40 protein-coding genes and 1 pseudogene (2 of these 41 running past the window's edge) are annotated in these 57,671 nt (G+C 67.3%); 21 read left to right on the top strand and 20 right to left on the bottom strand.

Annotated features, from left to right (window positions below; all coding sequences use genetic code 11):
• The 5 genes in view from S2M10_RS10585 to S2M10_RS10565 are tightly spaced (at most 58 nt apart) and all read right to left on the bottom strand, a layout consistent with a single transcriptional unit that may run on beyond the window.
• Nucleotides 1-620 carry the 5' portion of a Gfo/Idh/MocA family oxidoreductase gene (locus S2M10_RS10585; protein ID WP_168846021.1) on the bottom strand. Its footprint begins 562 nt before the window's first position, so the window shows 620 of its 1,182 coding nt (coding positions 1-620); its start codon is at nt 618-620; the stop codon falls past the left edge of the window.
• A gap of 26 nt (nt 621-646) precedes the next feature.
• The gene (locus S2M10_RS10580; RefSeq protein WP_168846020.1) at nt 647-1,909 is read right to left on the bottom strand and encodes a Gfo/Idh/MocA family oxidoreductase; all 1,263 of its coding nucleotides are present in this window, start codon (nt 1,907-1,909) and stop codon (nt 647-649) included.
• Entirely contained in the window at nt 1,906-2,739 is an 834-nt protein-coding gene (locus tag S2M10_RS10575) for an FAD:protein FMN transferase (protein WP_168846019.1), read from the bottom strand. Before S2M10_RS10575 ends, S2M10_RS10580 begins: the two co-directional genes overlap by 4 nt.
• A 1-nt stretch (nt 2,740) precedes the next feature.
• On the bottom strand, nt 2,741-4,054 hold the full coding sequence (locus tag S2M10_RS10570) for a Gfo/Idh/MocA family oxidoreductase (protein WP_168846018.1): 1,314 nt from the start codon (nt 4,052-4,054) through the stop codon (nt 2,741-2,743).
• Between the two features lie 58 nt (nt 4,055-4,112).
• Nucleotides 4,113-5,504, bottom strand: coding sequence for a DUF1080 domain-containing protein (locus S2M10_RS10565; protein WP_348770576.1), 1,392 nt, complete (start codon nt 5,502-5,504; stop codon nt 4,113-4,115).
• Nucleotides 5,505-5,911: 407 nt separating this feature from the next.
• On the opposite strand from S2M10_RS10565, the gene S2M10_RS10560 reads away from it, so the two are divergent.
• From S2M10_RS10560 to S2M10_RS10550, 3 genes are all read left to right on the top strand, one after another.
• Nucleotides 5,912-8,773: a TonB-dependent receptor gene (locus S2M10_RS10560; protein WP_348770575.1), complete on the top strand. Its 2,862-nt coding sequence runs from the start codon at nt 5,912-5,914 to the stop codon at nt 8,771-8,773.
• A gap of 187 nt (nt 8,774-8,960) precedes the next feature.
• Entirely contained in the window at nt 8,961-10,712 is a 1,752-nt protein-coding gene (locus S2M10_RS10555; RefSeq protein WP_168846016.1) for a DUF885 family protein, read from the top strand.
• Between the two features lie 269 nt (nt 10,713-10,981).
• Nucleotides 10,982-11,671: a DUF6250 domain-containing protein gene (locus tag S2M10_RS10550; RefSeq protein WP_168846060.1), complete on the top strand. Its 690-nt coding sequence runs from the start codon at nt 10,982-10,984 to the stop codon at nt 11,669-11,671.
• Here S2M10_RS10550 and S2M10_RS10545 read toward each other — a convergent pair.
• Genes S2M10_RS10545 through S2M10_RS10525 form a run of 5 tightly spaced genes read right to left on the bottom strand, consistent with a single transcriptional unit; the run spans nt 11,668 to nt 18,742 of the window.
• Nucleotides 11,668-12,693, bottom strand: coding sequence for a cupin-like domain-containing protein (locus S2M10_RS10545; RefSeq protein WP_348770574.1), 1,026 nt, complete (start codon nt 12,691-12,693; stop codon nt 11,668-11,670). The genes S2M10_RS10550 and S2M10_RS10545 overlap by 4 nt on opposite strands.
• Complete coding sequence (locus S2M10_RS10540) at nt 12,690-14,222, bottom strand: tryptophan halogenase family protein (protein WP_168846015.1); 1,533 nt, start codon at nt 14,220-14,222, stop codon at nt 12,690-12,692. Before S2M10_RS10540 ends, S2M10_RS10545 begins: the two co-directional genes overlap by 4 nt.
• On the bottom strand, nt 14,219-15,814 hold the full coding sequence (locus S2M10_RS10535) for a tryptophan halogenase family protein (RefSeq protein ID WP_168846014.1): 1,596 nt from the start codon (nt 15,812-15,814) through the stop codon (nt 14,219-14,221). The genes S2M10_RS10540 and S2M10_RS10535 overlap by 4 nt, the downstream gene beginning before the upstream one ends.
• Nucleotides 15,801-17,231, bottom strand: a complete 1,431-nt coding sequence (locus S2M10_RS10530) for a tryptophan 7-halogenase (protein WP_168846013.1) — start codon at nt 17,229-17,231, stop codon at nt 15,801-15,803. The genes S2M10_RS10535 and S2M10_RS10530 overlap by 14 nt, the downstream gene beginning before the upstream one ends.
• The gene (locus tag S2M10_RS10525) at nt 17,228-18,742 is read right to left on the bottom strand and encodes a tryptophan halogenase family protein (protein ID WP_168846012.1); all 1,515 of its coding nucleotides are present in this window, start codon (nt 18,740-18,742) and stop codon (nt 17,228-17,230) included. The genes S2M10_RS10530 and S2M10_RS10525 overlap by 4 nt, the downstream gene beginning before the upstream one ends.
• 304 nt (nt 18,743-19,046) lie before the next feature.
• Here S2M10_RS10525 and S2M10_RS10520 point away from each other — a divergent pair, with 304 nt between their 5' ends.
• The 4 genes and pseudogenes from S2M10_RS10520 (at nt 19,047) to S2M10_RS10505 (ending at nt 25,638) form a co-directional block, all read left to right on the top strand.
• Nucleotides 19,047-22,343, top strand: a complete 3,297-nt coding sequence (locus S2M10_RS10520) for a TonB-dependent receptor (protein ID WP_348770573.1) — start codon at nt 19,047-19,049, stop codon at nt 22,341-22,343.
• A gap of 271 nt (nt 22,344-22,614) precedes the next feature.
• A pseudogene (locus S2M10_RS10515) lies at nt 22,615-23,634 on the top strand (glycoside hydrolase family 43 protein); the annotation flags it as partial.
• A 109-nt stretch (nt 23,635-23,743) separates the two neighbouring features.
• Nucleotides 23,744-24,781, top strand: coding sequence for an arabinan endo-1,5-alpha-L-arabinosidase (locus S2M10_RS10510; protein WP_348770572.1), 1,038 nt, complete (start codon nt 23,744-23,746; stop codon nt 24,779-24,781).
• Nucleotides 24,782-24,930: 149 nt separating this feature from the next.
• Nucleotides 24,931-25,638 (top strand): DUF6683 family protein, encoded by a 708-nt coding sequence (locus S2M10_RS10505; RefSeq protein WP_168846009.1) that lies wholly within the window; start codon nt 24,931-24,933, stop codon nt 25,636-25,638.
• A 12-nt stretch (nt 25,639-25,650) separates the two neighbouring features.
• On the opposite strand, the gene S2M10_RS10500 is transcribed toward S2M10_RS10505, so the two are convergent.
• The 4 genes from S2M10_RS10500 to S2M10_RS10485 all read right to left on the bottom strand — a co-directional run bounded on the left by S2M10_RS10500 (nt 25,651) and on the right by S2M10_RS10485 (nt 29,592).
• Nucleotides 25,651-26,226 carry a GAF domain-containing protein gene (locus S2M10_RS10500; RefSeq protein WP_168846057.1) on the bottom strand — a complete coding sequence of 192 codons (576 nt, stop codon included), beginning with the start codon at nt 26,224-26,226 and terminating at the stop codon, nt 25,651-25,653.
• A 310-nt stretch (nt 26,227-26,536) separates the two neighbouring features.
• Entirely contained in the window at nt 26,537-27,475 is a 939-nt protein-coding gene (locus S2M10_RS10495) for a DUF1080 domain-containing protein (protein ID WP_247650737.1), read from the bottom strand.
• Between the two features lie 120 nt (nt 27,476-27,595).
• Entirely contained in the window at nt 27,596-28,213 is a 618-nt protein-coding gene (locus S2M10_RS10490) for a trimeric intracellular cation channel family protein (protein ID WP_168846007.1), read from the bottom strand.
• Between the two features lie 68 nt (nt 28,214-28,281).
• Nucleotides 28,282-29,592 (bottom strand): sugar porter family MFS transporter, encoded by a 1,311-nt coding sequence (locus S2M10_RS10485; RefSeq protein ID WP_168846006.1) that lies wholly within the window; start codon nt 29,590-29,592, stop codon nt 28,282-28,284.
• Between the two features lie 195 nt (nt 29,593-29,787).
• Between S2M10_RS10485 and S2M10_RS10480 the strand changes: the two genes are divergently transcribed.
• The 13 genes from S2M10_RS10480 (at nt 29,788) to S2M10_RS10420 (ending at nt 49,640) form a co-directional block, all read left to right on the top strand.
• Nucleotides 29,788-31,251 carry a carboxylesterase family protein gene (locus S2M10_RS10480; protein ID WP_168846005.1) on the top strand — a complete coding sequence of 488 codons (1,464 nt, stop codon included), beginning with the start codon at nt 29,788-29,790 and terminating at the stop codon, nt 31,249-31,251.
• A gap of 191 nt (nt 31,252-31,442) precedes the next feature.
• Nucleotides 31,443-34,499 (top strand): TonB-dependent receptor, encoded by a 3,057-nt coding sequence (locus S2M10_RS10475; protein ID WP_168846004.1) that lies wholly within the window; start codon nt 31,443-31,445, stop codon nt 34,497-34,499.
• A 92-nt stretch (nt 34,500-34,591) separates the two neighbouring features.
• On the top strand, nt 34,592-36,103 hold the full coding sequence (locus S2M10_RS10470) for a tryptophan halogenase family protein (RefSeq protein ID WP_168846003.1): 1,512 nt from the start codon (nt 34,592-34,594) through the stop codon (nt 36,101-36,103).
• A gap of 36 nt (nt 36,104-36,139) precedes the next feature.
• Nucleotides 36,140-37,270, top strand: a complete 1,131-nt coding sequence (locus tag S2M10_RS10465) for a hypothetical protein (RefSeq protein ID WP_168846002.1) — start codon at nt 36,140-36,142, stop codon at nt 37,268-37,270.
• Nucleotides 37,271-37,335: 65 nt separating this feature from the next.
• Entirely contained in the window at nt 37,336-37,740 is a 405-nt protein-coding gene (locus S2M10_RS10460; RefSeq protein WP_168846001.1) for a DUF2946 family protein, read from the top strand.
• A 70-nt stretch (nt 37,741-37,810) separates the two neighbouring features.
• Nucleotides 37,811-40,156 carry a TonB-dependent receptor gene (locus S2M10_RS10455; protein ID WP_168846000.1) on the top strand — a complete coding sequence of 782 codons (2,346 nt, stop codon included), beginning with the start codon at nt 37,811-37,813 and terminating at the stop codon, nt 40,154-40,156.
• Nucleotides 40,157-40,170: 14 nt separating this feature from the next.
• The gene (locus S2M10_RS10450; RefSeq protein ID WP_168845999.1) at nt 40,171-41,562 is read left to right on the top strand and encodes a PepSY domain-containing protein; all 1,392 of its coding nucleotides are present in this window, start codon (nt 40,171-40,173) and stop codon (nt 41,560-41,562) included.
• Nucleotides 41,563-41,582: 20 nt separating this feature from the next.
• Entirely contained in the window at nt 41,583-43,286 is a 1,704-nt protein-coding gene (locus tag S2M10_RS10445; protein WP_348770571.1) for a Na+/H+ antiporter, read from the top strand.
• Complete coding sequence (locus S2M10_RS10440) at nt 43,283-43,804, top strand: GNAT family N-acetyltransferase (protein WP_168845998.1); 522 nt, start codon at nt 43,283-43,285, stop codon at nt 43,802-43,804. The genes S2M10_RS10445 and S2M10_RS10440 overlap by 4 nt, the downstream gene beginning before the upstream one ends.
• Before the next feature lie 38 nt (nt 43,805-43,842).
• A complete protein-coding gene (locus S2M10_RS10435; RefSeq protein ID WP_168845997.1) occupies nt 43,843-45,807 on the top strand; it encodes a sugar-binding domain-containing protein in 1,965 nt (654 codons plus the stop codon).
• A gap of 86 nt (nt 45,808-45,893) precedes the next feature.
• Entirely contained in the window at nt 45,894-49,043 is a 3,150-nt protein-coding gene (locus tag S2M10_RS23110; protein WP_168845996.1) for a YdbH domain-containing protein, read from the top strand.
• A 25-nt stretch (nt 49,044-49,068) separates the two neighbouring features.
• Entirely contained in the window at nt 49,069-49,263 is a 195-nt protein-coding gene (locus S2M10_RS10425) for a YnbE family lipoprotein (RefSeq protein WP_168845995.1), read from the top strand.
• A complete protein-coding gene (locus tag S2M10_RS10420) occupies nt 49,263-49,640 on the top strand; it encodes a YdbL family protein (protein ID WP_168845994.1) in 378 nt (125 codons plus the stop codon). Before S2M10_RS10425 ends, S2M10_RS10420 begins: the two co-directional genes overlap by 1 nt.
• On the opposite strand, the gene S2M10_RS10415 is transcribed toward S2M10_RS10420, so the two are convergent.
• From S2M10_RS10415 to S2M10_RS10405, 3 genes are read right to left on the bottom strand one after another with little or no spacing between them, the layout of a single operon-like run.
• The gene (locus S2M10_RS10415) at nt 49,641-51,164 is read right to left on the bottom strand and encodes an ABC transporter permease/substrate-binding protein (protein ID WP_168845993.1); all 1,524 of its coding nucleotides are present in this window, start codon (nt 51,162-51,164) and stop codon (nt 49,641-49,643) included. It abuts the gene before it with no gap.
• Nucleotides 51,161-51,928 (bottom strand): ATP-binding cassette domain-containing protein, encoded by a 768-nt coding sequence (locus S2M10_RS10410; RefSeq protein WP_168845992.1) that lies wholly within the window; start codon nt 51,926-51,928, stop codon nt 51,161-51,163. The genes S2M10_RS10415 and S2M10_RS10410 overlap by 4 nt, the downstream gene beginning before the upstream one ends.
• Nucleotides 51,929-51,987: 59 nt before the next feature.
• Nucleotides 51,988-52,731, bottom strand: a complete 744-nt coding sequence (locus tag S2M10_RS10405) for a dienelactone hydrolase family protein (RefSeq protein ID WP_168845991.1) — start codon at nt 52,729-52,731, stop codon at nt 51,988-51,990.
• Between the two features lie 153 nt (nt 52,732-52,884).
• Between S2M10_RS10405 and S2M10_RS10400 the strand changes: the two genes are divergently transcribed.
• A complete protein-coding gene (locus S2M10_RS10400; protein ID WP_247650736.1) occupies nt 52,885-53,082 on the top strand; it encodes a hypothetical protein in 198 nt (65 codons plus the stop codon).
• Between the two features lie 12 nt (nt 53,083-53,094).
• Here the strand turns inward: S2M10_RS10400 and S2M10_RS10395 are convergent, their stop codons facing one another.
• From S2M10_RS10395 to S2M10_RS10385, 3 genes are all read right to left on the bottom strand, one after another.
• Nucleotides 53,095-54,513: a glucoamylase family protein gene (locus S2M10_RS10395; protein WP_168845990.1), complete on the bottom strand. Its 1,419-nt coding sequence runs from the start codon at nt 54,511-54,513 to the stop codon at nt 53,095-53,097.
• 61 nt (nt 54,514-54,574) lie between these two features.
• The gene (locus tag S2M10_RS10390; RefSeq protein WP_247650744.1) at nt 54,575-57,610 is read right to left on the bottom strand and encodes a TonB-dependent receptor; all 3,036 of its coding nucleotides are present in this window, start codon (nt 57,608-57,610) and stop codon (nt 54,575-54,577) included.
• Between the two features lie 2 nt (nt 57,611-57,612).
• A protein-coding gene (locus S2M10_RS10385; protein ID WP_168845989.1) for a LacI family DNA-binding transcriptional regulator crosses the window boundary here: on the bottom strand, nt 57,613-57,671 show its final stretch. Its footprint extends 976 nt past the window's final position; 59 of the gene's 1,035 nt are visible here — the last part of the coding sequence; the start codon falls outside the window, past its right edge; the stop codon is at nt 57,613-57,615.

The raw sequence follows: 57,671 nt of genomic DNA, 5'->3' as shown, positions 1-57,671 counted from the left end.
CTCACCCGGTGCGGGGCGATGTTGATCGTCTGCACGACGCGGCCGATCGCGCCGGCATGGACCAGTTCGCCGGCCTTCACCGCCGCGCGGACCTCGAGCCGTTCCGAATACATGATCGCGAACTTGCGCCTGGTCTCGGCGATCGTGCGGCGCACTTCGGCGAGCTGGGCGAGGCTGGTGATGCCCGGCTTGTCGGAGAGAAAGTCCTTGCCCGCGCGCATCACGCGGATCCCGAGCGGCGCACGGAGATTGGGGATCGAGGCGCTGGCGACCACCTGCACGCTCTTGTCGTCGAGGATCTCGGCCTCGCTGCGCGCTACCTTCACGTCGCCATAGCGGGCGCGGAAGGGAACCAACTGCTTGGGGTCGCTCGCATGCACCGCCACCAGCGTGCCGCCGCCGCGGATCAGCGCATCGGTCATCGCGTAGATATGCGAATGGTCGAGCCCGATCACGGCAAAGCGGATTCGGTGCTTGGCGCTCGGGTCCGCCGCCTTCGGCGCGGCGTCGGCGGAAACGCCATTGCCCTGCGCGGTCGATTGGGCGCGCGCGGTGCCGGCGAGACCTGCGCCGACAAGGCCGGCGCTGGCGAGGAGAAAGCGGCGGTCGATCATGTCCATGGCGATGCTCCGTGGGGAGGAAAGGGTCAGAAGGTGACGAGGTCGGTCGGCCAGGCGAGTGCCTTGCCTTGATCGATCGCCTGCTCGCCGAGCAGCGAGGCGACGCTGGCATAATAGGCCTGGGCGAGCAGCCCGGGCACTTCCTTGCCGCTGCGCACGGCTTCGCCGAAGCCCTCGAACTGGAGCATCGTCTCGTCATATTCGCCCCAACCCAGCGAATCGCCGGGGGTGGTGATGGGCAATTCTGGGAACCAGGTGGCGCCGCCGATCGGCACCGTGCGCTTGCGGCCGGCCTGCACGTCCTGCCGCATTCGCGCCAGGGCGGGCACGGCGGCGGGCGGCACCTCCCGGTAGATGCGGCCCAGTTCGGGCTCGATGGTGCCCTTGCTGCCCTGGATCTGCTCCTCGCAGCCATAGCGGGCATTGTTGAGCATCGAGGTGTAGACCAGCTTCCGCCCGTCCGAATAATCGTAGATCAGCGCGACCTGATCATAGACGTCGCGGCCGTCCTTCCAGAAGCAGATGCTGCCGGAGCCCATCACGCGTTCGGGCACGCCGCCCAGGAACCAATTGGCGACCTGGAGCTGGTGCGTCGCGAGTTCGGTCATCAGCCCGGCCGAGCGATCGCGATAGAGCCGCCAGTTGATCTCGCGCTCGGTGCCGCCGGGCGGGACCTGGCGGCGCCAGCTGCGGTTGCGATGCCAACTGGCGCGAATCTGGGTGATCGGGCCGATCTCGCCGGCCTGGGCGCGCTTCAAGGCATTCAGATAGGTCGGGTTGAACAGCCGCTGGTGACCGATCTGGAGCACTTTGCCGCGCTGGCGGGCCCGGGTGACCATCGCGCTGCAATCGGCGATCGTCCGCGCCATCGCCTTCTCGCAGAACACAGGATAGCCGGCATCAAGCGCGTCCATGGTGTGGCGGGCGTGGAGATCGAGCGGGGTGGCGATCACCACCGCGTCGATCTGCCGCGCGTCGAGCATCTTGCGGTGATCGGTAAAGATCGGCGTGTTCGCCGGCACATAGGCGCGCGCCTTGGCCATGTGCGGCTCGAAGGGATCGCAGAGTGCGGCGACCGTGCAGTTGCGCGTCTTGTTGAGGTTCTGGATCAGCGTGCGGCCGCGATCGCCAGTGCCGATTATCCCGATCCGCACCTGTGGGCCCGTAGCGGGATCTTTAGCGGCCTGTGCTGCCCAGGGGGCGGCGGCGCTCACGCCCATGCCGGCCGAGGCGATCAGCACTCGGTCGAGGAAGCGGCGGCGGGAAAGCGCGAAATCGTCGTCGGTCATGCCATCTGTTCCATCGGTCGCGCGGCGCCGGCGGGCGCGGCATGGGAGAAGCGGAAACGGGATTCAGGATCGGCCGCGCACAATCGCCGGGCGGCGGCGGCATCGGCGACGAGCAACGCCGTGCTCAGCGCCTCGGCCTCCGCGCCGGTGGACGCCACCGCGACCGCCGTGGCGGCGGCAGTGACGATCGCGCCGTCCGTTGCGCGAATGATCGGGGCGCGGCCCGGCTTGGCGGCGCCGGCGCCGGTGGTGGACGAGATGGAGAGCGCGGCATCCTCCACCTCCAGCACGACCAGCGAGCGACCCGGCATTACCGGATCGGGCACGGCGAGCGGCCATCCGCCACCCAGCGGATGCGCGCCGAGGAGCGCGATCGAGCTCTCCCCCGCGGACAGCAGCGCAGACCGCACGCCCGCCGCACGCAGTGCGAGCACCGCGCGGTCCAGCGCGAAGCCCTTGCCGAAACCGCCGAAGTCGAGCGTGAGCCCGCGTGCGGTGTCGACGCGGCGGGTCGCGCGGTCGATCGACAGGGCGGACCAGTGCCCGAGGCTGGGGTCGAACAACCCGTCCGTGGCGCGCCAGAGCAGGTCGACGCGCAGCAGCGCCTCGAACAGCAGCCCGTCCGCAACGGTCGCGCTGCCGCCGCGCGCCAGCGCTTCGTTCAGCGCGGTGGCGGGGGAGGGACGATGGATCGTCAGCGAATCCTCGACCGAAAGGATCGCGGCCTGCGCGGCGGCGAGCGCGGCCGGGGGGGCGGCGCCGAACAGATGCAGCTCGACCCGCGTCCCCATGGCGGCGAACCGCGCGACGCTCGGCTCGTCCGCTGTCATGTCAGCCGCGCACCTCCCAACCGGGCTCATAATCCACCGACCAGAGCTTCTGCGCCGCCGCTTCCCGTGGCTTGCCGGTTTTCGGATCGAGCGTGAGCGAGCCGCCGGTGCGATAGGCGATGTTGCCCAGGTGGCACAGCGTCGTGCTGATATGCCCTTCGACGATCGGCGAGTGCAGCGCGCTCTCGGTGCCGCGGATCACGCCCAGGAAGTTGGCGGCATGCAGCACGTCGAGCGCGCCCTCGCCGACGGTGCCGGTCGTCTCCGACTCCGCAGCAGCCTTCACCTCGCGGATCTGCTTGCCGGCCAGATCGTACAGTTCGAAGCCGTTGCGATCGACCACCGCCGAGCCCTTGGTGCCGAGCAGCAGCACGCCGCGACCGCGGCCGTAGCGGAGCATGCCGTTGCAGCTCTCACCGTCCCAACGGATGCGGCGCCCGTCCTCGAAGCCCAGGGTCAGCGCGAGCGAGTCATACATCTCCCAGTCGTCGTCGCGGTAGAAGCGCCGGCCGCCGCGCGCGGTGGCGCTGGTCGGATAGGCGAGGCCCATCAGCCAGCGGGCGACGTCCAGTTCATGCATCGCATTGTTGCACAGCTCGCCGGTGCCATACTTCCAGAACCAGTGCCAATTATAGTGGACGAGGTTCGAACGATAGGGCCCGCGCGGTCGAGGACCCTGCCACATCGCCCAATCGAGATTGGCGGGTGGCGCCACGATCTCGCCCTTGCCGATCGACTTGCGGTTGTTGGCGTACCAGGTCTGCGCCTCGTACACCTCGCCCAGTTCGCCGGCGCGGACCAGATCGAGCAGCTGGCGCGTCTCGACGCTGGATCGCTGCTGATTGCCGACCTGCAGCACGCGCCCGGTGCGCTTCTGCGCGGCGATCAGCGCCTCGCCCTCCGCAGGGGCGATGCCGATCGGCTTTTCGATATAGACGTTGCGGCCGGCATTCATCGCGTCGATCGCGACCTTGGCATGCCAATGGTCGGGCGTGGCGACGGTTATGACATCGACTGCCTTGGCGTCGAGCAGCCGGCGATAATCGCCCGTGGTCTCCACCTTGTGCCCGTGGCGCTTGGCGAAACCATCGGCGCGCTTGGCCAGGACTGCCGAATCTACGTCGGCAAAGTACGTGACCTCGGTATTCGGCTGCTTGGTGAAGGCGCTCATATGCGCCTGGCCGCGACCGTTCACGCCGACGATGCCGACGCGGATGCGATCATTGGCGCCAAGGATCCGCGCATAGCTGCGCGCACTCATCGCCATGGCGCCGGCGGCGCCTACCCCCTTCATCATCGATCGGCGATCGAACATGGCCGTGCATCCCCTCGCGTTAATATAAGCCGTTTTTCAAGCGTGTCGCGGACGTTCCTTAGAGTCGGCGCAGCTTGATCGAGCGGAAGTCGACCCGATCGCCATGATCCTGCAACAGGATCGCGCCCTCGTCGGTGGTGCCGAAGCCGGTCACCTTGGCGAACTTGCTCTGGGCGATCGCGGCGCTCAGCGCGTCCGAGCCGCGCTCATATTCGACCACCTTGAAGCCGTTGAGCCAGTGCTCGACATGGCGGCCGCGCACCAGGATCGTCGCGCGATTCCACTCGCCCGGCGGGTTGCCGCGCTTGCCGGGGCTCGACGGGTCCGAAAGGTTGCGCGCCGGGATCAGATCGTAGAGCGAGGCAAGCGTGCGGTTGCCGTCGCGGCCCATCTTGGCATCGGGATGGCGCGCATCGTCCAGCAACTGATACTCGAATCCTACGTTCGAGACGCCGCCGTTCTGCAGCGGTGGCAGCAGATATTTGATGCCGCTATTGGCGCCTTCGCTCAGCCGGAAGTCGACCGAGAGTTCGAAGTCGCGATACCGGGCCTCGGTCGCAATGTCGCCGCCGCCGCCGTTCTTCTCCACGGTGAGCATGCCGTCGGCGATCGTCCAACCCTTTGCCGGGAAGCCGCGGCCCCGGGCCGAGCGCCAGCCTTTGCCGCTGCGGCCGTCCCACAGCAGTGTCCAGCCGGCGCGGCGCTCGGCGGCGGTCAGGCGGTTGGACTGCCAGCCCTGCTGCTCCAGCCCGTTCTCCGGCATGGCGTAGCGCGCGGGCGAGTCGGTGAGGATGCGCAGACCCTTGAACCGTACCTCGGGGCCCTTCGCCGCCACGGCATCGGGAAGCGCGTGCACCTGAAAGGCGAGGAAGCCGCGCGCATCGGCATCGTCGACAATGTCGGCCGCAGGGACGCCGTTCAGGAAGGTGCGGATCCGGTTGCCGATCGCCTCGACGCGATAGTGATTCCACTCGCCCGGCCTGAACGCCTTGCGTGCCGCGTCATTGCGGCCGAGCGTGTAGAGCCACTGGCGGCGCTGCTCGTCATACAGGCCCGCGCTCCATGCGCGCGGGGAGGGGTCGATCTCCGCCTGATAGCCGAATACGACGCCGCTGCGATATTCCGGGCGCGACTGTCCGCGGATCATCATCCCCGAATTGAGCGACGGATCGGTCTTGGCATCGAACTCGACGATGAAGTCGCCGTAGATCTGGTCCGAGACCAGCCAGCTATTGCCCTTGCCGACCACCGCCCGTCCAACCAGTTCGTCGCCGACCACCGTGTAGGTGGCGTTGCCGCCGGCGCGGTGCCAGCCGGCAAGGTCGGGCTTGGGCATGAGATCGCGCCAAGGCGCGGTGGCGGCGGGCTGGGCCACCGGGGGCGGCGCGAGAGCGACCAGCGCGCTGGACGGAAGGGCGGCGAAGGCCAGTAACGCCAAAGTGCGAACCACGGTCTCTCCCTCATTTCACGTTCGGGCTCCGTACGCTGCCAAAGGCTTGCGCCGAAAAGCTCTCGATTGCCTAGGCGTAAAACTTGGTCGGGCCACTTGCAAGTAGCTTGTCTGGCACCGACCGAACCTGACAACGCTATCAGAGGAATTGGTAAGGCACAGTTGCCAGACCGTCACGGTGCTGTTACGCATAATTGCAGCCGTACACTTGGAAAAGGTGGCGGCATCACCCGCGCACCACAAAGCTCCAACAAAGGTGCGCGCGAAATGGGAGAGGGGAAGTGGGCACCTATCGTCGCCACAAATGCGCCTTGTTCGTTTCGTCCAGCGTCCTCGCCAGCTTATGCGCCACTTCGGCCATCGCCCAGACTGCGCAGGAACCGCCTGCCGCCGTACAGGACGGTAGCGTGCAAGCAGATGAAATCGTCGTCACCGGCTTTCGTGCGTCGCTGAACAGCGCGCTGAACCAGAAGCGTTCCGAAACCGCTGCGATCGACAGCATCGTCGCCGAAGACATCGGCAAGTTCCCGGATTCAAACCTGGCGGAATCGATGCAGCGCATCCCCGGCGTCGCGCTGTCGCGCGGCGATGGCGGCGAGGGGCGCAACATCTCGGTGCGCGGCCTCGGCGCGCAGTTTACCCGGGTACGGATCAACGGCATGGAAGGCGTGTCGCAGGTCAGCGGCAGCGACATCCGGGGCGGCGTCGCGACCGGCCGCTCGTTCGATTTCGTGACCTTCCCGACCGAAATCTTCTCGTCGCTCGCCGTCCGCAAGACGACTTCGGCCGATGTGGAGGAAGGCTCGCTCGGCGCCACCGTCGACCTGCGTGCGCCCAAGCCGTTTGACCAGAAGAAGGATTTCGTCTTTTCGGCGACCGCGCGGGGCATCTACAACGATATCCGCAAGGATGCCGATCCGCGCCTCTCGGCGCTGGTGTCCAAGAAGTTCGGGGACAGTTTCGGCGTGCTCGGCAGCATCGCCTATTCGAAGCGGTACATCGACGAATATGCCTATTCGGCGGTCGATGTGGTGCCGACCACGGTGTACGGCCTCGCCCAGCCTGCGGGGACCGCCAATGCCGGCGTGATCTTCCCGTTCTGCACGCCGGTGGGCTATATCTACAAGGGCGCCCCGGTGAACAGTCCGGTTGCCGGCTACACCCAGCCGAGCGGTGCCGCGATCGGGGCCGATGCCAATAACTGCAGCACCAACAATCCGCGCACCGGCACCCAGGCGGCCTATGACTATATCATGAGCCGCACCGGCGTGAACGGGCGGCCCGGCGGCGGCGTCTATCTGCCCCGCCTGCCACGCCCGGTGAAGAGCAGCCAGAACCAGGAACGGCTCGCCGGCTCGCTGACCTTCCAGTTCAAGCCCGACGACAATACGGACATTTCGCTCGACGGGCTGTATTCGCGGTTCAAGGTCAAGCGGCTCGACACGATGTTCGACGCACGCTCGTTTGGCCGTGCCATCTCCAATAACGGCCAGCCGCTCACCTCAGTGCGCGAAATCGAGGTCAACGACAACGGGTCGCTGGTCCACGGCCTGTTCGACGGCGTCGACCTGCGCTCCGAAATGCAGGACGAGCGGTTCACCTCCGAATACAAGCAGGCGAACCTCAACTTCGACCATCGCTTCTCGGACCATCTGCGGCTGTTCGGCCTGGCCGGCATCAACCAGTCGCAGCTCGACGTGAACCGGCTGCAGGTGGCGATCGATTCCAACGACACGCGGAACTGGTCGATCGATTTCCGCGACAACCCGGACATCCCGAAGATCGGCTATGGGATCGACACGACGAACCCGGCGCTGTTCCAATATGGCCCGCCGCTGGCCAATGGCGACCAGCGCGGCCAGCTGTCCAACTTCATCCGCCGCAACACCATCACCAGCAAGACCTTCGAGTTGAATGCCGACTGGATGGTGACGCGGGGCTTCTCGATCCAGGCCGGCGGCCAGTATCGCACCAACAAATACACCGCGCGCGAGCGCCAGCTCGCTACCAACACTCCGCTGGCGCTGCCGGCCGGTGCGTCGATCGCCAATTTCAGCTTCGTCACTACCGGTATCGGCAAGAATCTGGACGGCCAGCTGCAGGACTTCGTCTCGATCGATCCGGACAAGTTCCGGCAGGTCGTCGGGCTCGACAACTATGTCTATTGCAGCGTCGAATGCGCCAAGGGCACCTATGGCGGCGTGGACGAGAAATATGCGTCCGGCTATCTGATGGCGAAGTTCGACACCGCCGACATCCTGCCGTTCAAGCTGCGCGGTGATGCGGGGGTGCGCTATGTCCGCACCAGCCTCGATACCTATGGCCCGATCACCACTGCTTCGCCGGCGGGATCGCTCTACCCCTCGCGCTTCGTGATTTCGAACGTCAACCGGTCCTATGAGGACTGGCTGCCCTCGATGAACTTGGCGCTCGACCTCACCCCCAGCCTGATCGCGCGCGTTTCAGCAGCGCGGGTGATGTCGCGGCCGGCCTATGGCCAGCTGATCCCGGCAGGATCGGCCAATCTGGTCATCCAGACCGCGTCGTTCAGCAACCCGTTCCTCGATCCGATCCGCGCCAACACCTTCGACGCGGCGCTCGAATGGTATTTCCGTCCGGGATCGCTGCTCTCGGTCGCGTATTTCTACAAGGACATCGAAACCTATATCCAGACGACCAGCCAGAGCCTGGCCTTCCAGGATATCGGCTTGCCGCTGTCGCTGCTGAACGGCACCCAGCTGCGCCCGGGCGACCAGTTCACCGTCCAGCGCAGCAACAACACGCCGGGCGGCCCGCTGCGCGGCGTCGAGGTGAACGTGCAGCTGCCCTTCACCTTCCTGCCGGGCCTGCTCAGCAACTTCGGGGCGCTGGGCAATTTCACCCGGGTGCGGTCGAACATCAATTACATCATCTCGCCGACGCTCTCGCGGACCGCGCCACTGGTCGGGCTGTCGCCGGAGACGGCGAGCGGGACGCTCTATTACGAGGACAGCAAGTTCAGCATCCGCTCGACGGTCAATTACCGCTCGTCTTTCCTCACCGCCGTGCCCAGCGGCTCGGTCGACGCGGACTCGACCGCCAATGCGCGGTCGATCTTCGTCGACGCCTCGGCTTCCTACAATCTTTCCGATCACATCAAGCTGATCGCCGAGGTGCAGAACATCACCAACGAAACCAATCGGCTGACCGTCGACACGGTGCGCAAGGACCCGCTCTACACTGCCTATTTCGGGCGGACCTATGCGCTGGCGGTGAACTTCGTGTTCTAAATCATGGTCGGGGCGCTCCCGCCGACTTGGGGCGCCCCATCATGCCGGGCGAAGGCGGAGGCCGGCATGCTGCGCGCCGCCGAGTGATGCGGTGGTGTCGGCGGAGCGCGCGCCGCCTTGCCGAAGGCGTGCGCATCCCCGAAACTCGCTTTGCCGATGTCCCGGCGTGGAAAGCGAGCCTCACCGCATGAACCCGATTCCCCTTCTAGCCGCAGCCCTGCTCGTCACCGCCGCCGCACCTGCGCCCAGATCAGCCCGGCCGGTGAGCGCCGATGCGCGGCTCAAGCGGATCATCGACAGCGAATATGGGTTGCGGGTCGAACAGCAGGGGCCGAGCGAGGGCAGCGCAGCCGCAAAAGGCGGTCTGCCCGATGTCGGCCCGGCGGCACAGGCGGCGCGGCTGGCGCGCTGGACGTCGGTGTCGCGTCTGCTTGCGGCGATCGACCCCGCGACGCTGAGCGCCAGGGGGCGCATCGACTATTTGGTCTACAAGGGACAGATTGACGCGCTGCTTGCCGAGCAGCGCTACCGCGACTACGAGAAGCCGCTGACCGCCGACACCAGCTTCTGGAGCGACGTTGCCGGGTCTGCGCGCGATGCCTTGGTCCGCGAGGACCAGTACCGCGCGTATCTCAGGACGCTGCGCGACATGCCGCGATATTTCGACCAGAACATCGCCAATATGCGCGCGGGCCTCGCCCGCGGCTTCACGCCGCCCAAGGTGACTCTGAGCGGCCGTGACGTCGGCGTGGCGCAGGTAGTGGACGCGCCGCCAGAGGAGAATCTGTTCTACACGCCGTTCAGGAAGTTCCCGAGTGCCATTCCGGCGGCCGTGCAGGCGGAACTGCGGCGCGAGGGGGCGGCGGCGATCCGCGACGCAGTGATCCCGGCGCACCGCAGACTGCTCGACTTTCTTCGCAAGGATTATATCCCCGGTGCCCGCACCACGCTTGCGGCGACCGACCTTCCCGATGGCGAGGCTTATTATCAGTCGAAGATCCGCGAATATGTAACGCGCGACATGACCGCCGAGCAGGTTCACGCGGTCGGCATGCGTGAAGTGGCGAAGATCCGCGCCGAGATGATGACCGTAAAGGCCGAGGCCAAGTTCGACGGCGACCTGCCGGCCTTCCTCCACTTTCTGCGCACCGACCCGCAATTCTATGCCCAGACGCCGCAGGAACTGCTCTACCACGCCGCATGGGCGGCCAAGCAGTTCGACGGCAAGGCGGGGCAGTATTTCGGCCGCCTGCCGCGCCGCCGCTTCGCGATCGTGCCGGTGCCGGACGATCTGGCGCCCTTCTACACCGCGGGGCGCGGGGGACCGGGCATCTATCTGGTCAACACCTATGACCTGAAGTCCCGGCCCTTCTACCAGCTGACGGCGCTGACACTCCACGAAAGCGCGCCGGGCCATGCCTTCCAGATGCCGCTGGCGAACGAGAACAAGGACCTGCCGCCTTTCCGGCGCGACACCTATCTCTCGGCCTATGGCGAGGGATGGGCGCTCTATGCGGAGAAGTTGGGGGTCGAGATGGGGATGTACGATACACCCTATGATCGGTTCGGCATGCTCAGCTATCAGATGTGGCGCGCGGCGCGGCTGGTGGTCGATACCGGCATCCATGCCATGGGCTGGACGCGCGAGCGGGCCCAAGCCTTCCTCCGCGACAACACCGCGCTCAGCAATCACGAGATCGAGACGGAGGTTGATCGCTACATCAGCTGGCCCGGCCAGGCGCTCAGCTATTATATGGGCGAATTGGCGTTTCTCGATGCCCGCGCCCGTGCCGAGAAGGCGTTGGGGGCCAGGTTCAACATCCGCGCCTGGCACGATGCGATGCTCCAGCTGGGAGCGGTGCCGCTCACCGTCATCGATCAGCGCACCGACCAATTCATCAAAGAAGGCGGCAAGGGGCCCTATCCCGATGAGGAGTGAGACGCTGGCGCCAGCCGGTACGGCAGCGGCGTCGGGCCCCTGCGCCAGCCGCCCGGTCGCGGCGCAGGTGGCGGCGCATCGGGCGGCGGCATTTGATCGCGGCGGCAGATCGTGGCAACGTCCTGCTCTGGCGCGGCCTTTGGACGTTTCGGTGTTGCCGGCTGCATGCACAAGTCGCTGTTCCCGGAGGGCATCAACCTGACCGATTTCAGCCGCGAAGAGATGGCCCGTGCCTGTGTGCGGGCTTGTGGCGGGCGGACCACGCCGTGATGCTGCTGCGCCGCGAAGTTCTGGCCGGGATCGCCGCGCTGGCCGCCGGGCGACAGCGAAAGCATCGCGCGCGCACCATCGCCCGGGATGATTTCCGCCAAGGGCTCGGCCAATGGGTGATCGAGGCGGCGAAGCCTGCGGCAGTCAGCGCCCGGGGCGGGGTGCTGGACATCGTCGCGCCCGCCGGGCTGACCCTGTGGTTCCGTCCGCGCCTCAGCGGACCGGTTGCGATCGACTATGACCTGCAGGCGGTGTCGGCCGGTGGTCCGTTCGACCGGGTGAGCGACGCCAACTGCTTCTGGATGGCCCGCGATCCCGCCGCGCCGGAAGGCGACGTGCTCGCCCACCCGCGCGATGGCCGCTTCGAGTCCTATGACACGCTGGAAACCTATTATGTCGGGCTCGGCGGCAACACCAACAGCTCCACACGCTTCCGGCGTTATACCGGCAGGCCGGGGGATCGGCCGTTGCTGCCGGAGAATGACCGGCAGGCCGCGGCGGACTTGCTGGTTGCCAATGCCTGGCAGCATCTGCGGATGACGGCCGAGGGCGAGCGGATCACCTTCGCCCGCGACGGCCGGACGCTGTTCGACTTTCGCGATCCCGCGCCTTACCGCGCCGGGCATTTCGGCCTGCGCACCACCGCCAGCCATTTGCGGGTGCGCAACTTCATGGTTTCCGCGCTCTAACGCCGCATGTCGAGCGCGTGGCGAAGCGCGTCGCGGGCATCGCGAACCTTGTCCGGGGTCGCCGCGCCCAGCACGCCGCGCGCGGATGCGGGAACATGGGCCATCGGGTCGCCATGGACCTGGAACACGAGATGATCAAACATCGCGCGCCACGCCAGCCGTTGGTCCTCGGGCAGCAGCCGCAACGAGAACAGGGCGTGCAGCAGCGCATCGTGCGGATTGAGCATCGCCGGCTGGGGCGGGGTCCACCAATAGTTGGCGAACAGGTTCACCGCATCCAGCGACTCCACCGCGTGCCACCACCGGAAGGGGATGTAGAGCGCATCGCCGGGTTCGAGCACCGCCGACTGTGCTTGCTGCGCCGCCTCGGCATAGCGCGGGAACCGCTCGAGATCCGGCTTGGTGACGTCGACGAAGCTGGTCGGCGTGCCGGCAGGGGTGAATTCGAGCGGCCCCATATAGAGGTTCGCCACCTGATCGGGCGGGAACAGCGTGAAGCGCCGGCGGCCGGCAACGACGATGCCGACATTCTCCATCAGATCATAATGCGCCGCCACCTGCAGCCGGTTGCCCAGCCAGAGGCGGGGCACCACCGCGTTGTCGACCAGCGCGATGCCGTTCGCTTCCGCGAAGCCTGGAAGCAGCTCGGGCGCGGGCACCGACTGCACCGCCATCGCATAGCCGGTGGGACGCTCGCACTCGCGCAGCAACCGGTCGAGAAACGGGCCGAGCGGCGAGACCCCGCGCACGAAGTTCATGCCGGTCAGGTCGTTGTTGTAGAAAAAGCGGCCCTGGATCGCCGGATCGCCGACGATCGCGTTCACCGCCCGGTCATGGCTGTACTGCTTGCAATAGGCGACAATCGCGTCCGCGCCCGCGCGCCCCGCCTGCACGGCGGGCCATGCGGCGGCGAGACCCCGCAGCACCACGGGTTCGCGCGCGGGACGGATCTCGGAATCGAAGCGCTGACGATCGATCACGCCCAGTTCGCGCACGGGGCGCGGATCGGGAAGGCTGGTCACGACGCGCGCCGCGCGGGCGCCGGATGGCAACCGATATCGCGAAGATAGTCATCCTGCATTGGCATGGCGTCGGCCGTCTGATCAATGACTTGGGCGATGTGCTTGAGACGCAGCAGCGTCTCCTCGTCGGATAGCAGATCGGCGATCGGATGATAGCCCCGCGGTTCTATCCCTTGGCAGTGTAGTACCGAAAGCCAGCTGGTTTCGGTGAACAGCTCCTGATGCTCCCGCACGATCCGGCCGTTGCTGCGGAACATTTCCAGCTTGTCGCGCAGCCCGTCGGGCGGGGCGAGGGTGCGGCAATAGCGCCAGAATGCGCTATCGTCGCGCTCGGTGGCCTTATAGTGCAGCACCAGGAAGTCGCGAATGTCGACATATTCCTGCGCCGTGGCGCGGTTGAACCGGTCGATCTCCGCCTGATCGAAGCCGCGCGTCGGGAAGAACGCCATGAGCCGGGCGATGCCCGACTGGACGAGATGAATGCTGGTCGATTCCAGCGGCTCGAGAAAGCCGCCGGCCAGGCCCAGCGCGACGACATTGCCGATCCAGGCGCGTTCCCTGTGGCCGGCGCGGAAGCGAAGCTGGCGGGGCTCGGCCAGCGGTGCGCCGTCCAGATTCGCCAGCAGTGTCGCGGTCGCCTCGTCGTCGGAAAGGTGGGCGCTCGCATAGACATAGCCGTTGCCGATGCGATGCTGGAGCGGGATGCGCCACTGCCAGCCGGCGCTGCGCGCGGTGGAGCGGGTCAGCGGCACATTGTCGCCGCCCAGCGCGCAGGGGATGGCGACCGCGCGATCGCAGGGCAGCCAACCAGTCCAGTCGGTGAAGCCGCTGCCCATCGCGCCCTCGATCAGCAGCCCGCGAAAGCCGGTGCAGTCGATGAACAGGTCGCCGGCAATATCCACCCCGGATTGCAGCTGCACGGCCGCGACATGGCCGCTCTCGCCATCGCGGCGGACCGAGACGATCCGCCCCTCCGTTCGCCGCACGCCCGCGGCTTCCGCGAGCGTCCGCAGAAAGCGGGCGTAAAGCGCGGCATCGAACTGGAAGGCGTAGCCGAGCTTCGCCAACGGCGAATTGGGCTGATCGGTTCGAGGATGGGCGAAGCGGCCCCGCAGTCCGGCGACCGCCGCCAGCGAATAGGCGTCGAGCGGCGTGGCGTCGCCCAGGCTGCGCGCCTTGAGCCAGAAATGGTGGAACTCCACCCCCAGCATGTCGAGCCCATAGAAGCCGAAGGGGTGGACATAGCGATGGCCGATCCGAGTCCAGTCGACAAATTCGATGCCCAGCTTGTAGGTGGCGTTGGTCTCGCGGACGAACCTGGCTTCGTCGATGCCGAGCATTGCGTTGAACAGCACGATCTGCGGGATGGTCGCCTCGCCGACCCCGACCGTGCCGATCTCCTCGGACTCGATCAGTTCGATGCTGAGGTCGGGCATTCCGCCGACCAGCTTGCCGAGCGCCGCGGCCGCCATCCAGCCGGCGGTGCCCCCGCCGACGATGACGATGCGCCGCAGCCGATCCCCCCTCATACCGGGGCGCCTGGCTGGCCGAACGGGTCTTCCTCGGTGAAGGCGAAGACCGGCAGCGGCTCTGCCGCCGGCGCCACGCCGACCGGCGCGGGCTGGGGCGCGATGCGCGCCAGGAATTCGGCATGGGTCGGCATCTGCTGGGCGGTCTCCCAATAGCCGTGCCGCATCTGTTCGAGCGCTTCGGCAACCAGGCGCTCGTCCAGCGCGTCGGCAGCGGGTTCATGTTCGCGGGGCACGATGTGCTGGCCCAGGCACACCGCGACCCAGCTGGTCGTCGTGAACAGCTCATTGCCTTCGCGGAACAGCCGGCCCTTGTGCGCGAACAGCGCCATCTTGTGCGCGAGGCTTTCCGGCACGTCCATGGTGCGGACTTGGTTCCAGAAGGGCGAGTCGGTCCGGGTGGTCGCCTTGTAGTGGAGGATGATGAAGTCGCGAACGTCCTCGTACAGGTCGCGCATCTGGCGGTTATATTCGAGCCGCTCGATCGGATCGAAGCGCTTGTCCGGGAACAGCGCGATCAGCCGGGCGATGCCGCTCTGGATCAGGTGGATGCTGGTCGATTCCAGCGGCTCGAGAAAGCCGCCGGACAGGCCCAGCGCGACCACGTTGCGCGACCAGCTCTCGCGTCGCCGCCCTGTGGTGAAGCGTAGCCGCCGCGGATCGGCGAGCGCGGGCCCTTCCAGTGCGCCGAGCAACTGCTGCTCGGCCATCTCGTCGTCGAGAAAATCGCTGCAATAGACCAGGCCATTGCCGGTGCGGTGCTGCAGCGGAATGCGCCATTGCCAGCCGGCCGACCGCGCGGTGGACCGGGTAAAGGGATCCGGCGCGCCGACATTGGCGGAGGGCACCGCCACGGCGCGGTCGCACGGCAGCCAGTGGCGCCAGTCCTCATAGCCGGTGTTCAGCGCCTCCTCGATCAGCAGTCCGCGAAAGCCCGAGCAATCAATGAACAGGTCCCCGGCCACGGTGCGGCCGTCCGCCAGCGTCACCGACTGGACGAAGCCGTCCTCAGGCCGCAGCGTAACATCGCTGATCTTGCCCTCGACGCGGACGATGCCCCGTGCTTCCGACAGGCGCCGCAGCAGTTGCGCATAGAGGCCCGCATCGAAATGGAACGCGTAGAACAGTTCGCGCACCGGCGTTCGGGCATTGGGGGAGGGGCGCCCGAACTTGCCGTGCTTCGCCGCCACCGCGCTCATCGACCAGTCGGCAATGTCCGGCATCGGCCGCCGCGCCCGCTCGCGCAGATAGAGCTGGTGGAAATGGACCCCCTGCAGATCCTGGGCGAAATTGCCGAACGGGTGGAAATAGCGCTCGCCCAGCCCGCCCCAGTCGACAAACTCGATTCCCAGCTTGAAGGTGCCGCCGGTGGCGGCGAGAAACTCGTTCTCGTCCAGCCCGATCATCTGGTTGAAGCGCAGGATCGGCGGGATCGTCGCCTCGCCAACGCCGACCGTGCCAATCTCATCGGATTCGATCAGCGTGATGCGGGTATAGCCGTTGTTGAGGAAGCGCGAAAAGGCTGCGGCGGCCATCCAGCCGGCGGTGCCGCCGCCGACGATGACGACGTCGCGGATATTATGCTCGTTCATGCAGGTGCCTCGATTGCGCGGCGTGAAAGGCGGCGAGGGAGGGAAGGGGCTGGATCGCCCGGACGATCTCGGCGCTCAGCCGTGCCATCGTTGTGCGAGCATCGGCGGGCGAGACGGCATCGGCGACAGGATCGATCTGGCGCGGAAGCACGCCCTGGCCGAACAGCACCGCTAGCCAGCTGTCGCGGTCGAACGTCTCCTCCTCATGATAGGGCAGGCGACCGCGTTCGCGGAACAGGCGGAGCGTATGGGCGAGCGATTCCGGCGGCGCGGTGCTGGCGACATCGTGCCAGAAGGGGCCCTCGCGACGCGAGGTGACATAGTGGAGCAGCGCAAAGTCGCGCACCCTGCGTGCCTCGGCGAGCGCCTGGCGACTATATTCTGCCGCCTCGAGCGGGTGCGGCGCGGCGGCGGGCAGCATCGTGATCAGCCGGTCGATCGCGCTGTGGGCGAGGTGTAGATTGCCCCATTCCAGCGGCTCGATCGCCACGGCGGCGTCGCCGATCGCAACGACATTGTGTCGCCACGGCGCAAGCGTAGCGCCGGCATCCAACCTTATCGGTTCGCCCTGTTCCCCGCCATATGCCGCGCAATATGCCGCGCCGCGCTGGAACGCGCCGGTCCAGCGCCAGCCGTTCGCGGTGGCGGTGGCAAGGTCGAGCGGCGAGGGATCAGCGTCCGGCGCGACATCCTCCAGCAGGAGCCGATCGCAGGGCAGCCAATGGCCCCAATCTTCGCGTGGCGCCTGCATCGCGCCGTGCAGCAGCGCGCGGGGGCCGGTGCAGTCGCAGTACAGATCGGCAGACAGCCGGCTGCCGTCGTCCAGCACCGCCGCTTCCAGGCCGCCGTCCGCGCGGAGTTCCACGCCGGCCAGCGCCCCCGGCTGCTCGCGGACGCCGACATGGCGGGCGAACGCGGTCAGCATCGCCCGGTACCGCGGCAGGTCCAGCGAGAGGCCGAAGCCGTGCGCCGCCAGCAGACCGTCGCCGCCCGGCAGCACGAAGCGGCCCGCACGCGCCATCGTGGCGGCTGGGGAGAAACTGTCGAAAGCCGCCACGCTGCCGTCCCGCGCCGCGCGCGCCCAGAGCGGGTGAAAAGACACGCCGCCGATCGCGCTGCCGTGCGGCCCATGGGCATGGACGTAGTCGGGCAAGCCGTCCACCCAATCGCGGAACAGCGTGCCGAGCCGGTAGATGCTGCCAGTACGCACCACGCCGTCGCCCAGGCCGATGCCGAGATCGGCGTGGAAGCCGAGGATCGAGGGAAGGGTGGTGGCGATGTGGTCGGCAAGAGCGTCGGGCGGGGGCGCCAGCGGGAGGATCACAACCTCCAGCATCGGCACGCGGCGCTTGAGCGCGGCGGCGGTAGACCAGCCGGTCAGACCGCCGCCCACCACCAGGACCCGCTTGAGGCTCATGCTGCGGCCGCCATCGGGCAATAGCGATCGATATAGCGGAGATGCTCCGGCACGCGCGCGACGGTGGCGGCAATCTCTCCGTGCAGCGCCCTCATCGCCTGCACCAAGGTTGCCGTGTCGGGGGCGTCGGCGCGGGGGTCGTGACCCTCCGGCACGATGCCCTGACCGACATAGACCGCGATCCAGCTGGCATCGAGAAACACGCCTTCGCGATATTTCACCACCCGCCCGGCGCGGCGGAACAGCTCGATTTTCTCGGCCAGGCTGTCCGGCACGGCCATGGTGCGCACATAGTTCCAGAAGTCCGAGTCCGATCGTTGCGTCGCGTGATAATGCAGGATCAGGAAGTCGCGGATCCGATCATATTCCAGGTCGATCAGCCGGTTGAACTCGTCGCGTTCGATGGTGGCGTCGGCGGAGGCGGGAAAGAGCTCGACCAGCGCGGTTATCGCCTGCTGCACGAGATAGATACTGGTTGATTCCAGCGGTTCCAGAAAGCCGCTGGCCAGCCCGATCGCGACGCAGTTCCGCACCCAGCTGCGCCGCCGCCGTCCCGCGCGGAAGCGCAGCTGGCGCCGATCGGCGAGGGGAGCACCTTCCACCGCGCGGGTCAGCGCCTGCGCCGCGTCATCATCGGACGTAAACGCGCTGGCATAGACATAGCCGTTGCCCGTGCGGTGCTGCAGCGGGATCCGCCAGCGCCAGCCCGCCGGCATGGCGATCGCGCTGGTATAGGGCGTCACGGAGGTTTCGGTGCGGCACGGCATCGCCACGGCGCGATCGGCGGGCAACCAGTGGTTCCAGTCCTCGAACGGCTCCTCCAGCGATTCTCCCAGCAGCAGCGAGCGGAACCCCGAACAGTCGACGAACAGATCGCCTTCGAGGATCTGCCCGTCCTCTAGCCGGATCGCGGTGATGTTCCCGGTCAGGCCGTCGCGCAGCACCTCCACCACCTTGCCCTCGGTGCGCCGCGCGCCGAGCCCTTCCGCGATGCTGCGTAGATAGGGGGCGAACAGCAGGGCGTCGAACTGATAGGCGTAGCCATAGGTGGAGGCGAGTTGCTCCGGGTCGCTCGCCGGCAGGTCGAAGCGGTTGGCGCGGGCGAGCATGCAGCCATAGGAAAACTGCTCGAGGGGCGGGAGGTCGACTCCGGCGCTGCGCAGCCGTGTCCAGTAATGGTGGAAGTCCACCTCGCCCTTGCCGCGTCCGAAGGTGCCGAACGGGTGGACATAGCTGTCGCCGATCTTGCCCCAGTCGCGGAACTCGATCCCGAGTTTGAAGGTGCCGCGCGTCCAGGCCATGAAATCGGCTTCTCGGATGCCCAGCTTTTCGATGAACCCGCGAATATGCGGGAGCGTCGCCTCGCCCACGCCGATGACGCCGATCGCTTCGGACTCCACGACGTGCAGCTGGCAACGTTTCGGCAACAAACGCGCCAGCGCGGCCGCCGTCATCCAGCCCGACGTACCCCCTCCGACGATTATCACGCGCAGACTCGGCGGTCCGGCCATCGCTTCACCCTCTCCAGATTCACGGGAATACCAGCATTTTCGGGGCTTCTGTCAAACCCAACCTTTGGACATGTGCGGGATCGGGGCACCCCCGGGTTGTTGCTGCAGAGTGACAGTGCGCTGAAACCTCGCAGAAAATGTTAGCGGTCGCATTGCCAAATGTTTCGTGATCTGGTGTAAAAACGTGACAACCTTGTCGTGGCCAACGAGTCACGGAAACATATGGGAGGAGGGGATGATGCGGTCGTCGCATGCGCGCCTGCGCAATATTCGTACGTTAGGGACTTTCCTGCGCGGGGCTTCCGTGACGGCGCTGTGCGTGGCGGGCGTAATGGGCTCGGCGCACGCGCAGACGGAGAATGGCGATGCCCAGGCAGCCGCCGGCGGCGCGCAGCTGAGCCAGGAGCAGAGCGACCAGATCGTCGTCACCGGTATCCGCGCCAGCCTGGCGACGGCCCAGTCGATCAAGCGGGATTCCGATACCGTCGTCGACGCGATCACGTCGCAGGACATCGGCTCACTGCCGGATCGCTCGGTCACTGAAGCGCTGCAGCGCGTGCCGGGCGTGTCGATCAACCGCTTCGCCGGCTCGAACGATCCCGATCACTTCTCGGTCGAAGGTTCGGGCGTGGCGGTGCGCGGCCTCACCTTCGTACGCTCGGAATTCAACGGCCGCACCGCCTTCGCCGCGGGCGTGGGTGGGCAGGCGCTCAACTTCGCCGACGTTCCGTCCGAATTGCTCGGCTCGGTCATCGTCGCCAAGAACACCACGGCCGACATGATCGAGGGCGGCCTGGCCGGCACGGTCAACCTGAACACGCGCAAGCCGTTCGATCGGCCGGGCCTGCACGGCGCGCTCAGCCTCGAGGCGAATTACGGCGACATGCGCAAGAAGTGGACCCCGACGATCTCGGGGCTGCTCTCGAACACCTGGGATACCGGCATCGGCCGGTTCGGCCTGCTCGCCAGCGGCGCCTATTCGCGGATCAAGAGCCGTTCGGACGGCATCCAGGTCGCCAACTACCAGACGCGCGACAACACGCTGGTCAACGCCGCCAACACCGATGGCACGCTGGTCTGCCGCAATCCGCTGCCGTCGTCCGGTGACACCCAGACCCTCCCGGCGGCAGGCTATGCCTGCGGCAACAACGGAACGGCAGGCGCCGACGGCTTTGCCGATTATGCCGCGATGCGCATCGCGCCGGCGGGCGGCCAGTTCCGCACGCAGGAATTCGATCGCAAGCGCGACGGCATGTCGGTGGCGGCGCAGTTCGAATCGATCGATCGCCGCACGACGATCACTGCCGAATATGTCCGCTCGCATACCACGCAGGAGTGGAGCGAATATACTTTCGAGACCGCCCCGGATCTCGCCGAGTACACGACCTATCCGAAGGGCTGCCTGCAGAATTCGGATGGTCCGCTGACCCTGCCCGCCGACCGCAGCGCCGGGGCGGCAACGTCGCGCGCGCAGTGCCCGGTCGGTCAGTTCCAGGACTTCGTGTACGACGCCAACGGCCTGTTCCAGTCGGGCTATATCGTCAACACCAGCAATGGCTGGCGTGGCGACCCGGCGACGTCGCCCTATGTTCCGATCGGCGGTCTTCAGCAGTCGCTGGCCCGGCGCCAGTCGCGCGAGGAGACGCTGAACCAGGACTGGAGCCTTCGGCTGCGGACCCAGCTCACCGATCGCCTGACCGTCACGCTGGACGGGCAGGTGGCCAAGTCGCACCGCGAGCAGCTCGATATTTCGGTATTCGGCTCGAGCTTCGCCGACCAGGAACTCGACATTTCCGGCAAGCTTCCGGTGGTGACGCCGCACAAGCCGCAATATCTCGGCTATACCTGGTCGACGCCGAACGCGGCGCTCGCCGGCGCCACCGATGCGCAATATTTCACGGATCCGCGCTTCCAGTTCTGGCGTGCGGCGATGGACCATCTGGAAGACAGCACCGGCACGCAATATGCGTTCCAGGGGGATGTGGAGTATAAATTCGACGAGGACTCGTTCCTGCGTCGTGTGAAGTTCGGTGCGCGCTATCAGGATCGCGACCAGACGGTGCGCTATTCCACCTATAACTGGGGCATGCTGAGCGAAACCTGGTCGGGTTCGCGTCCGGTCAATTTCGGCGACACGCCGGCGGGGCTGATGACCCGCTACGACTTCCCCAACTTCTTCCGCGGGCAGACCAAAGCGCCGCCGGGTGCCTATTATTATGCCGGCGACATGATCCGAAACTATGCGGGGGCGGTGAAGGACTTCCAGTCGATCCAGGCCATCGCAACCGGCCTTGGCGCGTCGCCGACCTGGGTGCCGGCATCGGGCCGTGCGCGGGCGATCGCCGGCACGCCCTACCTCCCTTCGGAAATCCAGCCGGTCAGCCAGCTGGACAGCGCGGCGTACGGCATGGCGAGCTTCGGTTCGGATACTTTGTTCGGCCGAATCCGCTTTTCGGGTAACGTTGGCCTTCGCTGGGTTCGCACCAATGTGCGCTCCGAAGGTCGTATCGGCGTACCCAGCCAGGCGGAACTGAACATCGCCGAGCCCTATTCCGAGCGCTGCGCGCTCACCGTGCCGCCGGGCGCGCCCCCGGGCACGCCGCCGCAGGCCCAGGGCGGCGTCTGCACGCTGGGAGCGGCGGGCTATGCGCAGCTCCAGAATTTCGCCGGGGCCGGCTTCGACACGTACAACGCCGCCAAGAACAGCTACAGCTACTTCCTGCCCAGTCTGAACCTGAAGTTCGGCCTGTCGGACAGTCTGTTGCTGCGCCTCGCCGGTTCCAAGGTGCTGACGCGCCCGGACAACGCCAATATCCGCAACTTCCTGACCATCGGTCTTGGTACCAGCGGCGAGCTTACGGCGACAACCGGCAACCCCTATCTGAAGCCGGCGACCGCCTGGCAGTTCGACGCGAGCCTCGAATGGTATTTCGCGCGCGTCGGCTCGCTGACGCTGAACGGCTTCTACAAGGCGATCGACGGGTTCTTCTACCAGCAGGTCACCAACCGGTCGCTCACGAGCAACGGCATCACCAAGGAAGTGTTCGTCCGCGGCCCGGCCAACTATGACGGCACCGGCAAGATCAAGGGCTTCGAGTTTGCCTATCAGCAGACCTACGACTTCCTTCCCGGACCGCTGAAGGGCCTCGGCATTTCGGCCAACTACACGTTCATCGACAGCTCGGGCCTGCCCAACAGCTTCCTGAACGGCGGTTCGCCGTCGAACGTCTCCACGGTGGCCCCGTCGGGCAGCCTTCCGCTCGAGCAGCTGTCGAAGCACAACGTCAACGCGGCGGTGTTCTACGAGCTGGGCGGTATCTCGGTGCGCGCGGCGTATAACTGGCGTTCGCGCTTCCTGCTCACCGCATCGGACGTGATCTTCCCCTATTTCTCGATCTTCAACGAGCCGGTGGGGACGCTCGACGCGTCGCTGTTCGTGAACCTGACCAAAGACATCAAGGTGGGCGTGCAGGGGGTGAACCTGACGAACACGGTCACCAAGACCACCCAGGCCTATACCGGGGATCCGAAGGACCTGGCGCCGCGATCCTACTTCATGAACGATCGCCGCTTCTCGTTCATCCTGCGCGGCAATTTCTGACGACCACGCGCCCCGAGCGACATCGAGAAGGGCCCCGGCGATCCTCGCCGGGGCCCTTTTCATTTCCCGTCGAGGGGGCGGAGCCCTGCCGCAGGGGCATAGGCTGCCGGTCGACACCGGGTGTCGCAGCAGTTGACGTCCGCACAAATTTGTCGGACTAAACCGCCGACAATGGCCGCCCGGGGGCGGGGATGCTGCGCCAATCCGGACCGCTTCCGGTTTGTCTGCGGGCCCCGACCCGGCAGACGGCACGACCATGGCGGAGGACCCGATGCTTACTCGACGCTTTTTTCTAGCCGGTGCCGCTGCGGCCTCGGCGGCACCCGCGCTTGCTCGCGGATCGACCGCGCCGATCGTCAACCCGGTGGTTCGGCAGCGCGCCGATGCACAGGTGTTCCGCCATACCGATGGCTGGTACTACATGACGGGATCGGTCCCCGAATATGATCGACTGGTGCTGCGCCGTTCGAGGTCGCTGGCGGGGCTGGCGACGGCGGAGGAGCGGGTGCTGTGGCGGCATCTGGCCAGCGGGCCGATGTCCGGCTTCCTGTGGGCGCCGGAGCTGCATCGGATCGACGGCAAGTGGGTGATGTATTTTGCGGCAGGCCCCAGTGGCGGCGGCGAGGACGTGTTCCGCATCCGCACCTATGCGGTGGCGTGTGACGGACCGGATCCGATGACGGGCAATTGGTCGGTGCTCGGCCAACTGCAGACGCCGTGGGACAGCTTCAATCTCGATTCGACCAGCTTCGTTCACAAGGGGCGGCGCTATCTCGCCTGGGCCCAGCGCGAGCCAGGAGTCGAGACAAACTCCAATCTGTATCTTGCGCCGCTCGCCTCCGCGCTGACGCTTGGTGCAAAGCCGGTGCGGCTGTCGGTGCCGACGCTGGACTGGGAAGTCCAGGGCTTCAAGGTGAACGAGGCGCCGGCGGTGCTTGCCCGCAACGGCAAGCTGTTCATGACCTATTCGGCGAGCGCGACCGACGCCCGCTATTGCATGGGCATGCTCACCGCCCGCGCCGATGCGGATATCATGGATGCCGCCGCCTGGACGAAGTCGCCGCAGCCGGTGTTCAAGACATCGGCCGAGCACAAGATCTTCGGCCCCGGCCACAACAGCTTCACCGTGGATGAAGCGGGTCGCGACGTGCTGGTCTATCACGCGCGGGATTATGCGGAAATTCAGGGCGACCCGCTGTTCGATCCGAACCGGCACACCCGCATGCAATATTTCCGCTACGCGGCCGACGGCACGCCGGTGTTCGGCACGCCGGTCGCGAACGGGCCGCTGCGCGCGATGTGACGGGAATGGATGTGCAGCGGTGCCTGCGGCAGCTTCCCGCTATTCCCGGCGCGGAAGCTGCATGTTTCGCCCGCTGCCGCTTTGGGAGACATCGACCGTGAAGCCTTTCTCTTCGCTCTTGCCGATGCTGCCGCTGCTCGCCTGGGGCTGCGGCGCCGGTAATGCAGCGCCTGCCCCGCGCGAGGGAGGGCCGATGCCGTCCTCGGCCTCCGTGCAATTGCGCGGCGCGATCAGCCCGGCGCATGATCCATCGATCCTGAAGGACGGGGACCGTTATTATCTGTTCACCACCGGCAATGCCGGGGACGCGGCCGGGCTGCTGGCGCTGCGAACCTCGGGTGATCTGCACGCCTGGACGCTCCGGGGCGGCAGCTACACGGCGCTGCCCGGCTGGGCGCGAGCGGCGGTGCCCGGGGCGACCGGGATGTGGGCGCCCGATATCTCCAAGGCGGGAAACGAGTACCGGCTCTATTACGCCGTTTCGACCTTCGGGAGCAACCACTCGGCCATTGGCCTGGCGACGGCGAACCGCATCGACCCCGCCGCCCCCGCAGCGCATTGGGTGGACCGGGGAGCGGTGATCCAATCGCGGCCCGGCGACGACTTCAACGCCATTGATCCGATGGCGTTCAGCGATGCGGACGGGCGGTCGTGGCTGGTCTTCGGCAGTTTCTGGACCGGCATCAAGCTGATCCGAATCGATCCGGCGACCGGCCTTCGGCTTGCCGGCGACACCGCCCCGCGGTCGCTGGCGCGGCGGTCCACGCCGGGCGCGGTAGAGGCGCCGTTCATCGTCCGGCACGGGGCCTATTATTATCTGTTCGTCTCGTTCGATTCCTGCTGCAAGGGGCGTGCGAGCACCTACAACACCGTCGTCGGCCGCGCATCCGCGCCCGACGGGCCCTATGTCGATCGCGAGGGCATCCCCATGCTTCAGGGCGGCGGCACGGCAGTGCTTGCCAGCGGGCAGGGCGACGGCAGCCGCTTTGTCGGGCGGGGCGGGGCATCGATCCTGCAGCAGGCCGACGGCGACCATATTGTCTACCATGCCTATGATCGCCAGCGGAATGGCAGGCCGACGCTGCGGATCCAGCCGCTGCGCTGGACCAACGCAGGCTGGCCGATCGCGGACTAGACTGCCGTCCTTCGGACCTCCGGCGGGCGGCCGAAGCATGCAGTCGTGTCGCCCATGCGTGTGCCGAACAGGACGGACGCCGCCGCGTGAGCGTGTGTGCGGACCTTGCTTCCGTTATTTGTCGGCCAAACCGATACGGGGGCAGGAAGATGCGGTTGAAGGGTATGGCGGTGATCGCTCTCGCGATGGCTGCGCCGGCGTCGGCACAGGATGGCGGCTGGTTCGGCCAGGGCGGCTTCGACAGCGCGATCTTCAACATGCAGGCCGATGCGATGCTGCGGCGATCGCACCAGCAGATCTTTCACGAAAGCGTGGAAGAGTCGCTTCGGCGGCCGGTACGTCCCGCCGCGCCCGCCCCAGCGCCCTCGCCCCGTCCGGCGGCGCCGCCGACCATCGTGCGGCAGATCGCCGCCGAGCTTGTGTCGGGTTTCCCCGCGCACCAGCGCGCCGAGGCCGCGGAACTGTTCGGCGAAATGTACAAACGCTATGGTCTGCTGGAGCGGCATCTCGGCATCGTGGCGGGCGACCCGGCCGGCGGCCTCGCCTCGCTGACGGCGGCGAGCTACATGGCCTTTGCGGATGCGGAGGTGAGCGATAGCGCGTTTCGCACGCTCTATGCGCAGATGCGGGGGCTGGCGGCCGAGCGCGCGGAGGCCCTGCAACAGGATGCCCAAGGCCGCGTCACGATCGCGATCCTCGCCACCTATCTCGCCGCGATGCGCGAGGCCCTGAAGCAACAACCCGATGCTCGACGGTCGGCCGCGCTCAAGACGGCGGGAGGTACATATCTGCGCGCATTGCTGGGCATCGACCCGGCGCGGGTGCGCATCGGACAACGCGGCCTGATCCTCCGCTGAAGCACGGATGCGTCAGGAAGAGGCAGCGTGCCAATGCGGCGCCAGCTTCGCCTCGAACAGACGCAACTCCTCGTCCAGCACCGCGACAGTGGCGTCATCCTGCTCCGCCACAGCGAAGCGCATCCGCGTGCACAGTTCGGCGATGGCATATTCGGCATAGGCCACGGCGTTCGGCATGCGATCGATCACCGCCGATGCGTTGCCCGCGAGCGAAACCAGCCGTTCGAGCGCGGCCGCATCCACCTTGCGCGGTTTCTGGTCCAGCAGGCACAAGGTGCCGAGCGCGAAGCCGTCGCTCGTGACCAGCGGCGCCGCATAATAAGCGCGCACGTTCATTTCGATGACCGCCGGGGCGAACTTGAACCGGGGCTCCCGCCAGGCATCTGCCACGCAGAGCGGCGCGAAGCCGGGGACCTGGATTGCCGCATCGCAAAAGCTGTCCGGCCGGGAAAACTCGCGCGGATCGAACCCATAGGCGACGGCGAGCCACAGCCGGGATCGATCGACGATCGAAACGGCGGCAAAGGGGAACCCTGTTTCCGCGGCTGCCTGCTCCACGATGCGCGATAGCTCGGCATCGCCACCCATCCCGAACACGCCGCTCGTCAATACCCGTGCTTGACGACGTAGCTCTGTTAAGGTTTCCACGGCATTTCCGCAGTTCGTCTCATTCATTCGCGCGGCTTTCGTCTTTGGAAGAAGGCTAACGCCCCGCTCTGGAGGAATGCAATACTTAATTGCACGGAGCGTTGGGTGCCGGCGAAGGCGCGCTTGTCATTTGCCGAGAAAGCCGGTTGCTGGACTGTTCCTCCGCGAATTGGCGCGGTACGAGCCAGCGCAGGGAGCGGTGCGGTTCCGCAAGCGATCAGCTTTCCCGCTGCGACGCGCCCTTCGGCGCTCAGCTCGGCATCGCGACGATGCGGGGCAGGCGCCGGATCGGCTCCACGGTGATCCGGCGGAACCAGGTTTCGGCGCCTTCGGACTGAAGCTGGACATGCCCGTGGGTCAGCGGCGTGCGCTTGCCGTCCGGGCCGAGCACGGCAAGGTCTCGCGCCTCGGCGACCGGAACCCCGTTGACGACGTGCACCGCGCGATCGCCGACGACATAGAGATCGAGCGTGTTCCATTCGCCCTCCGCCTTCTCGGCATCGGTGGCGGCCTCGACATTCCAGGTCGGCGTGCCGTTGATCATGTCGACCATATGGCCGTCAGTGCGGAAGCGCAGGTGCGGCGCGATCAACGCCGGATCATAGGCGGCAGTGGTGTGCGCGCGCAACTGCTTGCCCACCATCACCAGCATGCCCGTGGAGCCCTTCATGACCTCGAACTCCACCGAAGGCTGCCAGGTGCCGAACACCGCGCCGGGGCGGCCATGCGTGTGATAGAGCAGGCCGTTGTTCGGCGGCTGGGTATCGCGCGGGGCCCAGCGCTTCGGCCCCCATTTGAACTGCAGCCGCAGATGATAGTCGTGCAGGTCCGCGCGGTGGACGAGGCTGCCCCAGGTCTGCCCCTTGATCCAGATCGCGGGCGCGCCATCGATCGTGCGGACGGCGAAATCGCCGCTCGTATCACGGGAGGTGCCCAGCGGCGGCGCGCCCGGCTCGCCCCGATAGGTGATCGACGGGTCCGCATAGCCGAGCCAGGGCTGCCAGCCACGAAGCGATCTTCCGTCGAACAGCGCGATCGCCTTGCCGGCAGGCTTCGGCACGTCGGCCAGCACCAGCCGCTGGCGGGCGGCAGGGGCATCGCCGACCAGCGCGCGGGCGAGTTCCTTCGAATCCTGGGCCGGTGCGGCCAGCGGCAGGGCAATCAGGAGGGCGAGCGAACGCAGCATCATCGGCATCCTTGTGCGGCTTGGGCGTACCGGATCCCTCCGGACGGATTGGCAAGGCCCCGTCTTACGGCGATTTTCGGGCAGGGGCAGCCCTTTTGCCCGTCGGCCGCGCGGCTGGCGATCTCAGGTACCGGCATGCGGCGGCAGTGCCAGCCGCCACCGGATCGCGGCGCCCCGCAGCAGGAAACCGAGCAACGTCGCCAGATAGGCCGGCCAGGGGGCGGGCAGACGCAACGCGGTCAGCCCGACGAACACGCCCGCAGCGATGAGCGCCGCCGTGACATATAGTTCGTGCCGCATCAGTACCGAGGGGACGCCGGCGGTGATGTCGCGGATGACCCCGCCTATACAGGCGGTAACCACGCCGGCGGCGACGGCGGACACCGGCGTGATCCCGAAGGCGAGGGCCTTGCCGGCACCGTAGACCGCATAGGCGGCAAGCCCGGCGGCATCGAGCCATTCGAGCGCGCGTTCGGGCCACCAGCGTAGCGGGACCAGCCAGGTGGCGACCGCAACGCCGACGCAGAGCAGCACGGGCAGCGGATCATGCATCCACCACACAGGTGCGCCGATCAGCATGTCGCGCAGCGTGCCGCCGCCGGTGGCGGTGATCAGCGCGAAGAAACAGGCGCCGACGAAGTCCAGCCGGTTGCGGGCCGCGGCCAGCGCGCCGGAGGCGGCGAAGACGGACAGCCCGGCAAGATCGAGCCAGGGGAGCAGGGGAGTGAGCGGCACGTCCATCCGGATCGCTTAGCGGGTGCGGGCGCGATCGTACTAGTCGAATTTCCGGCGGACGCACCGCGCTTGGTTCAGTGCTTGCCGCGCAGCGCTTCTTCCATCCGCTCCAGCCGGATGCCCTTGGTTTCCGGGAAGAAGCGCCAGACGATGACGAGCTGGAGCAACGTGGCGGCCGCGAAGAACCAGAACGGGAGACTGCGATCGACATCGCGCGCGACGATGGGAAAGCCGAAGCTGAGCACCGCCGCCCAGATCCAGTGCGTCGCGCTGCCCAGCGCCTGACCGCGCGCACGGACGCGGGTGGGGAATATCTCCGAGAGATAGACCCAGATCACCGCCCCCTGCGACACGGCGAAGAAGCCGATGAACAGCACCAGCAGCGGCAGCAGCAACGCCTCGCGGCCGCTGCCCGAATAGACGCCCGCGACGCCGGCGAGCGCTACGCTGGTGCCTGCGGCGCCAATCAGCAGCAGCGTTCGCCGGCCGACGCGGTCGATCAGCGTCATCGCCAGCAGCGTCGCCAGCAGGTTGGCCGCGCCGATCGACACGGCCTGTACGTCGCCCGAAACCTGGCTGAACCCGGCGGCTGCGAAGATATCGTTCAGATAATAGAGGATGGCATTGATGCCGGTGAGCTGGTTGAAGCTGGCGACCGCGACGGCGAGCAGGATCGGCTTGCGGTGAAGCGTCCAGGATAGCCGCTCTTCCACCGCCGCTTCCGCATCGGGGGCGGTCAGCGTCCAGTCGGTGAGCCCGATGCGGGCGGCGATGTCGAGCGCTTCGCTTTGCCTGCCCCGCGCAGCCAGCCAGCGCGGGCTCTGCGGGATGGTGAACATCGCGACCAGGAAGATCAGCCCGGGGACGATCATCACGCCCAGTTTCCAGCGCCAGCCGCTGCTGTCGTCCAGCAGCGCCGCCACCACGGCATTGCTGCAATAGGCCGCCAGGATGCCGCTCACGATCGACAGCTGGAACAGGCCGACCAGCGCGCCGCGACGCGAGGCGGGGCTGATCTCCGCGATGAACACCGGCGCGAGCACCGAGGCGCCGCCGATCGCCAACCCGCCGATGAAGCGGAATGCCACGAAGCTCGCCAGATCCCAGGCAAGCGCGCATCCCAAGGCGGAAAGGATGAAGGCGATGCCCACCCAGCGCAACACGGCGCGGGCACCGTATCGGTCGCCGGGGATGCCTGCGCCCAGCGCGGCGATCAGCGTGCCGACCAGTGCGGCGGAAACCGCGATGCCCGTCCCCGTGGGGCTGAGCGCGAAGGCGTGGGTGATCGGGGCGGTGACGCCGGAGACGACGGCGGTATCGAACCCGAACAACAAGCCTGCCAGGGCGGCTGCCACGGCGATCCTGCTTTGCGTGCCTGCCGCCATGCTCGGTCCCTCTTCCTGTCGACCTTCCGCGCCTGATCCCAGTTGGGCCGGCGGCGGTGCGGCGCCCCATCGATAACAATCGATTTGTGGTCGTGGCGCAAGCAGGAAGGCCGGAAGTCCGTTGAATTGCTAAATTTGGTGAATAAAACGGGCCGGGGCCGGCAGCGAGTGGCCGCCCGGCGGGGAGGGGCCAGAATGAAGCTGTTGTTCGCGCCGATTTGGATGCTGCTGCTGGCCGGTGCCGCGGCGCCGGAACCTCGGGTTGCGGTGACTGGCGGTCATGTCGCGGGGCGACGTGGCGAGGATGCCGCCCTGGTCTTCCGCGGCATCCCCTATGCCGCGCCGCCGCTCGCGGGAAACCGCTGGAAGCCGCCGCAGCCCGTTCGGCCATGGCGCGGCACGCGGCCGGCTGCCGCGCCCGCGCCGGCATGTCTCCAGCCGGACCAAGGCTGGAACAAGGCGGACGCGGCGAACGCCAGCGAGGACTGCCTTACCCTGGATATCCGCACCCCGGGCGTGCAGGGCAGGCGGCCGGTGATGGTGTGGATCCATGGCGGATCGAACCGTGCGGGATCGGCACGCGGCACGGTCGAGTCCCGGTTGGCGGCGAACGGCGTCGTGCTCGTCGCCATCCAGTATCGCCTGGGGATCTTCGGGTTCCTCGCGCATCGCGGTGCCGCTGCGGAGGCGCGCGGCCATGCCGGTAATTACGGCCTGATGGACCAGCTCGCCGCGTTGCGCTGGGTGCGCGCCAATATCGCGAGGTTCGGCGGGGATCCCGCCAACGTCACGATCTTCGGCGAAAGCGCGGGGGCGCAGGACGTATCGCTGCTGCTCGCGGCGCCGGCATCGCGGGGATTGTTCGCCCGGGCCATTCTGCAGAGCGGCACGCCGGGCTTCGGTATGCCGCCGCGGACGCGCGCAGAGGGTTTCGCACTCGGCGATCAGGCGGCCCGGCTGGTGGGCGCGAAGGGCATCGCCGGCCTGCGGCGCGCGCCTGCGGCTGCGCTGCTGGCGGCCGACCGCAAGCTGCACGATCCGGTGATCGCGCGTCCCAACGCCGTGTGGAACGACGACATGGTGTGGCTGCGTCCGCAGATCGACGGCAGGGTGCTTCCCCGCTCGCCCCGTGCATTGCTGCTGCTAGCGCCGCCACGGCCCGTAATCCTCGGCACCAGCGTCGCGGAGTTCGGCCCGCCGGAAGGATCGATAGCGCTGGCCGACGCCTTGCGCGCCGCCTTTGGCATGCAGGGTGAAAAGCTCGCGCGCCGCTATCGGGCGCCGGATGCCCGTCGCGGGGGACCTTTGCTCGCCCTGTCCACGGACCTGATCTTCGGCTGCCCGACCGATCGGCTGGCGCACCTGCTGGCGGATCGCGGCTGGCCGGTGTGGCGCTATCGCTTCGACCTTGCGCGGGACGGCGGCCGAAGCAGCCATGGATCCGAGCTTCCCTATGTCTTCGACGGGCTCCCTATTGCCGGTCGGCCCGCGTTGCTGCAACGTCTTTGGGTGCGCTTCGCGCACACCGGCAATCCCGATCCTGTCGCATGGCCGCGCTATGACGGGAAAATTCCCCGGATAGCCCAGTTCGATGCCGGCGGGCTGCGGACCGTCGATGTGGAAACCCCTGCAGCCTGTGCCCTCCACGATACGCTGTAGCGTTGCCAGGCGCGCGGGTTCATCTCCGCGCAATCAAAAAGAACAGTTGAATTATTTAAGTTGACCGCGTCTTCGCTTTGATCTCTAACTAGTGGCAGAGACGGCAAAAGCCGCTTGTCCAGGGAGGGGAAAGGTTGCGCACCTGCAATAGGCGCACCGCGGCTGCCTCCCATTGCTTGGGAGTTTGAGACATGGTGCAGTCCTTCCGCCTTCGCCGCCGCAATCTGCTTTGTGCAGCCTCTCTTCTCTGCCTCGCCACGAGCGGCCTGGCGCATGCGCAGGACAGTGCTCCAGCTGCTGACAGCGCTGCCGGGCAGGATAGCGAGATCGTCGTCACCGGCATTCGCGCCTCCCAGGCTCGCGCCATCGAGGTGAAGCGCGACGCCGCTTCGGTGGTCGATGCGATCTCGGCGGAGGACATCGGCAAGCTGCCCGACGTGACCATCTCGGATTCGCTCCAGCGCATCACCGGCGTGCAGATCCGCCGCGATGCGGGCGAGGGCGCGGCGATCAACATCCGCGGCTTGCCGCAGGTGACCACGCTGCTCAACGGCGAGGCCTATCTCGGCGCCAATTCGATCACCACGATCCAGCCCAATTTCAACGACATCCCGTCACAGCTCTTCTCCGGCGCGGACGTGATCAAGTCGACCACGGCGGACCTGCTCAACGCCGGCATCACCGGCACGGTGAACCTGCGTACCCGGCGCCCGTTCGATCTGAAGCGTGGCCTCACCCTTGCCGCAACGGCGGAGGGATCGTACGGCGACAAGACCAAGAGCTGGGATCCCAACGTCAACGGCCTGGTCGGCTGGCAGAACGAGCGCGTCGGTTTTATCGTCTCGGCCGCCTATTCGGACCTCAACCTCTCCAACTCGCACAACGGCATCCAGGAAGGCTATGGGGCCGCGCTGCATAACGAGGGGGTGGCAGATGCCACCAGCTGCGGCGGCTTCTCGCCCCAGGCACCGGGCTGCACCGCCACCGCGCGACCCCGCGGCACGCCGGTTGCAGGCGGTATCGACGTCAACGGCGATGGCGACGCCAACGACACGTTCATCGTGCCGCAGGGCTTTACCGCGTGGAATCGCATCACTCAGCGCCAGCGCCTGGGCATCAACGGCTCGTTCCAGGCCAAGCTGAACGACGCGCTGAGCTTCACCGCCGACGGCTTCTACACCCAGCAGACCCAATATAACCGCACTGCCGGCATCCAGATGCAGAATGTGAACTGGCAGGCGGCGGAATTCGTGCCGCTCAAGTCGCAGGATACCGGAGCGACTTCGGGTGGCTACAACGTCAACACGACACAGGTGTACCAGTACGATCTCGGCAACTTCGATTCCTATTCCGAGACCTATAAATGGAAGTCGGAATCGCAAAACTACAATGCCGAGCTGCGCTTCGACAACGGCGGCAAGTTCCGGGCGACGCTGCGCGGCCTCTATGGCAAGGCCACGCAGAACCAGGACCAGAGCTACCTCCAGTTCAGCCTGAGCAACGGCATCCAGTGGCAGCCCGGCGGGATCGGGCATTACCCGGCGGCGCTGGGCGGAGACCGCGCCTTCAACCCCGGCGGCTATACCGTGAACACGCTGGCCGGCCTGAACTCGCTGCGTGCGACGGTCGACTATAGCGGCGACGAGCCCAGCTTCAGCCTGCCGACCCAGCTGACCTCGCTGCTTGGCGATGCGTCCAATTATGCGCTCAAGACGATGTCCTCCGAGGACAATTACCGCCGTCGCGCGGACCTGAAGGTCGGCCGCTTCGACGCGGAATATGACGTGAGCGACATGTTCAACATCACCGGCGGCGTGCGCTACAGCGATCGCTCGGTCGACAATTACCAGTTCGAGCGCGTGGCGCCGGTTTATGCCGGCCAGGGCGCCAGCAATGCCTCGGGCTGCCTGGTCAAGTGGAAGGCGTTCGACGTTTCGGTCAACGACTCCACCTGCTCGGCGGGTGACGGTACCCGCTTCTACACCGCGGGCCTGACCCGCAAGGCGACCGATCCGGTGTTCAACGGCCAGGTAAAGCCATATAATCTGCCCGGCAACGGGCTCCCCGCAGTCTATGTCCTCGATCCGCACACGATGGACAATGCCGCGGCGTTCCAGAACAGCTTTTATCCGAACGAGCAGGAGCATCTGAACCCGGGCGCGTCCTACGACGTCGGCATCAAGCAGTGGTCGGGCTATTTCCAGCTCAACTTCAAGGATCTGGCACTGGGCGGCATGACCGTGCGCGGCAATGGCGGACTGCGGGTGATCAACACCAAGCTCGACATCCGCCAGAACGTCGTGGGCGGCCCGCTGCCCTATGGCCTGTCGAACCAGGATGGCGGCGACCTCCGCACGCAGCGCGAGTTCACCGACTTCCTGCCCGCGTTCAACCTGGCGTTTGACTTCACGCAGAAGCTGCGTCTGCGCCTTGCCTATGCGCGGACGATGACGCTGCTCAACCTCGACCAGTGGGGCGGCGGCCTGACCCCGGGCTATGCGATCGACACCTCGACCGGCTTGTTCCGCGTCACCGGCGGCAGCCAGGCGGGCAATCCGCAGCTCGATCCGTGGCGCGCGGACAATCTCGACGCATCGGTCGAATATTATATCGGCCGTGCCTCGATGATCAGCCTCGCGGCCTTCTACATCGACGTGCAGAGCTTCATCCAGAACGGCATCATCTATCGCAGCGACCTGCCCGACAATGACGGCGTGGTGCGCAACCGAACGGTGCCGATCAACACGCTGGTGCAGGGCGGGGGCGGCACGCTGAAGGGCGTGGAGGCGTCGTGGAAACAGTCGCTTGGCGATATCGGCTTCATGCCGACCTTCCTGCGCGATTTCGGCTACGACCTGAACTTCACCTATTCGCCCTCCAGCACGGGCGACAAGGATCTGGCCGGGCAGGACATTCCGTTCCAGGATAATTCCAAGTACCAGGCCAACGCGGCGCTCTATTATCAGGCGCACGGCCTCCAGGCGCGTGTTGCGTGGAACTATCGGTCCAAGCGTGCGGTCCAGTCCAACTTCGTCAATGGCCTGACCGGATCGGAACTGTACCAGGCGCCGACCAACTATGTTGACGCATCGATCAGCTACGACATCACGCCGAACCTGACGATCTACGGCCAGGGCCAGAACCTGACCGGCGAGTATGAGAAATACTACATCGTCTATCCGGACGAGCGCGCCTACAACAACATCTATGAGCGCCGCTTCATGGCCGGTGTCCGCGCGAAATTCTGAGCTCTCTCCCTGGTGCCTCGCTCCGGGCAGGAGCGGGGCGCCGTCTTTTCCGGGTGCTTCCGCTCGTCGCGGCTTGGCCCTAGGAACAGGATATGCGCGCAGCCGGACAGCCCCTCCGCTCCATCCTGATCGTCGGCGGCGGGACCGCCGGCTGGATGGCGGCCGCCCTGCTCGAGCGGCTGTTCGAGCGCCAGCCGGTCACCATCACGCTGCTGGAGAGCCCCGACATCCGCACCGTCGGCGTTGGCGAGGCGACGGTACCAGCGATCCGCGACTATTTCCGCGCGATCGGGGTCAGCGAGGCGGAGGTGCTGCGCGCCGCCAAAGGCACGGCGAAGCTGGGCATCGAGTTTTGCGACTGGGCCCGGCCGGGCGACAGCTTCTTCCATCCGTTCGGGCTGTACGGGATCGCTTCACGCGGCATCGGCTTCCATCACTATTGGCTGAAGCGCCGCGCCGCCGGTGATTACACGCCGATCGCCGACTATTGCCTGGCCACCCAGATGGCGCTGCGCGGCCTGATCATGCCCCCGGCCGAAAGTCCGCCCAATGATCTCGGCGTCTTCGACTGGGCAGTGCATTTCGATGCCGGGCTGTTCGCCCGCTTCCTCGCACGGCTCGCAACGGGGCGGGGCGTGCGGCATGTCGAAGGCACCGTCGCCACCGTGGAGCAGAACGGTGAGAGCGGCTTTCTCACCGGCGTGACGCTGCAGGACGGCAGCCGAATCGAGGCGGACCTGTTCCTCGACTGCACTGGCTTTCGCAGCTTGCTGCTCGGCGGCACGCTGTGCGTGCCCATGGTCGATTGGAGCCATTTGCTGCCGTGTGACCGCGCAGTGGCGATGCCCTGTGCCCATGGCGATGCCTTCACGCCCTATACGCGCAGTATTGCGCTGGCGGCGGGATGGCAGTGGCGCATTCCGCTGCAGCACCGCGTCGGCAACGGCTATGTCTATGCCAGTGCGCATCTTTCCGATGACGAAGCGCAGGCGGTGCTGCGTAGCCGTCTGGAAGGAGAGGCGCTGGCGGAACCGAACTTCCTGCGCTTCACCACCGGCCACCGGGCGCGGGTGTGGGAAAAGAACGTTGTTGCGCTCGGGCTGTCCGCGGGCTTTCTCGAGCCGCTGGAATCGACCAGCCTCACGCTGGTCCAGTCGGGCGTGGAGCGGCTGGGCAATCTGATGCCCGACCGCGGATACGCGCCCGAACTGGCGGACGAGTTCAACCGCATCACCGCGCTCGAATATGCCCGAATCCGCGACTTTCTGCTGCTGCACTATTGGGCGAACGGCCGCGCCGGGGAGCCGCTATGGGATGCCTGCCGCGCGACTCCGCTGCCGGAGGAGCTGGTGCACAAGGTGCAGCTGTTCCGCAGCCGGGGCGTCTTCGCCCGCTACGAATGGGAGTCCTTCCGTGATCCCAGCTGGCTGTCGATGTATGCAGGGTTCGACCTGATGCCCCAGCGCTACGATCCGCTGGCGGACCATTTCACTGACCGCGAACTGGAAGGCGCGTTCGCCCGGATGCGGGAGGCGCTGGGCCGGGCCTTGGCGCTGGCCGAGCCGCACCGGAGCTATCTCGAACGCATTGGCGCTATCGCCTGACGCGGCCGCCTGCAGGATGAGGGAAGGGAGAGAGACTTGAATGCCGTTGCGTTGATGCCGTTCGTGCTGACGGCGCTTACCGTCGCGGCCCCGGCGCCGCAGAGAGACGCGGGGCCCAGCTTTTCCTGCGCATCGGCGGCCACTGCGATCGAGAAGGCGATCTGCGGCGATCCGGCGCTCGCGGCGCAGGACCGGACCATGGCGCAGCTCTTCGGCATCGCGAAGCGGGGCGCGTTCGGCAGCGGCGCGTCCAACCAGCTGGCGGCGCAGCGCACGGCCTTGCAGGAGATGCGCGCCTGCGTCGGGCCGCGCGCGTCCCAGCCGCTCGCCACCTGTCTCAATACCCACTACGCCGTTCGCAATCAGGAACTGGCGATCGCCGCGCTACTGGCGGCACCGGCCGAGGCGCTCCCGGTGCTGCGCGCGGGCGATCCGGCCTTCGCGCCGATCCTGGAAGCGGTGCAACGCTGGGCGGAAGCGCCAGCGAACGCCAACTGGTCCGCACCGGAGCGGGTGCGGAGCCGCGCCCGGATCGCGACGCTGTTGCAGCCCTATCTAACGGCCCTGCAGACCAACGCCGACCGATCGTTCGGCAACGCGATCCTGTCCGATCCGTCGGGCGACGGGGTCGCCGTGCGAACGATCGATGACCTGTTCCGTTCGGACCGCCATTTCGCCGCCTTCCTTAACGTGCTGGGTCCCTATCTCGACGCGCCGAAACAACCCGATATGCCACGCGATCTGCCTTGCGCGGCGATCGTTCGGCATCCGCAGTTGCTGGCCGCCAATGGCCCGGTGTTCGGATCGACGATGGACAATTTCGTCCTCCGCAACGACTGCGGCGACAGCCTGCCGCCGCTCCCCGCGCTCGATGCGCTGGTCAAGAAGCTCCACGCGCACTGGCCTCCGTGCGAGGGCACGATCCGTTTCGCCATCTACAGCGGCTTCAGCCAGGATGTGGACCGCGCCCGTCTGGGCATGGTGACCGCGTCGAACGCGAAGGCGCTGCCTAAACCCAAGGGGATAGGCCCGGCCGACATCGCGGCGGCGGAGCGCGCGCTTGCCGCCTATTATGGCGACAATCTCCACGTTTCGCCCGTCGCAGCGGCGAAGATGGCGCGCGACGCGCTCCTGCCGATTCTTGAGGGCGCGCATGCCTGCGATTGAGACGTCGCCGATTGCGGGCGCGGAACCGTTCGACAAAATGCGGCGGGCTGCGTAGGCAGGCGTTCGTGTTCGCCCTTCGTCGCCTCTTGCTGGAGCATCGCCTGCTGTGCGGGTGGCTGATCGCGGCCGCGCTGCTGATGAAGGCGGTGCTGCCGGCGGGTTTCATGCCCATGCACGCGGGCGGCACGCTGGTGCTGGGTTTCTGCTCCGGCTACGGCCCCCAGACGATCGTGGTGACGATCCCCGATCGCGAGGGACGCACCGCCCCGGACGAACACCGTGCCGTGGGCGAGATGCCGTGTGCCTTTGCCGGTCTCGCCATGCCGGGGCTGGCGGCGGTCGATCCGGTGCTGCTCCTGCTCGCGATCGCCTTCGTACTCGAACGCGCGATCCGTACCGCCGCGGCGATCCCGACGATCGCCCGCATCTATCTGCGACCACCCCTGCGCGGACCACCAAGCGCCGCCTGATTCCATCGTCCCCAATATTCGTGCGTCCTGCCGCGCCTTGCGCAGACGCACGCCGGATCAGGAAGTCTTCATGTCAAAGCTATTGGTTTCGGCGGCCGTCTCGGCCGTCCTTTGTGCATCCGCCGCGTCCGCGCAGACCGACGAGGCCGGCCGGCGCGCCGAGCTGCTCCGCCAGCGCGCCGCCATCGACGCCGAACTCGCCAAGCTGGATGCCGCCACGCCGCAACCCCGCCCGGCCGTGCCCTCGACGGCGTCCGTCGATGCAGGAAACGAGATCCTTGTCACCAGCAAGGCGCTGTCGCTCACCACGCGCGTCAGCGGGCAGACGGTCACCACCATCGACTCCACGCTGTTCCGCAACACGCCCGCCACGACCATCGCCGATATCGTGCGCCTGTCGCCGGGCGTCGCCGTCACGCAGGGCAATGGTCCGCGCGACGTGAGCGTGTCGGTGCGTGGCTCCAATGCGCGCAATGGGTTCGGCGCGCGCAACCTGCAGGTGTTCGAGGACGACTTCCCGGTCACCCAGCCCGACGGCCTCGCCCGCTTCGACCTTACCGACCCGCACGCCTATGGCGCGGTAGACGTGGTGCGTGGACCGTCCTCTGCGCGCTACGGCAATTACGCGCTGGGCGGCGCGGTCAACTTCCGCACCCGGTCGGGCCGGGAGATCGACGGCGTGGAGGCCGGCTTTGACGCCGGCGGCGACGGCTTCGCCAATCTCTATGCGACGATCGGACAGGGCTATGCGAACCACGATATCGCGGTGTTCGGCAGCTATGTCCGCGGCGACGGCGCGACCGGGCATACCGGCTACGAGACGGGCACGCTCAATGCCCTGGCGCGGTTCGAGTTGGGCAGCCGCAACCGGGTGGCGGTGAAGCTGATCTACAATGAGGGCGAGTTCCGCCTGTCGACCCGGCTCTCGTACAACCAGTATCTGGCCAATCCCTATCAGCAGGGCTGCCGCACCGCCGCCGCTGCCGCGCCGGGCTGCGGCACGATCTCGGTACTGGTCAACGGCGTCAACGGCGCGCGCATCGCGCAGACGGCGGACGAGGGCGATCTCGCTCGCAACGACCGCCGCACGATCGTCGGCACGCGCTACGAACATGATCTGGGACCGGAGACGACCTGGCGTACCCAGGCGACGTTCGACAGCCGCGTCGTCAACCAGCCGACCAGTGCCACGCCGTTCAAGGGCACGCTCGACAGCTACAACCTCACCTCGGACATCACGCATCACGGCAGCATCGGCGGCATGGCGTCGACAAGTTTCCTTGGAATCTTCTACAATTATCTCGACAACCAGAGCTTTAGCTTCAACAAGACGCCGGCGGGCCGCAACGGCTTCGGCGCGCTGACCCAGACGGTGTTCGGCGACGTCCGCAATCTCGGGGTGCGGGCACGCGAGGAGCTGCAGCTGACCGGCCGCCTCCAGCTGATCGGCGGGATCGGCGCGGAGCGTTCGATCCTCGCCATGCGCCAGACCGCCTATACCTATCCGGTGGGCGCGAGCCCCGTCCTCAGACTGACCCCTGCTGACCGCCATTTCACCAATGTCGCGCCCGAGGCGGCGCTGTTCTGGCAGGCAATGGACGCGGTGCGGCTGCACGCGCGCGTTGGAACGGGATACGGCATCCCGCAGTCCGGCAACCTGTTCGTCACCGCGGCGGGCGTGGCTGGCAACAACGCCAGCCTCAAGGCGCAGCGCAACACCGGCGTCGACCTCGGCGCCGAGGTGACGATCGGAAACAGCTTCAAGGCCGAGCTGACCGGCTATTACGAGTGGTTCACCAACGAGCTGGTCAGCCAGTCGGCGGGGGTGAACCTGCTCGCCTATACGTCGAACGTGCCGCGCTCGGTGCATCGCGGCATCGAGCTGGGGATGCACTGGCAGCCGCTGGGCGGGGTGAAGCTGGATGCGAGCTACAGCTACAATGACCAATATTATACCGACTTCCAGGAGCGGCTGACCGCCGGCAGCGTCTCGCGTGTGCTCGGTCGCAACGGCAAGGCGATCCCCGGCGTGATCCCGCATTTCGCGAACCTGCGGGCGGGTTATGATCAGCCGGTAGGGCCGCTGCGCGGGATCGGGGGTTTTGCCGAGCTTTCCTATCGCGATCGTTTCTTTGTCGACAACAGCAACCTGCTGGCGATGCCTTCCGCGACGCTGGTGAATCTGAATCTGCATTACGATCCGCCGCGGGGCAGCGGGCCGCTGTCGCGCCTCAGCTTCTACGCCGCCGTGCAGAACCTGTTCGACGTCACCTATGTCGGCTCCGCGTCGGTGATCGCGAACAGTCTGGCGAACACCGGGTCCGAGAACCCGGCATCGGTGCTCGCCAACACCACGGGCTCGGTCTACGCCGGGCAGCCGCGCACGGTCTATGCCGGCGTCAAGGCGCGGTTCTGATAGGGGACGGGACGATGCAGCAAATCCATCATCGCCGCTGGCCCGGCACCGCCACTGTCTGGCGCTGGCACTTCTACGCGGGGCTGTTCTGCATTCCCTTCGTGCTGTGGCTGGCTGTCACCGGCTCGATCTACCTGTTCCGACCGCAGGTGGAGGCGCTGATCGACGCGCCCTATGCCGATCTGCCCATCAGCGGCCCGCGCGCCTCGGCGGCGGAGCAGGCGGCGGCGGCGGTGCGCGCCGTACCGGGGTCGGTGCTCCACCGCTACCAGCTGCCCGCCACCGACCGGCAGGCAGTGCAGATCATCGTCGGCAAGGGGAGGGATGAAACCCGCGTCTATGTTCATCCGCAGACGCTGGCGGTACTCAAGACCGTAGACGAGGATCAGCGGCTGATGCGGGTGGTCTTCCGGCTGCATGGCGAGCTGCTGGCCGGAACGCCGGGCTCGTATCTGGTGGAGCTGGCAGCGTCCTGGACGATCGTCATGATCCTCTCCGGCCTGTTCCTTTGGTGGCCGCGCCAGGGGGGGCTGGGCGGCGTCGTCTATCCCCGGCTGAACGCGGGCGGGCGACGCTTCTGGCGCGACCTGCATGCCGTTACCGGCTTCTGGGTCTCCACCTTCGCGCTGTTCCTGCTGGTCTCGGGCCTGCCCTGGGCGAAGAGCTGGGGCAGTTATCTCAAGGCGGTGCGCGGCGTGGTGGAAGGCCATCCGGTCAGGCAGGACTGGACCACCGGCCGTGCGGACGAGCTGCGCCAGCGCGCTGCGGCAGACGCGGGCACGCGAGCAATGATGGGCGAGCATGCCGAGCATCGTGGCATGGCGATGGCGCATCCGGCGGTCTCCTATGTCCCGCTTGACCGGCTGATCGCGACATTGGGGCCGCTGCGGCTGGCGACGCCGGTGCTGATCGCGCCGCCGACCGGGCCGGGCCAGCCCTGGACCGCCAAGTCGGACGCCGCCAACCGGCCGCTGCGCACCGACCTGACGCTGGACGGTGAGACAGGCAAGCTGTTGACGCGCAAGGACTTCGCCCAGCGGCGGCTCATTGATCGGCTGGTCGGCTATGGAGTGGCGATTCATGAGGGGCAGGCGTTTGGCTGGCTCAACCAGCTGCTCAATCTGGTGACCGCGCTGGGCCTTATGCTGCTTGCCGTGAGCAGCGTGATGCTGTGGTGGCGGCGGCGGCCGGAGGGTGTGCTGGGCGCGCCGCGCGCAACCATGCCGCAGCCCGCCGCGCTGACCTTCTTCGTGCTGGTCGCGGTGCTGGGGCTGTTGTTGCCGCTGATGGGGATCAGCCTGGTGCTGGTGCTGGCAGTGGAGCGGCTGGTGCTCGTGCGCCTGCCGCGGGCGCGGCACTGGCTAGGCCTGCGGGATCGCGCTAGCCTCGCGCCGCGCGGCAGGTAAGGCTGGGGAAGCGGGTGCGCGTGGCACTGGCCGTCGGCGTCGCGGAACCCGATCGCCCGCTGCGGCGATACGCCGTCGCCCGCGATGCGGAATTCAGGGGGGAAGTGTCGATGCATCCGGTCGAGACGTTTGAGCTGGTCCTCGTGTTGTTCGCAGCCACCATCGCGCTGCACTGGGCCGCGGAGCGCTTTTCGTTCTTGCCCTCTGCGGCGCTGCTGCTCGGCGGCGGCGCGCTCGCGTTCCTGCCGAACATCCCCAAGGTGGCGCTCGATCCCGAACTCGTGCTCGTGCTGTTCCTGCCGCCCCTGCTGATGGACGGCGCCTATTATGCGGCGTTTGGGCGCCTGCGCCGCCATCTACCGGGCATTCTGTCCCTTGCCATCGGCGCGGTGCTGTTCACCACGCTGATCGTCGGGCTGGTGCTGCACCTGCTGGTGCCCGGACTGCCCTGGGCAGCATGTTTTGCGCTGGGCGCGATCGTGTCGCCGCCCGATGCGATCGCCGCGCGCTCGGTCTTGCAGCGGGTGCGGCTGCCTCGCCGCCTGCAGGCGTTGCTCGAGGGCGAGAGCCTGCTCAACGATGCCACCGGGCTGGTATTGTTCCGCTTCGCCGTGGCGGCCACGCTTACCGGCAGCTTCGACGCGGTCGAGGCCGGTGCGAACTTCGCGCTTCTGACCGTAGGCGGCGTGCTGGTCGGCACCGCGATCGGCTTTGCCGGCGTGTTCATCCTGCGGCGGTTGCCCGACCAGACCTTGATCGTGGCGACCGCGACCCTGCTCAGCTGGGCGGCCTATCTCGGCGGCGAGGCGGCGCATGTTTCGGGTGTGATCGCGGTGGTGACCGCCGGCATCGTATTCGGCTGGTACCAGCACGAGATATTGCCGGCGCGGGTGCGGATGCAGGGAAGCGCGTTCTGGCGCACCCTGGTCTTCAGCCTGGAAGCGCTGGTCTTCATCCTGATCGGCTTTTCGCTGCGCGGGGTGCTGGAGCGGGTTGGGCTCGAGCGGGTGGTTACCTCCATGGCGCTGCCGGTAATCGGGATCGTCGCGGCGGTGCTGCTGACGCGCTTCGCCTGGGTATTCGGCAGCGAGATCCTGCTCGGCACGCTGAAGCAGGCCGGCGTGGCGCGGGCGCGTCCGCTTGGATGGCGGCAGGCGACGATCCTTTCCTGGTCCGGGATGCGCGGCGTGGTGACGCTGGCGATCGCGCTGTCGCTTCCCACCGCCATGCCGGGGCGCGACCTGATGCTGGTGAGCGCCTTCGCGGTGATCCTGGCCACCGTCGTGCTACAGGGCGCCAGCCTGGGCTGGGTGATCCGGACGGTGGCGCCGCAGGACCGCGAGCCGCCGCCCCGGGTCACGCTTGTCCAGGCCGAGGCGGCGATCGCGCGCGCCAAGCACGTCGCGGTCGAGGCGCACGCCTATGACGAACGCGGCACGCTCATCCACCCGCGGCTGCTCGAGGAATATCGCAAGCGAGACCATGTGACCGAGCGCTATGCGGGCGACGCGGGCACCTACATGCCCGGCATTCGCGCGCATTTCGACATCGTCCTCACCGCCGTGGCGGCGGGGCGGAACGAACTGATCCGTCTCCACCGCGCGGGCATGATCGAAGACGAGGTACTCCACAATCTGGAGCGCGATCTCGATCTGGAGGAACTCGCCGCATTGTTCCAGGGCGGCGAGGGCGCGGAAATCCACGGCCCCGGAGAACAGGCATGACCGGCACCCCTGCTGCAAGCTTCGCCATCCGGCCGGCGATCCCGGCGGAGCGCGACCAGCTGGGACGGCTTGGCGCGCAGATGGTCGCCGTGCATCACGGATTCGACGCAAGGCGCTTCATCGCCCCGACGCCCGAGACGCCGCAAGCCTATGGCGGCTTCCTTGTAGGGCAGATCGGCCGGGCGGACGCGGTGCTGCGCGTCGCGGTGCAAGGAGAGAGCGTGCTCGGCTATGTGTATGCCGGGGTCGAGGGAAACGACTATATGGCGCTGCGGGGGCCGGCGGGGGTCATCTACGACCTGATCGTTGCGCCGGAGGCTCGCCGCCAGGGGATTGGCCGCGCGCTGCTGACAGAGGCCGTCGAAGCGCTACGCGCCCGGGGGGTTCCGCGCCTTGTCCTCTTCACCGCCGAGCGGAATGCGGAGGCGCAGGCTCTGTTCGGCTCGATCGGCTTTCATCGAACCATGGTGGAAATGACGCGGGACCTCCCCGATCCCGGGGGGCCGCAACCCCGCTGATGCCCTGCCATCTCTTACCCGCTATTGAGGACATTCCCATGCGCAGCCTGATCCTTTCCCTGGCGCTGGCAAACGTGCCCGCGAGCGCCATCGCGCAAACTCCGCGTCCGGATGCCGTCTATACCGGCGCCATCACCACCGGCTGGGGTCGCGAGGTGACCCCCGACAATGCCTGGCGGAGCTATCCACGCCCGCAGCTGCAGCGCAGCGAATGGCAAAATCTGAACGGCCTGTGGGATTATGCGATCACCCCCGCAGCCGCGCCGCAGCCGGTGCGGATGGACGGGCAGATCCTGGTACCTTTCCCGGTTGAATCCCGCCTCTCGCGCGTGGCCCGCAAGGTCACGCCCGCCGACCGGATCTGGTATCGCCGCAGCTTCACCGTGCCCCCCGGCTGGGCAGGGCAGAACGTGATGCTCAACTTCGGTGCAGTCGATCACGACGCCCGCATATGGGTGAACGGAGCAATGGTCGGCGCGCATCAAGGCGGGTTTGACAGCTTCGGCTTCGACATCACGCCCTTCCTCAAGCCAGGCGCCAACGAACTGGTGGTGCAGGTCGCCGATCCGACCAGCGCGGGCAGCCAGCCGCGCGGCAAACAGATACTGGAGCCGGACGGTATCTGGTACACCGCCGTGAGCGGCATCTGGCAGACCGTGTGGATCGAGCCGGTACCCGCGCTGCACATTGAGGAGGTGCGGGCAACGCCGAATATCGACACCGGCAGAGTCGAGGTCGATGTCGCGCTCAGCGCCAGCGCGGCCGACACCGACGTGGTGCGGCTGAGTGTCCGTTCCGCTGGCAAGACGATCGCCTCCACGATCGTTCGCGCAAATCGCCATGCCAGCATCGCGGTGCCCGATGCGCATCTCTGGTCGCCGGAGGATCCCTTCCTCTACGATCTCGTCGCCGAACTGGTGACGGTTCGCGATCCCTATGCCGGCAAGCCTGAACGCGATCGCGCCGCCTATGATGCGCGCTTCACCAGCGGCGAGATCGCGAGCTACGCTGCCGCCGAGGTGACCGGTGCGCCGCGCGATCGGGTGAACGGCTATTTCGCGATGCGCAAGATTTCGGTCGGACCCGGCAAGGTCACCGGCCAGCCCGCGCTGCTGCTCAACAACAAGCCCTATTTCCAGAACGGCGTGCTCGACCAGGGCTGGTGGCCGGACGGTCTGCTGACGCCGCCGAGCGAAGCCGCGATGCGCTACGACCTGGAGTTCCTGAAAAAGGCGGGCTTCAACATGGTCCGCAAGCACATCAAGGTCGAGCCTGCCCGCTTCTATTACGATGCCGATCACATGGGCATGCTGATCTGGCAGGACATGCCGTCGGGCGGCGGCGAGGACCAGTTCGTCACCGGGTCCAGCCAGAGTCAGGCCGTGCTCTCGTCCGACGTGATGGCGCAGCAGCAGGTCGAACTGTCGCGGATGATCGGCCGTCTGCGGGCGTTTCCCTCGATCGTGCTGTGGGTGGTGAACAACGAAGGCTGGGGCCAATATGATTCCGCCACGCTCGCCCGGTTCGTGAAGGGCATGGATCCCAGCCGGCTGGTGAATGCCGATAGCGGGTGGCTGGACGTGGCGCCGGGGGCGTCGGACGTGTTCGACATCCACACCTATGAGGATGTGCCGCACGTGCCTACCCGGCAAAGCGAGCGGGCGATCGTGATCGGCGAATATGGCGGGGTCGGTCAGCCGATCGAGGGGCATCTGTGGCGCGACGACAAGCGCTGGAGCTACCAGGTGACCAACGACTCCCAAGACTATCTCGCGCGGTACCGGCGGAAGTTCGAGGAGATCGTCCGCCAGGCACGGGTCCACGGCCTCAGCGCATCGGTCTACACGCAGACGACGGACGTGGAAGGCGAGATCAATGGCCTGCTGACCTATGATCGCGCCGTCGCCAAGGCGCCTGCCGAGGCCTTCGCCGCCATGGCGCAGCCACTTTGGCAGGATGCGGAGGATAGGGCCTCGACCGACACGGCCCGCCGCAAGCACTGACCGATCCCCGGCGACGAGCGGCAAGGAACCTTTGCACGCCCGGCGTGCTATGGCAGGGCCGCAACGATCAGGCGGCTGGAGCGGGCGTGGACCGGAGCGAAGACGACACCGACGCCGAGGTTCGGCGGAACCGCGCAGCAGGACGTGCGAAGCGACGGCGCCGGACAGTCGTGGCGCTGCTTGCGCTGGTGTCCGCCACCGTCGCGACCGCTTGGCTGCAGCGGCGGACGATCGCGCAAGGCTTTGTCGACCGCGAGCTGGCCCGGCGCGGCGTACCCGCCCGTTACACGATCGAGCAGCTATCCCCCTGGCGGCAGCGACTGACCAACGTTGCAATCGGCGACCCGCGCGACCCCGACCTCACCGCCGACTGGATCGAACTGCGTACCGCACTCTCGCCATGGCGCGCCGAGGTGCTGGTGGTGAAGGCGGGCAAGGTGCGCGCGAAGGGGCGGCTGGTCGATGGCACGCTGTCGCTCGGCGCGCTCGATCGGCTGATGCCGACCCCGTCCGGCAAGCCCTTCTCCTTGCCGCGGATCAGCGTCGAGGTGGCCGATGCCCAGCTGCGGCTGGATAGCGGCGCCGGCCTGATGGTCTTCGGCCTGCGCGGCAAGGGCCTGCTGACCGATGGGTTCGACGGTGCCGTGCGGGCGCAGTCCGCGCACCTGCGCGTCGGCGGTTGCGATCTGCGCGACGTGCATGCCGACATGCGGGTTCATGTTCGGCGGGGCGCACCGAGCCTGTCCGGCCCGCTGGCTGCGCAACAGCTGGCGTGCGCGGACATGCGCGCGGCGCAGCCCCGCGGCGATCTGCGGGTCACGCTGGATGCCGCGCTGCAGGAATGGCAGGGCACCGCCCGCCTCGGGCTGGCGTCGCTCAGCTCCGGCCTTGGTCACATGGGCGCCACCGCCGGGCGCCTCGATTTCGCCGGCGATCGTGCGCGGACGGCGGGCACGCTCGACCTGCGCGGCGCTGCGGTGAAGGCCGACGCGCTGAAAGCGGGCGTGCTATCCGTGTCCGGCCGATATGCCGTAGGCGACAGCACCGCCTTTGATGGTAGCCTCCAGGTGCAGGACGCCGCCGTCGACGGGGCGTTGCTGCAACGACTGGGCGCCTATCGCGGACGGGTGCAGGGAACGCCGGTCGCGCCGCTCGCCGCGCAATTCGTCTCGGCAGTGGCGGCGGCGGGGCGGCGCTTCGACGGCACGGCGGCGATCGGTGTTGCAACGCGTCGCGGCGGAGCCACGGTGCGCCTCCAGCGTCTGGATCTTGCCGCACGCTCGGGCGGGCGGTTGCGCTTCGCCGGGAAAGGGGCCGCGATACTGGACCTGCCGGATGGAAGCCTCGCGCTTGCCGGCCGGCTTTCGATCGGCGGCGGCGGGTTGCCCGACCTCATGCTCGACCTTGTGCGGCAGCCGGGAAGCGATCAGCTGCAGGGTACCGGCACGCTGCGCCCCTATGCGGCCGGCGGCGCGCGCCTCGCGCTGGCCAAGCTGTATTTCCGGGTCCGCGGGCGATCGGGGGTCGCGAACACCGTGGCGACGCTGTCGGGGCCGGTGGGCGACGGACGCGTCGATGATCTGTCGATGCCGCTGGTGGCGCAGTGGAGCGGCGGCAATGTGCTGGTGAACCGGGACTGCCAGACGCTCGGCTTCGCCCGGGTGGCGCTGTCCGGCATGGTGCTGCGCAGCCACCGCCAGCGGCTCTGTCCGGTCGGACCGGCGATGCTGGCCTGGCGCGGGCAGCAGCTTGCGGGCGGCGTCCGCACGACCGGCATCGCACTGGCGGGCAGCATGGGCAGCAGCCCGCTGCAGCTCGCGGCCGATGCGGCCCGGATCGATCTGGCGCGGCGCAGCTTTGCCTTTGACACCGTGGCCGTCCGCATGGGTGCGGAGCGACCGACGCGGCTCGACATCGGGCAGCTGCGAGGCGCATTCGACGGAACGCCGGGCGGCGACTTCGCGGGCCTGGGCGGACAGATCGGCGCGGTACCGCTGATATTGTCGCAGGGCAGGGGCAGCTGGCGGATGGCCGAGGGCGGGCTCGCGTTGCTTGGCGGCTTCCGGCTCACCGACGCCGAGCCGACGCCGCGCTTCGAACCGTTGAGCGCCGCGAACGGGCAGCTGCGGCTTTCGGGCAACCAGATCGAGGCGCAGGCGACGCTCCTCGGCACCAAGCGTCCGCTGGAGGTCGCCAGGGTGACGATCGCCCATGATCTGGCGGCGGGTGCGGGGCAGGCGCTGCTCGACGTGCCCGGCTTGCGCTTCCAGCTGGATGGACTGCAGCCCACCGATCTGACCCCGCTCACGCTGGGCGTCATCGCCGATGTCGACGGCCTGATTTCCGGCGGCGGCCGGATCACCTGGTCGGGCGACGCGGTGACCAGCACCGGCCGGTTCACCGCGACCGATGTAGCGCTGGCGGCAGCGTTCGGGCCGGTACAGGGGATCAACACCCAGCTCGACTTCACCGACCTGCTGGCTGTACGAACCGCGCCAAGCCAGGTCGCGCGGGTCGCCGAGATCAATCCCGGCGTGCCGGTACGCGACGGCGTGTTCCGCTATCAGCTGCTCGACAGTCGCCGGGTGCGGGTGGAAGGTGCGCGCTGGCCCTTTGCGGGCGGCGAGCTGGTGCTCGATCCGACCACGCTGGACTTCAACGAAGCGGGCGAGCGCCGCATGACCTTCCAGGTGAGGGGCGTCGACGCCGCCTTGTTCCTGAAGGAAATGGCGTTCGACAATCTCGACGCGACCGGCACTTTCGACGGAACGCTGCCGATGATCTTTGATGCCGATGGCGGCCGCATCGAGGGCGGCGAGCTGCGCGCGCGGGCGGGCGGGCACATCGCCTATGTCGGCGAGGTGTCGCGCGAGGATCTCGGAACCTGGGGCAATATGGCGTTCCAGGCGCTCAAGTCGCTCGACTATCGCAACCTGACTATCCGGATGCACGGGCCGCTGGCCGGCGAGATGATCACCGATATCAGCTTCTCCGGCCTGAGCCAGGGCGAGGGTACAAGGTCGAACTTCCTCATTCGGCGGCTGGCGCGGCTGCCGCTGGTGTTCAACGTCCGGATCAATGCGCCCTTCCGCCAGCTGCTGGATTCGGTGCAATCCTGGTATGACCCGCGCCGCCTGATCGAGCGCAACCTGCCGACATTGCTCGACGAGCAGAAACGTGCAGAGGAAGCGGGCCAAGCGACCGTTCAGCCCGCCGAAAGCACCACTCGTCCATGAAAGGCATGTCTATGAGCGTTGAAGCATGAAGCGGAGTTCGACCATTTGGCTGGGTGCCCGCGGGATCGTGCCGCTGGCGCTGTTGGGCGGCTGCGTGACGGTGAACGCGCCCGACAAGCCGATCGTGATCAACCTCAACATTTCGATCACCCAGGAAGTGGTCTATCGCCTCGACAACAAGGCGAAGGCCATCATCCAAGACAATCCGGGGATTTTCTGATGCGACACTTGCTTTCCACCTTCGGCATGGCGGCAGCGATTGCGGCGGGCGTGGTCGCGCCGGCCCTGGCGCAGCGCGATCCTGCCTATCAGGCCGCGCGGCAGCAGGGCAAGGTCGGCGAACAGCCCGACGGCTATCTCGGCATTGTCGGCGCGGCGACGCCCGAGCTGCAGGCGATCGTCAACAACATCAATATCCAGCGCAAGCGCCAGTACACGCAGCAGGCCGCCGCCAGCTCCACCGTGGAGCAGATGGCGTTCGTCACCGGCTGCAACCTGATCCTGCGCACCGCGCCGGGCGAGAAATACCGCGCGCCCGACGGCCGCTGGCTGACCCGCGGCGGCGACGCGCCGGTGCGCGATCCGCGCTGTCTCTGATCAGCGCCCCAGCCGCGCCGCCAGCCAGCGGGCGGCGGCGTCGGGGCTCTGCTTGTCGGCGTCGCGGTCGACCAGGTAATTGGCTTCCCGCATCCGCTCGACCGGAATGGCGCCGATCAGCGGGCGCAGCGTCGCCTGGAAACGCTGGTCGTTCGCACGCCGGGGTGCGATCAGCAGCACCGCGTCATAGCCAGGGATGGCGCCCTTGGGGTCCTTGAGCACCGCCAGGCCCTGCGCCGCAATCCGCCCGTCGGAGGAGAAGGCGGGGATCACATCGGCAGCGCCGCTGGTGAGCGCGCGGTACATGAAGGTCGGCTGATAGGGATGTGCCTCGGCGAAGCGCAGGCCATAGGCGCGCTGCACCGCCTTCCACTCCGACCGCTCGAGAAACTCGATGTCCGTCGCCAGCCGGAGCGACGGCGCCACCCGCGCGAGATCGGTGATGCTCGCAATTCCCCGACGCCGCGCGTCGTCCCCCCGCATCACAAAGGCATAGGCATTTTCGAAGCCGAGCGGCCCCAGCAGCATGACGTTGCTGGTACGCCTTGCCCAATCGGCGACGCCGCGGACGATCGCGGCGCGCGGCGGCACGTCGCTGCGGTGCATCTGGTTGGTCCAGATCGTACCCGAATAATCGACATAGACGTCGATGGCATCGCTTGCCAGCGCGCCATAGGCGACGCCCGATCCCAGTCCCTCGCGATAGCGGACGGTATAGCCCGCCGCCTCCAGCCGGGCACCGATCAGCCGGGCCAGGATATATTGCTCGGAAAAACCCTTGGCGCCGATCGTCACTACGCCGCGCGTGCTGGGCAACGCCGGCGCAAGGGCGGTCAGCGCGGCGGCGGCGAGCAGGCCGAGGCTCAGCCACACCAGCACCCGGCGGCGGTGCGCGATGCCCCATTCGGCAAGCCCGAGCAGCGCATCGACCGCCAGCGCCAGCGCGGCGGCGGCAATGCAGCCGGTCAGCACCAGCGTCCAGTTCTGCGTCTGGAGCCCGGCGAAGATCAGGTCGCCCAGGCTCGGCTGGCCCACGGTGGTGGACAGCGTCGCCGCGCCGATCGTCCAAACCGCGGCGGTGCGGATCCCGGCCATCACCACCGGCGCGACCAGCGGCGCCTCGACCAGCCACAATTTCTGCCACCGCGTCATGCCGACGCCGTCCGCCGCCTCGCGCACCGCCGGGTTCAGCGTGACCAGCCCGGTCACCGCGTTGCGGAGGATCGGCAGCAGCGCATAGAGGGTGAGGGCGAGCAGCGAGGGGAGAAAACCCAGGGCCGGGATACCCCCGCCGATCAGCGCGGAGAACCACAGCAGCAGCGGATAGAACAGCGCCAGCAGCGCAAGGCTGGGGATGGTCTGGATCAGGCTCGCCAGTCCCAGCGCCGCGCGCGCGACAATGCGGTGCCGGGCGGAGAGTACCGCCAGCGGCAGGCTGATCGCGATCCCCAGCAGCAACGCGCCGAAGGCGAGCAGCAGATGCTGCGCGAGCAAGTCGGGCACGCGGGCGAAGGCAGCGCTCATCGGGCCAGTGCCGCCAGCCGTTCGGCCTGCTCGCGCGGCACCGCGACGAGCGCATCGGCGGCCGCGCCGCCTCGACCCGCCAGCAGGTCCCGCGGGGAGGCATCGCCTACCAGCTTGCCGGCCTCCATCACCAGAATGCGATCGGCGAGGAGCAGCGCCTCGGCCATGTCGTGCGTGACCAGGATCGTGGTCAGGTCCATCGCTTCATGCAGCGCGCGGATTGCCTTGCCCAGCGCATCGCGGGTGACGGGGTCGAGCGCGCCGAAGGGCTCGTCCATCAGCAGCAATTTGGGCGCCGTCGCCAGCGCACGGGCGACGCCCACCCGCTGGCGCTGCCCGCCCGATAGCGCATCGGGCATTCGCGCCGCCATGTCCTCAGGCAGGTCGACCAGTCGCAGCAATTCGGCGACCCGGGCGGTTCGATCGCGTTCGCCGGCCAGCTTGAGCCCGATGGCGACATTCTCGCCGACGGTCAGGTGCGGGAACAGCCCGACATTCTGGAACACATAGCCGATGCGTCGGCGGAGCAGGTGCGGCGGTTCGGCATCGACGGGCATGCCGTCGATCGTCACCCGGCCCTCGCTCGGCTCGATCAGGCGGTTGATCATCTTGAGCAGGGTCGACTTGCCCGAGCCCGAGGCGCCGACCAGGGCGACGAAGCTGCCGCCGGAGATGTCGAGCGACACGCCGTCCACCGCCCGCACGCCCTTCGGATAGGATTTCCCCACGCCCTCGAAGGCGACGCTACGCAACTTGTCCGGCATCCCTCGGGCTTGTGGGCAATCTCGCGGCAAAGGTCAAAGGCCGTCGCTGCCGCGCGCGATCAGGCGAGGGTGCGGCGATAGAAGTCGAGCGTCAGCTGCATCGCCTGGAGGAACAGCGCGGGATCGTAGCGGGAGCCCTCGTCGCGGAGGAAGGCATGCTGGGCGTTGAACTCGTGCCAGGCATAGGCCGCGCCGACATCCTCCAGCCGCGCCCGGATCGCCTCGCGCCCGGCGAACGGAATATGCGGATCCTGTCGGCCCCAGACGAGGAGCAGCTCGGCCTTCAGCTCCGCCATCCGTGCCAGGCTGTCGTCGCTGCGGCCCTCGCCCAAGCTGCCCGAGTGGATGTCGGTAGGGTAGAAGCAGGCGCCGGCCGACACGCGAGGGTCGAGTGCGGCGCGATAGGCGAGGTGCCCGCCAAGACACACCCCGAAGGTGCCGAGCTTGCCGGTGCACGCCGGGTGTCCGGCAAGGACCGTCAGCGCGGCGGCGGCGTCCGCGTCGAACGCTGCGACGGGCTTGGTGACCTTCAGCGCGTTGCCGCGTTCGGTGCCGGCGGGATCATAGGCGAGCACCGTGCCGGCCGGCTCATATTCGTGATAGACCTCCGGCACCGCGACGAGCAGGCCATTGCCGGCCAGCATTGTCGCCAGCCGCCGGATCGGCGCGGTGACTTGATAGATTTCGGAAAAGAGCAGCACGCCGGGGAAGCGACCCTCTACCGCCGGACGGAACAGATGCACCCGCATCGGGCCGCTGCCGGACACCTCGACATCCAGTGTCTCGTCGCTGCGGATGATCATGGGCTGCTCCCTTCTGCCGGTGTCTCACCCGCGGCTTTAGCGCCGATCGCGCGGCGGGGAAGGGGCGCTATCCACAGATTCGTCGGCGCCCCCGCTGGACAGCGCGGCGCCCGCCCGAATAGCGGCAGGCACATGCCAGTCATTGCTACCATCATGAATTCGAACACCGGCGAACCCATCCAGAAGATGACGTTCGGCCGCATGCCCAAGCCCTGGGCGTCCTTCACCCTTTCGAACGGCGAGCTCGTGCAGGCCAGCCGCGTCGATATCGGCAAGCCTGCACCGGGCAAGGTCGTCGTGCCGGTCCATGTCTGGGTCGCGCCCAAGAAGACGGACCGGCAGGACGATTAAAGCCAGCCGCCCCTAGAGCCAGCCACCTCTAAAGCCAGCGCGCTGCAGCCCGCGACGGATATGCGGGTTGCGGCGCATCACCTCCCACACCATGCCGCTGCGGAGATTCTCGATCATCAGCAGGATCGGTCCCTGATCGATGCCGAGATGGTCATTGTCGACCCAGCCGATGCCGGGCACGATCTTGCCGTGCTTGAGCGGCTCGGTCGTACGGGTGAGGGTGGGGTTGAAGCTGTCGAGGAAGCCGTAGCGGCCATAGATGCCGCGGCCATAACGGGCATGCATCGTCGCCACCGCGCGGCCGGCCAGTTCCGGCTCGAACGCGATCGAGGCCGCCGCCGCCGTCGGCGCCAGCGTGCCGTCGTCGCGATCGTCGGGCCCGCGCGCCGAATAGCTGAAGAATTCGCGCTCGCGCCCCGCGATGCGCTGTCGGAAGTCGCCAGGCCCGTCACAGGCGGTCAGCCCCCACACGTCCTCGCCATAGCCGGTCCAGCCGCCGGGATTGGCGATCGCATAGTTGCGCTGCGCCCGCACCGCGCGGCGGCTGTTCTCGAAATAATCGATGCCCTTGGCGGCCATGTACCCGTCGCGGATGCCGCGGAAATCGATCCAGCAATGGCTATACTGGTGGATGAACAGCGGCGCGAAATGGAGGTGCGGTTCGCCCCATTTGTCGCTCCACTGCGCGTCGAACCGCGCGGTCCAGGCACTCCAGGTCTCGGGCGGCAGCGGTTGGCTGGGGGAGCCTAGCGCCAGCACGTAGAGCAGCAGCCCTTCGTTGTAGATGTTCCAGTCCGAAGGGATGAACCCGCTCTCCGGGTGCCAGCCCATCGAGACGAAGGGCGCACGCGGGGTGATCCAGGTCCAGTCGACCGCGGCATAGAGCTGATCGGCGAGGCTGCGGATCTCGGCCTCCTGCGGATCGTCGGCGTCGAACCAGCTCTGCGCGAACAGCACGCCGCCCAGCAGCAGCGCGGTGTCGATCGTCGACAGCTCGGCGCGGGCGAAGCGGCGGCCCTTGGTGACGCCGAGAAAATGGTAGAAGAAGCCCTTATAGCCGCTGGCGTCGCTCTGCCCGTCGCCCTGCGGCGCGGTGGCGAAGAAGCGCAGCGTGGCGAGCGTGCGGATGCGTGCCTGGTCGCGCGTGATCCAGCCGTTGGTGACGCCGATCGGATAGGCGGTGAGCGCGAAGCCGACCGCGGCGATCGAGGCGAAGGAGGGGGTGGGCCAGCGATCGGGGGCAAGGCCGGTCTCGGGATCGGTAGTGTCCCAGAAATAGCGGAAGGTGCGTTCCTGCAGGTCGCGGATCAGCGGGTCTGCGCCCGGTGCGGGGCCGGTGCCGCCGATACGCGCGCCCGGCGTGGTGCACGCCCCGGCGAGGCCCGCCAGCGCCACCGCGCCGGAGCCGAGCAGTTGCCTGCGGTCGATCATGATGGAGTCCTGAACAAAAAAGAGGGGCGGGGTGGTGATGCGCCCCGCCCCCGAGGGGGGATCAGAAGGAGTAGCCGACCGACAGCTTGACGGTGCGCGGCGGATTGCCGCCGACGCTGTAGCCGACCTGGCGGCCCCAATCCGGCGACGTCGGGTTGTTGTTGAAGTCGACGAAGTTCCAGTCGTCGAACACGTTCAGCACGTCGACGCGGAAGCGCAGGCGGGTCTGGTCGCTGATGAAGCGGATCGGCACATATTTGGTCACCGCCAGATCGATCTGGCGACGGCCCCAGCCGCCGCCGGTGCCATCGGTGAAGCGGCCGACCAGGACGCGCTCGAACGGGTCCGCCCGGTCGATGAACCCCTTCTGGTACGCCGCGGACTCGACCTGCAGCTTGGACGAGAGGGCGATGCCGAGCGGCAGGTCCACGCTGCCGGCGATGACCAGCCGGTGCCGCGGCACGCCCGACGACCGCAGCGTCGGATAGTCGCTGATCGACGGATAATCGAGCGAGAAGGTCTCACCGAACTGGCGGTTCTCGCTGGCCTCGGTGAATGTGTACGTCGCGTCGATGCTCCAGGGCGAAGCCTGTGTGTAGGTCTTGGTGACCTTGAAATAGGCCGAATCCGACGCGGTGCGCAGCCCGTTGGTGCCCAGAATGATCGCGCCATAGCCCGGGGGCGGATCGCCAAACGGCGCCGACGGCGTGTCGGTCGCGCTTGCCGGATCGTTGAAGAAGAAGCTGCCGTCGCGGCGGCGATTGCCGAGCAGGAAGACGAAGCCGTTCTTGCTGGTGACGTGGGTGTAGCCGACTTCCAGACCGACCAGATCGAACCGGCCGCGCAGCCCCAGGCTGAACTGGTCCGAATAGGGGACCTTGAGATTGTTGTTGAGGAAGCGGAACTCGCGGCCGCCGCCGGTGGTGCCGGCGAGCAGCTGCTGGCGACCTTCGGCGGTGAGGTAGATCGGGTTCCAGGCGACGCAGGTCGTCGACGGGGTGCAGGGGTTCTGCGAATCCGCGCCGATGAAGTTGAAGCTGCGGGTGGGGAACGCGCCCTGGCTCAGTTCCTGCTGGAGGAAGTCGAACTGGTTGCGATCGTACGACCGGCCATACCCGCCGAACAGCGCGAAGCGCCCGGCTTCATCGAAGCGATAGGTGAAGCCGAGCCGCGGCTGCCAGGCGCCGGTGAACGCCTTACGGTTGCGGCCGTTGGAGATATAGTCGTTGATGTCGTAATCTGCGTTGACGAGGTTGGGATAGTTCGCCGGCGACACCGCCGTGATGTTCTCCTGCGTCGTCACGAAATCCAGATAGGCGGGCGTCCGCTCATAATCCCAGCGCAGGCCGAGGTTGAGGGTGAGGCGCGAGGTCACGTCCCAGTCGTCCTGCGCATAAATGCCCAGCTGGAAGTTGTTCGAGCGAACGTCCGTAGAGCCCGAGGCGGAGGCGGCGCCGAACTCCACGCGATAGGGGATCGTGTCGTTGAAACCCGTCTGGCTGAACGCGTTGACGTCATAGGTGTAGAGCGGGTTGGTCAAATTCTGCTCGAGCGAGCGCAGCTTGATCCAGCTCGCCTTGGCGCCGACCTTGATGGTGTGCCCGTCGAAGCCGGTCCAGGTGAAGTCGTCCTGGACGGTCCAGCCCTTCTGGCCCTTGTCCTGCTGGTTGCTGCCCGCGCCGAAGCGCAGCAGCGCGAAGCGGCTGCGGGCGCCGTTGGCGACGGGGGTCGCCTGGAACAGCGTCGTGATGCCGCTGGTCGCCGGGGTCGGCGCCCAGCGCGTGTCCTGGTAGGAGACGCGCGCGTCGTTGATCCAGTTGTCCTCGCTGCGCTGCCAGCGTCCCATGAAGCGCTTTTCCTCGACCTTGTTCAGCGTCGCGGTGCTGGAAGCGGCCACGCCCGTCGAGATCTGGACTCCGGATTCCTTGCGGTACTTGCCGGTCAGTTCGATCAGATCCTTCTCGCTCGGCTCGAAGTCGAGCTTGCCGAAGTAGAGATCCTCGTTGAAGCGCTGAGAGAAGCTGCCGAAATATTGCTGATACTGCTGCGGCAGCGTGCTCGGCGCGATGCCGTTGTCCGGCCGCACGTCATAGGGGCTGTCGATCCGCTTGCCTTCGTAGGTCACGAAGAAATGCGCTCGATCCTTGATGATCGGTCCCCCCAGCGCGAGCCCGAACTGCTTGTTGTTCGAATTCACCTTGTCGAGCTTGGTCGGAAACAGCTCGCTCGGCCGGCGCGAGCGCAGGTCCTGATTGGTATAGTCGATGAAGCCTTCGCCGTGGAACTCGTTGGTGCCCGACTTGGTGGCGGCGGTGATCGCCACCGAGCTGACCTGGTCGAACTCCGCCTTGTAGTTGGACGAGAGCACCTGATACTCGCCGATCGCGAGCTGCGGGAAGGGGTTGCCCGCCGAGCTGTCCTGGCCGGTGATGCCGTTCTTGAGGACATAGTCCTTCTGGCTGACGCCGTCGATGAACACGTTCACCGTGTTGCTGTTCTGCGCGCCGCCCTGGATGCGCGATTCGCCGTTGGCGCTTTCGATGAACCGCACGCCCGGCGCCAGATCGGCGAAGGCGAGGAAGTTGCGGTTGTTCTGCGGCAGCTGCTCGATCAGCCGCTGGGTGATGTTGATGCCGACCTGGCCGCCGTCCAGCGAGCGGATGCGGTTGCCGGTGACGACGATCTCGTCGCCCGCCGGCGCTGCCGTGTCGCCGCCCTCGGCCGCTGCGCCCGCGTCGGGCGCCGGGCTGCTGACGGTGGTGAGATCGAGGTCGAGGCCGGCATTCTGGCCGACGCGCAGCGTGAATGCATCCGAATTGCGCACGCCCGTCTGCAGCTTGATCTCGAGCCGATAGGTGCCCGGGCGCAGCGAGGCGAAATTGTAGCTGCCATCGGCGCCGACGGTCGCGCTGCGACGGATGCCGGTCGACACTTCGATCGCGGTCACTTCGGTCACCGGGTTGTTCGCCGGCGTGGTGATCGTGCCGCGCAGCGAGGCCTGGCCGACCTGGGCCATGGCGGGGGCAGGGGCGAGCAGGGCACCGCTGCCCAGCACGGTCATCGTCAGCAATGCGGATCGCAATACCAGCTTGTTCATGGTCACTCTCTATCTCCCCGGCGGATCGGGTTTTCTGTTGTTGTTTTCGTGGGTTGGCGGG

Origin of the sequence: Sphingomonas sp. S2M10, assembly GCF_012650175.1 — a bacterium.
Lineage (GTDB): Bacteria > Pseudomonadota > Alphaproteobacteria > Sphingomonadales > Sphingomonadaceae > Sphingomonas.
Note: the sequence above shows the minus strand (reverse complement) of the source record. Positions and strands in the feature narration are given on the sequence as shown.

Bases quoted from the DNA above. Each gene is read 5' to 3' on its own strand.
- S2M10_RS10475 (WP_168846004.1), top strand. From the start codon at position 31,443: ATGGTGCAGTCCTTCCGCCTTCGCCGCCGCAATCTGCTTTGTGCAGCC.
- S2M10_RS10495 (WP_247650737.1), bottom strand. From the start codon at position 27,475: ATGATGCTGCGTTCGCTCGCCCTCCTGATTGCCCTGCCGCTGGCCGCA.
- S2M10_RS10450 (WP_168845999.1), top strand. From the start codon at position 40,171: ATGCAGCAAATCCATCATCGCCGCTGGCCCGGCACCGCCACTGTCTGG.
- S2M10_RS10410 (WP_168845992.1), bottom strand. From the start codon at position 51,928: ATGCCGGACAAGTTGCGTAGCGTCGCCTTCGAGGGCGTGGGGAAATCC.
- S2M10_RS10390 (WP_247650744.1), bottom strand. From the start codon at position 57,610: ATGAACAAGCTGGTATTGCGATCCGCATTGCTGACGATGACCGTGCTG.
- S2M10_RS10555 (WP_168846016.1), top strand. From the start codon at position 8,961: ATGAACCCGATTCCCCTTCTAGCCGCAGCCCTGCTCGTCACCGCCGCC.
- S2M10_RS10425 (WP_168845995.1), top strand. From the start codon at position 49,069: ATGAAGCGGAGTTCGACCATTTGGCTGGGTGCCCGCGGGATCGTGCCG.
- S2M10_RS10400 (WP_247650736.1), top strand. From the start codon at position 52,885: ATGAATTCGAACACCGGCGAACCCATCCAGAAGATGACGTTCGGCCGC.
- S2M10_RS10455 (WP_168846000.1), top strand. From the start codon at position 37,811: ATGTCAAAGCTATTGGTTTCGGCGGCCGTCTCGGCCGTCCTTTGTGCA.
- S2M10_RS10500 (WP_168846057.1), bottom strand. From the start codon at position 26,226: ATGGGTGGCGATGCCGAGCTATCGCGCATCGTGGAGCAGGCAGCCGCG.
- S2M10_RS10470 (WP_168846003.1), top strand. From the start codon at position 34,592: ATGCGCGCAGCCGGACAGCCCCTCCGCTCCATCCTGATCGTCGGCGGC.
- S2M10_RS10550 (WP_168846060.1), top strand. From the start codon at position 10,982: ATGCTGCTGCGCCGCGAAGTTCTGGCCGGGATCGCCGCGCTGGCCGCC.
- S2M10_RS10570 (WP_168846018.1), bottom strand. From the start codon at position 4,054: ATGTTCGATCGCCGATCGATGATGAAGGGGGTAGGCGCCGCCGGCGCC.
- S2M10_RS10405 (WP_168845991.1), bottom strand. From the start codon at position 52,731: ATGATCATCCGCAGCGACGAGACACTGGATGTCGAGGTGTCCGGCAGC.
- S2M10_RS10540 (WP_168846015.1), bottom strand. From the start codon at position 14,222: ATGAGGGGGGATCGGCTGCGGCGCATCGTCATCGTCGGCGGGGGCACC.
- S2M10_RS10525 (WP_168846012.1), bottom strand. From the start codon at position 18,742: ATGGCCGGACCGCCGAGTCTGCGCGTGATAATCGTCGGAGGGGGTACG.
- S2M10_RS10485 (WP_168846006.1), bottom strand. From the start codon at position 29,592: ATGGCGGCAGGCACGCAAAGCAGGATCGCCGTGGCAGCCGCCCTGGCA.
- S2M10_RS10440 (WP_168845998.1), top strand. From the start codon at position 43,283: ATGACCGGCACCCCTGCTGCAAGCTTCGCCATCCGGCCGGCGATCCCG.
- S2M10_RS10575 (WP_168846019.1), bottom strand. From the start codon at position 2,739: ATGACAGCGGACGAGCCGAGCGTCGCGCGGTTCGCCGCCATGGGGACG.
- S2M10_RS10490 (WP_168846007.1), bottom strand. From the start codon at position 28,213: ATGGACGTGCCGCTCACTCCCCTGCTCCCCTGGCTCGATCTTGCCGGG.
- S2M10_RS10415 (WP_168845993.1), bottom strand. From the start codon at position 51,164: ATGAGCGCTGCCTTCGCCCGCGTGCCCGACTTGCTCGCGCAGCATCTG.
- S2M10_RS10505 (WP_168846009.1), top strand. From the start codon at position 24,931: ATGCGGTTGAAGGGTATGGCGGTGATCGCTCTCGCGATGGCTGCGCCG.
- S2M10_RS10480 (WP_168846005.1), top strand. From the start codon at position 29,788: ATGAAGCTGTTGTTCGCGCCGATTTGGATGCTGCTGCTGGCCGGTGCC.
- S2M10_RS10530 (WP_168846013.1), bottom strand. From the start codon at position 17,231: ATGAGCCTCAAGCGGGTCCTGGTGGTGGGCGGCGGTCTGACCGGCTGG.
- S2M10_RS10535 (WP_168846014.1), bottom strand. From the start codon at position 15,814: ATGAACGAGCATAATATCCGCGACGTCGTCATCGTCGGCGGCGGCACC.
- S2M10_RS10580 (WP_168846020.1), bottom strand. From the start codon at position 1,909: ATGACCGACGACGATTTCGCGCTTTCCCGCCGCCGCTTCCTCGACCGA.
- S2M10_RS10395 (WP_168845990.1), bottom strand. From the start codon at position 54,513: ATGATCGACCGCAGGCAACTGCTCGGCTCCGGCGCGGTGGCGCTGGCG.
- S2M10_RS10420 (WP_168845994.1), top strand. From the start codon at position 49,263: ATGCGACACTTGCTTTCCACCTTCGGCATGGCGGCAGCGATTGCGGCG.
- S2M10_RS10435 (WP_168845997.1), top strand. From the start codon at position 43,843: ATGCGCAGCCTGATCCTTTCCCTGGCGCTGGCAAACGTGCCCGCGAGC.